Raw genomic sequence first — 55,611 nt, 5'->3', positions numbered from 1 at the left:
ACACCCAGCGGTCCCTGATCCTTGACCTTGCCCTGGCCCTGTCCGAAGACCGCCGCCGCGACATCGCCGCGAAAACCAGAAACGGGCTCGAAGCCGCACGCCGCGCCGGACGGGTCGGCGGGCGCCGACCCGTCGTCGACGACGACAAACGCGCCGTGATCCTCGCCCGGCGCGCCCGCGGCGAAACCATCCGCACCATCGCCACTGGCCTCGGCATCTCCATCGGCGTCGTACACAAAACCCTCACCCACGCCGCCACTGCCCCCGAGTGACGCCACCGGTCACCGACAGCTCAGCCGTCCGAGCACCTAAACGTGACTCACCGTTCCGATGCGGCTCAACCCCCGCGACTAACCAGAGGGAACGCTGCCGTCGCGGTCGAGACGCCGGCGCTGACCAGGCTGACCACGATTGCGCCGATCAGCTGTGTCCCCGTTGTGAGGCACATCCACCCGACGAACAGCACCACTGCTGTGGCTGCGAAGTAGACCGCGGCGATCATCCTGCGGTCAGGTCGACCGCGGACCGCTAGGCGCAAGAGTGTCGCGCCGCCCGCGACGACAATCCCGATCCCAGTGCCGATCATGATAGCGAATGGCCATAAGAACAGCAGCCACCCCAAATCGCCGCCGATCCAGAGCTCCCCGATAAAGACTGGTCCGATCGCGATCAGGGTGCCGCCGAACGCGACCACCGGGACGGCTGGGAATGGCACCAGGAAGCGCACGGTTGAGGGAGACATTCGCGGCTAGCTGGCTGCGGACAGCTTGTCTGCGAACTCGAGCCACTTCGTAAGCGCACCCACCCGGTAGGCGTCGTTGTTCACGAGATCGTTCATGACCCATGCGTCGACCCAGAGTGACCGCTGGGGGCCATTCACGTCGGGGATGATCTGGAACGCGATGGTCGATCCAACGCCGTCGATATGGCCCGGCGCAGCTCGGAAGTCAAAGCCCCAGTAGAACGATCCGCCGTACCACTCCGCGAACGACCCGTTGAATACGCAAGCGAAGTTCATCAGGGGAACCCCAACGTAGAGCGGCAGGTGCTGCTCCATCGCAGGCCATCTTGCCGGTGCACCCTGGACTGGGAAGACGCAGTTGAAGCAGTTGTTCCGCATGGAGTTGTGCACGGCTTCGGACTTCTGCGCGGTCGTCATCCGGTCGATCTTGATGAGGTATCCGTAGGTCCAGTACATCGGTGCGACGATCGGACCCGACGCCTTGCTCGCGTCCACTGTTTGCGTCAGGATGCCATCCGTCTCCCACTGATACGTCGTGGGCAACGCGTTCCCGTCGATGTCGAACGCGGCCGCCGCGCGAACTGAACCAACTCCGCTCTGGTCGGGTGCCCGGAGCACGTAGGTTCCGTCCGGCAGCGCCTGCAGCTGTGTCCCCTGCGGCACATCGAGGTCGACCGAAAACGACTCTGTGGCAGCCGGGTCCGAGATCGCGGTGATCAACCCGAGACCCGTGTTCAACGGCTGCACATACCTTGCTGTTCCCTCACCGCTGTCCAGGACCGATAGGCCGCCCGTTTCCGCCACCACCCGCGAGTCGGGGACAGTCACCGAGAACGATCCCGGCACGGTGACCGTTTCCTCGCCGGTATCGAACGCCGCCAAGTCCTTCGTCACGACGACATCGGCGCTACCGCTCCGCGTCGACGGCGATACCACCGTCACGTCCTCGACGCTCCCGGTCTTCTCCAGGACGTCGGGGGCCGCCATCGTCAACAGCTGGATCGGATCGAACACATCAACGTCGGCGCTCGACGCCTGAGCTGGCACGGCCACTCCCCCTACCAACGCCACCGCGGCCACAGCCGCCCCGCACATCATTCGTACTCGCATCCAGTTTCCCTTTCCGTTCCACGTCGAACGCGCCGCAAAGGAGCACGGCCCATCCGCAATCTAACGCACTGACATTTCAGACGCGCGTTCACATAATCGCGGTGGCCTCGGTCATTCGCCGTTGACATGACGAATAGATGGAATGGACACGACCAGCCCCCGAAATCGGAATAGCGACAACGGGACTCGGAACAGGAGCCGACCAGACGGGACTATTCGATTTCGGGCGGGGTCCCGCGCTACATCCTCCGGCGCGAGCTCGCTCCTAAAGCTGGGCCAAGCCCATGGAAGCAACCTCACATTCATGCAAGCAAGCTTGCAAGTCTGCATGCAGACACGCATACTTGCATGAAAGAAGTAATTGAGAACTCTCATGGGCTAGTTGAACCCGTCTCGCCAACGGATAAATGCATGCAGGCGTTAATGCATACATGCAATAATGAAGGAGTGTCGAAAATGAAAACGCTGATGGTCTACAGCGAAAGCGGCGGGGTCACAAAGACAACGGCGGCGGTATCGCTAGCCACCATCGCGGCACGTGAAGGAGTGCGAACCACACTGATAGACCTCGACCCGCGAGGCGCATCAACGAAGTGGCTAAACGTGGAGCCGAAGGACGAAGGGCTCCACGTCGGCGCAATCCTGGGGAATCCCGATCCGGAGGGGTGGGCGGAGGAGCTCGCTGTGCCTACCGAATTCTCGCCGAATCTTCGGATGATCCCGTCAGCCCGCAGCGTCTCGAACCGGGAGGCAGACCGAGCCGATCACGCCGAAGTACGTCTTAGGGCATCGCTCGAAGGACTCGAATCCGACCTCGTCGTAATTGATTGCCCGAACCGCCAAGGTGGGCCTCTCACGCTCTCAGCATTGAACGCATCCGACTCGGTTGTATACGCGGCAAAAGCCAGCGGGGACGGAGTTGATGGCGTCAAGGGAGCGCGTTTCACCGTCCAGCAGTTCATGCGCAACCGTGAGCGCATGGGATTCCCCGCGACGCTTACTGAAGCCGGAATCGTGGTGACGCGCGACCGAACAGGCTTCTTGAGCCTCCCGGAGATTGAAGCCATTGACCAGCTCCGAAGCGAAGGTCACGTGCATGAGCCGATCGTGCAGCAGCTGGCGATCGTCGCTGAGGTGCGTATGGCCGGCCTCTGGTACGGAGACTACCGCAAGGGAAAAGACATCCTCGACGCATACAAATCCATCGCGGGCTCCATCCTTGGGAGGGAAATCAAGTGAGCGACCTGCCAGAACGACCAGCATCACTGCGCCGGGCGCCGCGGCCGGCCGCAGACGAGGGCACCGACCCAATCGACTTCATACCACCATCCATAACCGCAGCTCGTGACCGGGTCGAGCGCTCCGATGGTGTTGACCTGGATGCGAAGGAGCCGACGACGATTGCCGCCGAGCGCGCCGCTCCTGGAGTGGAGACGCCACTTGCACCCACCGCCGAAGTCGCAAGGCCGGAGACCATTCGAACGGGTCGCGTCGGCAGGCCCAGGCAACGTGACGTTGCCGTGGCATTCTCGACGAGAGTGTCAATCGACGTACTCGACCTCATCGAGGACACGGTTGTCAGGACCGGGCTGACGCAACGTGCGATCGTCGAAGAAGCCATCCGCTCGAAGTGGGGCGCGCATCAGGCTTGAGGCCCGTCATTACCGCGTGCGCAGCCCCAGTCGACGAATGTCCACGGACATCGCGCGGTGCGCGAGCGCAACGGGCTACAGGATGGTGTGGATGAGATCAACCTCGAAATCTAAGTAGCCTGCGGGGCTGCCCTCGTTCGAGTCCTCACTGTAGGAGACACGGATCTTCACAGGACCGGTTGGCTCGACGATCACGGGAAGGAAGTGCTTCGACGAGACCACGGGCGCGAATTCGGGGAAGTAATCGACGTATTCGTCAGCGCCGTCGGTCGGGAACGCGATGGCCTGGTAGACCTCGCCTGGACGGTTGTAGCCGGCGATGATGCCGTAGACGGGCCCGTACTTCGCCAGCGCGACGACGGCGAAGGGCTTCCCGGTGCGGGCGGTCTGTTCGGCGAGGGCTCGCCGAACGACTTCGGCGTTCTGTGCGGCGTCGCTCATCACCTTTGAGAGCCGCGGTCGGAAGACTTCCCAGTCGGTCATGACGGCACTTTATCGAGGACCATGGCAGGCCGCGGGTGGGGGAGTCCTAGCGCCGTAGGACGAGGTGGCCCTCAATCAAGCCGTCGCAGTGGCCCCCAATCAAGCGTACTGCGTACTTCGTCTTATCCGGGTGGGTATACCTCGATGACGGCGCTTGTTGAAGGGGCGCTTGAACGTGAGGTTGCGCGTCTTGCCGCTGAATTCAACAACGGTGAGCCGTTCCCACCGAATCAGGGCGGCTTCCGCAAAGGTCGTCCGCTCGGCACTTGAGGGAGATTATTGGAACCACCTTTTCGTTAGACGGTGGGCCTGAGGCCGTCGCCGTGGCCGGCGTTTTGTTGTACGTTGACGGCGCCGCGTTCCGCGTGGGCTTCGCTGATGAAGCTCTCCCCGGATGCGGCGATTTTGTCGTTGGAGCGCGATGCCCGCCACCGCCACTGCTGCGCGGCGTCTTGGTATGTCTCGTACCGGGCGGTACCCGCGCCCGCTTTGAACGCGCCAGCGGCTCTGAGCGCGATCCATTCCGAGTCGAACGTCTCACCGGCCCACGCGACCAGGTCACTTCGTGAGTACAACCACCACGTGAACGCGCCTGCTGATTTCTGGCCAACGCTGTAACGCATCCGACCCCCCCGAGTTCGTCCCTGCCACCGTATTGGCTCGGGGTAGTCGCCGATGCCCCCCCCCGTTCGAGCCGCACCGAGTGGCTGCGTCCGCCAGACCGACCGCGAGCTCGCCTTCGCTCTTGATGTTCGGATTCACGGTACGGGGTCTTGTCGGGTAGTTGGGGCGGACGATATCTGATTGGTTCGGGTGGTTGTGCCCCCAGTTGTGGGTGGGTGTGGGTGGGTAGGTGGGGTGGGGTAGTGTCCGATCACGTTCCAATGGCGGGGCGGGGAGTGAGGCGGGCGTGTCTGGTACGGGGTTGGCGGGGAAGCGTTCGGGTCGGTGGTTGGGGACGTGGTTCGCGGTGGTTTTGGTATTAGGGGTGGTGGTGGCGCCGGTGGGGGCGGCGTTCGCGGTGGATCCTCAGGCATCGCCGACGCGGTCGCCGGCGGTGGGGTCGCATCTGGAGGTGCGGACCAGTGAGGCGGGGTCGCCGTTGGTGCCGGTGACGGTGGTCGCGCCGGGGGTGGCGGTGTATACGGGGGAGTTGGGGACGCGGGAGGTGAACGTGTTCCAGGCCGGTCAGGGGGCACCGTATCCGGCGCCGGCGGATGCGGCGTATCTGGCGATGATCCAGGAGTACATCCGGATCATGGGCACGAATGCGGAGGGGCAGTTGATTTTGCGGTTTCTGGGGGCGGCTGCGCCGTTGCCGACTCGGACGGGTGGGTGGAACTCGCCGGGGGTGATGACGTTCCTGCGGGGTGATGGGTTTGCGGCGGGGATCAATGTGGTGATCGGGATGCCGGCTAGTCAGGCCCGGTTCGCGACCAGTACGCCGCAGCCGGCGTCGACGAATGGGGAGGGGGCGTACGCGATTGTGTATTTCCCGCGGGTGACGACGGTGACGTATTCCTACCGGGGCGGCACGCTGGTGGTGCCGGCGGATCTGGCGTTGGCGCATGAGTTGGTGCATGCGGTGCATGCGGTGTCTGGTTCGATCTCCACGGGGATCACCCAGTATGTGGCGCAGAACATATCTACCCAACAGACCGAGGTGCTCCGTACGCCGACGGAGGAGGTGCGTACGTTGGGCACCCCGGAGGGGATGGCGGCGGCGGGATCGGTGCTGTTCGACTGGACGGGCCACGCTCGGGCGGCCCTGCAGGTCGGGCAGCCCACGATCGACGCGATTCGGCTTGCGCAGGCGCGGGCGGTGCAGCGCGGCGACGCCCGGGTGCCGCGGGACCCGCGGGTGGACGAGGTGGTCCGGTTGCGGGTGGATGCGGCGTTGGTGAGCGAGTACCGGTACGCGGTAGCGCGCGGTGTTCGCACCCGCGATCATTACTCCGCGTTCGCGGCGAATGCCACGACCGCGTTGCCGCGGTACTCGATGCGGTTGGATCAGGTCGCCGGCATCTACGAGGCCCAGCAGGTCAACCCGGAGGAGAACCTCACTCAGGATGGGACGCAACCGTTGCCGTTGGTGTGTCCGGCTGACGGTGGAAGCGCCGATATCGTCTGCACGATCGACGCGACCGGGGTGGTGGCGACCTCGGCGCAGCAGGCCCTCCACGCAGCACTGGCCAGCCGTACCACGATGTCCGGGCCGGCGGTGGTCGGGGACGGGGCAGAATTTGTGCCCGCGGAGGATGCCCGTTGCGATGGGGCCGGGAACGTGATCGATTACTCTGCGCTGGTCAGCTACCCGGCGACCGGTAACGAGAGCAGTCTCTGCTTCGAGTTGCCGCCGAAGCTGTACATGACGATCAAGGCGACCGGTGCGGGGTACGGCAACCGGGTCCTGGAGCCCCGTTTCTGGCGTTCTGGTTCCGATGTGCTGACCCGGAACGATGTCACTGCGACGAGTTGGCGGCCGACGCAGCTGTGGGAGATGGTCGCCGGCGAGCAGGATGGTACCTGGCATTTCAAGAACGTCGGTACCGGCTACTGCCTCACCGTGGTGTCATCGGGCGGCTACAACCTGCTCCAGACCAGGGAGTGCCCAGGCTCCGAGGACTGGGGTTTTGCCGTCACGGCCAGTGCCAAGCCGCACACTCTGATCACGGCGCAGAGCGCCGCGCACACCGGGAAGTGCATGGATGCGCTCAGTGAGAACACCAATGAATACGCCCAGATAGGTGTCCATGATTGTAAGTGGTCTGGCGGGGCCAACCAGGCCTTCGATGTGCGGGTTGTGACCCCGCCGCCGGCCACGAACGTGGCCCGGAAGTCCACTGCTAGCCAGTCCTCGAACTACCTTCCACTGGTGGCCGGTGCTTCTGTGGCGGTGGACGGGAATACCAACGGCAGCTACGACTCCGGATCGGTCACCCACACCGGCAACGACGCCAACGCCTGGTGGATGACCGACCTGGGCTCCCTGCAGGAGATCAGCTCGATCAAGATCTTCAACCGCACCGACTGCTGCACCGCTCGGCTGGGCAGCTACCGGGTGTACGCCACCGAAGACAAACCCGACCCGACCAAAACGCCCACCGCGCAGCTAGACCGAGCACATACCACGGTCGCCTACGGCCCGGCCGTGACCGGGGCCTCCGCCACCGTCTACCGCGACAGCGAAGTCAAGGCCCGCTACGTCATGGTCCAGTTCGTCGGCAAGACCGACTACCTCAGCCTCGCCGAGGTGCAGGTGTTCGCGGCGACCCCGTATTACACGATCCGGCCTACCGGGACGCTCACCACCGGCTACCTCGCCCCCACCAGTGCCGCCACCGCCGAACTGGAAATCGCCCCGGTCAACCTGACCGCCACGCCACCCATCCAGCAATGGGAGATCGTGCCCGCCGGTGACGGGTTGTTCCGGTTCATCAACCGCGACACCGGGAAGTGCTTGGACGCCGAGAACAATGCCGGCGTCGATAGCGGCGCCGGCGAGAGTAGCGACTTCACCCGGTGTGACCTAGACCACACTCTCTGGCGGATCAGCGGCAACCCAACCAGCGGAGGAAGCATCATCGAGAACTACACCCACGCCGGACAATGCCTCGACGTCAGCGGAGGAAACATCGTCCCCGGCGCCGCCGTCCGCGAATGGGACTGCAACAACCAAACCAACCAGTCCTGGGAACTCGAACCCATCCTCTAACCCGGTCACCGTCCTGCCGGGCCTGTCCGAACATTCGGACAGACCCGGCAGGAGCGAAGCAGCGGTCTATGTGACGTTGCCGAATACAAGTACCGGCCCGAAGTGAACCGCGCTGACTTTTCGTCCGCTCTGACGTGTCCGAAAAGTCAGCGCCGGGGACTGTCTGAATTTCGGACAGGCCCCAAGAAGCCGATCGAGCTCATCGGCGACCTACTGTTGCGATGACCGCCAGAATCCGCCGATCGTCATAAGAGACGTCGCGGCGGCCGGATGTACCTTGGGTCAGCGCTCGGGTACATTCGGGGGTTCGCCGGTGGGCGTGTCGGATGCCGTTGGGACGCCGCCGCGCTGGCGCAGGAAGCGTATGTTCTCGCGGCGCAACCTCTTTGCAAATGCAACACGGCGTCGCTGCCGCACTCGTCAGCCCCGGCCGGGTAGCGCGGAAATGGAACGGGACCTCGGCAGTCCCGCGGACTAGGGCGATCGGAACGGTTGTCTGACTCCTTCCTTGATGTCAGACTGGCATCGTCGGTGACCCGAACCGGAACCACATGATGCAACGCTGCACGGACTTCGGCGAGGATCGCCCCTGGTATGCCTGGGGCGCGCGTCGTGGTGCCGTGGCCCTCGTGGCAGCCTCCGTTGTCGTCATGTTCGGTGCGGCCCCCACGTTCGCGGAGGAGATCCCGCCGACCCCGACGTCCGATGCCACGTCGTGGGATTCCGCGCCGACGGAGATGCCCACGCCGACTCCCGATCCGACGCCCATTCCTGATCCCACGCGGACGCCGACGCCGACGCCCACTCCGGATCCGACGCCCACGCCCGACCCGACGCCGACCCCTGAGCCCACCGAGCCTCCGGCCACCACCGACCCGACGACGCCGCCCGAGACTTCGGCCCCCGGCACGCAGCCGCCCGCACCCTCGACCGGAACGCCGCGCACGAGCTCCTCGTACCGTCCGACCACGCGAACCGTCTCGGCAGCGGCCCAGGCCCAGAACGCCGCACTGGTCGCCGCCCGGTCGGCGATCACGCAAGCCACGACCGAGCTGCGCGAGGCCGAGGCCGCCCTCGCCGACGCACGTGCCACGCAAGAGGTGGCCCGCGCGGTCGCGCAGCGCCTGCAGGACGTCGCCGACGCCGCCCAGCAGGACGTCGATGCCGCGAAGCGCGTCTACGTCGCCGCGGCACGCGGTGGCGGCAGCGCCACGCTCTCCTCGATGCCCGCGGCGTTCGGCGCGGGCCATGACCTCCTCGCCGGACTCGGCGGGTTCGCCCGGGTCGAGCAGATCTCCGGCGACGCCGAGAAGCTGCTCGCCATCGTCGAGAAGCGCACGGCCGAGGCCGAGACCGCGCAGGAGCGTGCCGACGCCGCGTGGACGGCCGTCGACGAGGTGCCGGTCGAGGCGCTCGAAGACGACGTGGCGAACGCCGAGCAGGCCCTCGCCGATGCCCGGCAAGACCTCGAGGACGTGCAGGCCAGGGCCGCGGAGGACAGCCGGGTCGCCGCCAGCAGCATCTCGCTCATCCAGTCGCTGCCCGCCGACGCCGGCCAACTCAGCGACCAGGGCTGGGCGCTCCCCGTGGCGGGTCGCATCAGCGACGGCTTCGGCCCCCGTCCGGTCAAGCCGATCCCCGGCGTGAACGACTTCCACCGCGGCACCGACCTCGCGGCCGCCTGCCAGACCCCGGTGTACGCGGCGACCGACGGCGTCGTGGTCGACGCCGCGCCCAACGGCAGCCTCGGCAACTGGATCCTCATCGATCACGGCTCGGGCGTCGCCACGGGCTACGGCCACCTCGTCTCGGGCGGCACCTTCGTGGTGCCCGGCCAGACGGTGACCGCTGGCCAGCTGATCGGCGCGGTGGGCAGCACGGGCGCCTCCACGGGATGCCACCTCCACTTCGAGGTGCACCTCGACGGGGTCGCCGTCGACGCGGTGCCGTTCATGGCGGCCCGCGGCATCCCGCTCGGCTGACCCGGGCTCGCACCGTACGTCTGGGATCCCAGACGTACAGGACACTCAGGCCCGAGGACGCGCGCGGGGAGTCAACTGTCACGCTTGACGAGCTCGGTCCGATATGTCAGACGTCACCATGTAGTCGAAGATCAGTTGTGGGTTCAGGTCCAAATCGCGCGCCTTATGCTCGAGGGCTGACGCCGATGAGTCTGGCGACGAACGTCCGCACGGTCTGGAGGTCAGTGGCGGTGGCTGTTCCGAGTCTCCCGGTGATCCGTTCAACGTCGATCGCACGGACCTGCTCGCAGAGCGCGACGGACATCCGCTCGCCGGCCATCAGGTGGTGCGCCGGCATCCTCGGCGGCGTCGAGGTGAGGGGCACGACGATCGCGACGGTGCGCATTGGCTCGGAAATCACCAGGGCGGGGCGGTGCCCACGCTGTTCATGACCTCGGGTCGGGTCGAAGTCCACCCAGACGATCGCGCCGGGCTCGACCGTCACAGGGCGCTACCCGGGGCGATATCGGCCTGGTCCCACTCCCGCAGCTCCCGGAGGTAGCCTTCGTCGGGCTCGAATGCCGCTACCTGAGCGAGCCATTCCCGGGCCTCGAGCTCCTCAACTGCCAGATCGATCAACGCAGCCTGGGTCACCCCGTGGGCATCCGCCGATCGTCGAACGCGGTCGCGCGTGGCGGTCGGAACCTTGATGGTCGTCATTTCAGGCATACTAAAAGTATACCGGTTGTGCTGCATGCACCGGGTTCGCCCGCAGGCCCCGGCACGTGCGACACCCTTGATACGGGTATGAGCGGGATGCGGGTGGACCCCGCCGTAGGCGGATCTATTGTTCGGTCGGGCACCAGCCAAGTGTACGGACGCGCCGGATTCGCGCTCCTGCGCCACCGCATCCTCCTCGGCTGAGCATCACCGCCCGACCACCACCCAAAGTGCTCCAGAGCCGGAATTCCGGTCAGTCCTCACCGCCAAGCCGCCCCGGGCAAGTGCTTTGCAAGGGGTCCCGCGCGCCTTGACTATCTGCACTATCCCCACGATGCCCATGGTGACGAGGGTCGTGATTGCGCTGGTGACAACGGTTGGCACCAGGGCCGCCCACGGGCTGGGGTCTGACATGGCACCGATGCTATCGGCGCCGGACCCCACCACGTCGCGGCGAACCCACGATCAGTCGCTTCCCCGTCGTGACGGCGCAGCCGTCGGCGGCGCAGTCCTGACCGAAGCGGGGCCGGCTGTGCCGGCGCTGTGTTTTCTGGGTGTTTTCGTCCTGCCTGGCCGGTCATCGTAGTTCGCTCCGCCGGCTGCGTGCCTTCCGGTCGCTTCTTGCAGACTTCGCCCTCCGCTGCGCTCCGCGCTGCGCTTAGCAGCCGCTCTCTGCAGGCACTTCGCCGGCTCCCGCTCACTATCGATTTCTCTTGCCAGCCAGGCCAAAACAATGGTTGGCGGGAAGTGAGAGCACTGATGTTGACGATTACGCACAGCCACGAGGCGGGCACGCTGATCGGCGGGACGGCCCGGGGTGACGGCACCGCGGACGTGTTGAAGGGGTGCGGGTGGTTGTGGGGGCGGAGTATCGGTTGCTGGTTTGTGCCGCACAGCCGTGACCGGTTGGCTCAGGGGTGGAAGATCGACCGCACGGTGACCGCGCTGGAGGTGGCCGGGTTCACGGTCACCATCGTGATCGATACCGCGCACCGGCCGACGGTCGACGTTGAGGCGGGGAAGATCGGACGGCAGGCCGACCGAGTGGATGCGCTGGCGGCGAAGGCGAGCCGGACGGCGGCGGCGTCGGATGCGGCCTGGGTGAGCGTGCAGCGCCGGTTGGATGCGTTGCCGCCCGGGGGTGAGCCGATCAAGGTCGGCCACCATTCCGAGGGACGGCATCGCGCCGCGATCGCCCGCGCCGACACCGCGATGCGCCGTTCCGTTGACGCGGCCTACGCGGCCGACGCGGCGCAGGCCCGCGCGGACGCCGCGGCGCGTACCACGGACGGCCGGTATGCGCCGGTGACGGTCGCGAACCGGATTGAGAAGCTCGCCGCGGACCTCCGTCGCTTGGAGCGGCAGATCACCGCGGACCACTACGACCCCGAACGCGGGTACGTGCCGGTCACCGAGGCGATGCGGGAGGCGCGGGCGGCGCGTCTGGCGCCGCGGCTCGCGGAGCTTGGGGATCAGCTCGAGTATTGGCAGGGCGTCCGCGCCGGCCAGGTCGCCGCGGGCGTCGCGACCGGGTACAGCAGGGCGGATGTCGGCAAGGGCGACCGGGTGCGGGTCCGTGGGGTGTGGCGGGAGGTGGTCCGGGTGAACCAGAAGACCGTCAGCGTGCCCACCGGGTACTCCTGGACGGACACCGTCCCGTACGCGGAGATCCAAGCACACCAGTCCGGCGCGTAGGCGGTGTAGGTCGAGGGGTGTGGCGGGGTGGGCGGTGTATAGCGACACCGTCCGCCCCGACACGTTGACCGTTCACCTCACCCGCCCACCGTACCCACCAGCAGGCACAGGTCGGCGAGGCTGGCCGCGAGGGTATTGGGTGGTCCTGGTTCTAGCCGTCATCGCGCTTGCCGTCGCGGGGTGCACGACGAGCGGGATGTCTCTCCAATCCGGCCGCACCTGGTGGGTGCGGAGCCGCCGGCGGCGGCGCGGTGCTTGTCCTGTGTGGGGCCAGCCTTCGGCCGGCGCTGCCCTCAACACCCCGGCCCTGACGGGCCGGGTCGTGGTTCCCGTCGGTGTGTGGTTGTTGACCCGGCGATCGTAGCGGCGCTCGTCAGCTGCGCACCCTTCGGCGCTATTTGCAGACTCCGCCCCTTCCGCTTCGCTCCAGGGGCTGCGCTTAGCAACCGCGCCTGCGGGTGCTCCGCTTCCTTCCACCGCTCTCGATCTTGGTGTCAACAACCCCCCACCGAAGGGAAAAACATGATGAGGGCAATATGTGTGGACGCGGACGGGATGCTGTCGGCGTGCGAGGTCGACGGGGCAACCCTGACCACGGTGCTGGACGGGATCAACGACCTGTTGGGGTCGGAATGGTACGACGTGGTCGGGGACACGATCGCGGTGGGCGTGGACGTGTTCGTGGATGACGAGGGTGCGTGCTTGCGCCCGGACGGGTCGCCGCGGCAACCGTTGAACGCGACGGTCAGCGTCATGCTGCACCGGTCGGGCCGTCCGGGCCTGTTCCACGGCCCGGCCCTGTTCCTCGGCCACACCGTCGACGGCGACCCGGCAGGCCTCACCCGCGAACAGGTCGTCACGATCGTGACCGCGTGGTTCGCCGCGAACCGGCACACCACCGTGCCGAGCGTCGCGGCACTGCTCGCGCACTAACCCCCGGGACGAACAAAGACCGGGGATCCAAAGCAATTCAGATGCCTTGGCTCCCCGGTCGGTCCCTCCACCATACCGAACAACGAAGGAACGAAAGATGACGAGCAAGACCAAGACCAAGCCCGCCACCACGGCGGCCCCCACCACGGCCCCCTCGCCGGTGCCGGTGCCGGTGTCGGTCGATTGGATCGACGTCGCGGCGGCCCGGTTGGACGCGAACATCCGGACCACCCCGGACACGACCACCCCCGAGTGGGCGGACTGGGTGTCCCAGTTGCAGGGCGAGGGCGTGGAGACCCCGGTGCTCGCGCGGCGCGGGGACGACGGCACCGTGTACGTGTGGGACGGGCAGCGGCGTCTCCTCGGCGCGCGGGACGCGGGCATTGAGAAGGTGCTGGCGATCTTCGGGACCACCCCCGGACAGGACACGGATCGGATTCTGGGGCAGTTGAAGACGTTCAACCGTGCCGACCTGCCCGAACTGGACCGGGTCGTCGCGTACGAACAGTTGGCGTTCGCGGGCATCACCGTGGACACCATCGCCAAGCGCACCGGTGACACCCCGGAGCGAGTCACCGCGGCCATCGCCGTCGCGAAGTCCGACGCGGCCAAGCAGGCCGTCGCACAGCAGGTGTCCTTCGAGCGTGCGCTCCTCGTCGGAGAGTTCGACGGGGACAGCGACGCCCAGCAGCGCATCCTCGACTGTCGCGACGACAACGAACTCGGATGGGTGGTCGAGGAAATCCGAGCCGACCGTGCCCTGACCGCACACCGTGCGGAAGTGATCGCCGGATATGAGGCGGACGGGATCACCGTGTTTCAGTCCCGGTGGCCCGAGAACGGCGAGTTCGTGCGCGTCTACTCGCTGACCGACGCGGACGTGGACGCCACCGACCGGCCCCCGATCGACCCCGACCAGCACACCGCCTGTGCCGGGCGGGCGTTGACCGTGCGGGTCTGGGGCACCGGCGACGACGACGTGGAGGTCGAGGAGGTCTGTACCCGTCCGGACCTGCATCAGCCCCGGTGGCGCACCACCGCGACGTCCGCGACCCCGGTGCCCGCCGAGGAACAGTCGGCGGAGCAGGTCGAGGCCGAGCAGGAAGCGAAGCGGGACGCGCGTCGCCGCCTGATCGACAACAACAAGCAGTGGGACGCCAGTGTCGCGGCGCGGCGTACGTTTATCGGGACGATGTTGGGGCGGAAGGCGCTCCCGAAGGGTGCCGGGCCGTTCGTCGCGGTCACGTTAACCCGGTACCACGCCGAGGTCACCCGCGACTTCGGGAACCTCGCCGCCGAATGGCTCGGCGTCCACGGCCGCGACCGGCTCGCGACGCGCGCCGAGGACACCCCGACGAAGGCCGGACACGTCACCCTTGCGATGGTGCTCTCTGCGCGGGAAGCGGCCACCTCCCGGGAGTCGTGGCGGTACCCGAACGAACGCGACACCGCGTACCTGCTCCAGTTGGAGGCGTGGGGGCATCACCTGTCCCCGGCGGAACGGATCGCGGCCGGATACCCCGAACCCGACAACGCGGATGCCAACGCCGCCGAGGACGGCACGGCATAGGCTCGTGGGGGCGGCCCGTAAGAGCCGGGTCGCCTCCGCGCCCGCCTCCCTCGAGGAATCGAGCTCCAAAGGGCGGGCGCGGCCCCCAATCCGGGGCACAACGTCTACCGGGATTCCGGTTCCGGGAGTAGCGTCGGCGCCGAGCCGCCTGGGGGCACTCTCTCACTGCTATGCCAGCTGTCCCTGTGCTGTGTGCTCCACGCCCACCGGGGGCAAGGGGGTTTGCCAATCGGGGGCAACACCTTTGGGTAACAGGGTGCTGCCGGTGGGCGTGTCCCGTCCCCGAGGTGTGGGGGCGCACCGCCACCGCGGCGCGCCACGAGGGCGCTGCCCTCGTCCCTCCCGGCCCGCCGGCGGCACGCGACCCGCGCGGTCTCCCGCGGCTGGTGCGGTGCGGCGGTTGCGCACAGATGGGCACAGCCCAGCTACATCCTTCGGGCTGGCCTGCACCCAACTGTGCACAACCGTGACTGCCGCGGACGGTGCTGTCCGACCGTGACCCGTCCACACCGTGGACAGCCGCGCCAGGGCGCGCCTGACCACAGCGATGGACGGCCCACCGCACGGGCCCCGCTGATGGTCGGGGGCGTCGTGCGGGTCCGGTCGGGTAGGTGGGGTGGTGCCACCAACCGAGGGGGCTCGGTACCCGGAACGGCCGGCCACTGCAAGGGCGCTCCGCCATACACAAATGGTCGGGGACGGAACTCCGTTCCGGCGCGACCCCGGTCGTGGAGGCAGGCTTCGCGTCGCTGCGCGACGGCCGCGAGCGGCCGCCCTTTCCGTGCCCGCCCGTTTCGGGAGGACATTCCATTTATCGATTGATGGCACCACCCCACCCCAACACTTTCGGGGTCATCAACCTCGACGCGAATGGAGACCACGATGGCTGACACCGCCCGGACCGAACACCCCACCAGGATGGCGGCGGGGCCGGTGGTGACCGTGATCGGCGCACCCGGCTGTGGTGCGTGCACGTTCACCACCGCGGCGCTCACCAGCAAGGGGATCACGTTCACGTACGTCGACGTCACCACTGATGAGCATGCCGCGCAGACCGTCGCGAATCTGGGTTACGCGCAGGCGCCGGTCGTGATCGTGCAGGACCACCCCGACGATGACTGGTTCTTCACGCACTGGTCCGGCGCCCGCCCCGACCTCATCGAGCAGCTCGCCACCCGCGTCAACGGTGGTGGTGCGCGGTGAGCGGCATCGACCTGGCCGCGCTCACACCGGCCGAGCTGGCCGTGTACGCCGCCGCGTACCAGGACGCCATCGACGACACCGCCGACCGCCGTCGCCGCGACGCCGAAGCGATCACCGACCTGCAGGCGCAGCTCGCGTCCGCTCGCGCCGACGCGGAGTACTGGGCGCGGGTCGCGAACCCCCGCCGGGTCCCGACGGGACCGTCACACGCGGACCTCGCCGACCAGCGCCGGCAGCTGATGGCCGCGGCCGCGACCACCACGACCGTGCCGTGGTTGGACGTGCCCACCCGCGCCCCGGCCGACCTGACCGCCACCCGATAACCACACCACGAGAAGGAGCAGCATCCGTGTCCAGCCTGACCACCATCACCCTGACCGCGACCACCAATACCGGGACCACGTTCACCGCGACGATTACCGCGGACGACACCACTCTGGGTGCCGTGTTCGGGGCCAGGAGCAACGCGGCCGCCGCGGTCGAAGCGATCGCTGAAGCGCTCACCAACGACGGCCTGATCCACGTCCCTGGCGGCTGCGACTGCACCGACGAGGAATGCCCCACCGCGGGCCACGAAGACGACGACGAAGACGAAGACGGCGAGGAGGTGGAAGGCGGGGATGAGTGAACGGACGATGAGCCATGTGACGCATTTCGCGACGCTCGCTGATCCCGGGGCGCTGATCGACGAGTACGTGCCTCAGATGGTCGACCTGATGAACCGGCCACACCACGGGTATGACGAGCAGTGGTGGTCGCTCCGTGACCAGGTTGACGCGAGCTTCGCTGCGCACGGGTGGGTGACGAGAGCCGGGTGGTGTTCGATCTGCTCGTCGAGATCGCTGAGCGGCTCCGCCTGACCTTGAACCTGATGACACAGGGGGAGGTGATGTGATGGGCAAGTTCTGTGAGCGCTCGCTGGTGCAACGACCCGACGGACGAGACCGAGTTGGTATCGGACGACCTGATCGTGGAGTGACAGCTGCGCGGGTGGTGGTGCCTCTGCGTCGCCACCCAAGCAGACGATGACGAAGTTGAGGTAGGAATCACCTTCTGACTGCGCAAGCAAGGGCGGGCCGGCATGATGCCGGCCCGCCCTTGTGTGCGTGTGCGTGGTGTCAGCTTGGGGGGTGCTTCTCGGAGTCCTTTCCGGGGCGGAGCCACCGCCCGGAGGGTGGTTCGGCCGTCGTCCACATTGGGTGCAGGTCAGACCGGAGGAGATCTCTGAGCTGTGCCCATTGTGGGCGAGGCCGCAGACGCGAGTGCGTTTGGAAGCAGGTCGTCCCCATTGTGTGCAACCCGTCAGGGTTGTGCCCATTGGGGGCGAGCGTCACGCGTCCGGGGTGGTGGGGTTTGCCGGTTCGCTGGGATGGGTGGGCGGCGTGGTGCGGGTGCGTTGGCGGGGTGGGCGGCCGGGTTCGGTGAAGCCGAGCCGGGCGAGTTCCTTGCTGGTCCAGCCTTTGCTGAGCGCGGCTTGGTAGGCGGTGGTGCGTGCCCGTTCGGCGGCGGTGATCTGGTGGCTGAGTTCGGTGAGGTTCCCGAGCGCTGTGGCGAGTTCACGGATGACGTCGACGCGTTCGTCGAGGAGTGCTCTGGCTGCTGCTGCGGTGGTTTCGATGTCGTGCCTGGTGTGCATCCTGCCACCGTAGGAGCCACCACCCCGGGACTGGCCGACTGACATACCAGCCGTGTGGTTTGTGGGTGTTCTCCCAGCCTGGTCTGGTGCACGGCGGTGAGCCGCTCCGCGGGAGTCTCTGGCGGAGCAAGCTATAGGTTTGGTTGCACCAAACCCGCATGTCGTCCGCGCTGTTGCGTTTGGTCGAGGCACACTTGTGGTGTGGTCCCCGGTTTCCGGGGTCGCTGCGCTGGGCTTTTGTGTTGGGGGGTTTGGTTTGTCGGGTTCGGGTGCGGGTGGGTTGTTCGGGCGGCAGCGGCGCGCGAATTTGCCGGTCCCGGTGGCGGGTGGGGTGCGGGAGAAGCGGGCGAAGCGGTACACGGTGAAGGTGTCTGCTGAGGAGCAGGTGCAGTTGGAGGCTCGGGCGGTGTTGGCTGGGTCGACGGTGTCGCGGTTGTTGTTCGAGGCGGCGATGGATTCGCGTGTGGAGACGGTCACGGATCGGAAGGCGCTCGGTGCTGAGTTGTTGGCGGTGCAGCGGTTGTTGGCGAACATCGCGAACAACACGAATCAGTTGGCGCGGTTCGCGAATTCGGAGGGCCAGTTCCCGGCTGAGGCGGAGTTGGTGGTCGCGGAGTACCGGGCGTTGGTACCGCGGATTCGTGAGGCTGTTGAGCGGATCATCGCGTCGTGATTCCGAACGTGGTGCGTGGCGGGAACGCGGCTGGGTTGATGGTGTACCTGGCGGGGGAGGGCCGGGCGAATGAGCATCGTGGTCAGCGGGTGGTCAGCGGAGACCTGGCCACGATCATGTCGCATGGGGTGGGTCCGTTGGATCGTGCTGGTGCGGTGGCGATCGCGCGGGACCTGGACGCGCCGCGGCGGTTGTTCGGGACGGAGATCACCCGCATTGCGCGGAGCGTCGACCCGGTGAATGGGGAGGTTTCCGAGCGGCGGGTGGACGCGCACATGTGGCATGTGTCGTTGTCGCTCGCGGCGGAGGAAGGGCAGCTTCCGGATGAGCGGTGGAGCGAGATCGCGAACGAGTTCATTGACCGGATGGGCTTCAGTGAGACGGGCGGGAAGGCGCCGTGCCGGTGGGTTGCGGTGCACCATGGCGCGTCGAAGGCGGGCAACGACCACATTCATCTCGCGGTGCAGCTGGTCCGGGAGGATGGCACGAAAGCGTCGACGCATAACGACTTCCGGCGTGCACAGGCGGTGTGCCGGGAGCTTGAGGTGAAGTTCGGGCTGGCGCGGTTGGAGTCGAGCATCGGTGAGCGTTCCACGCGTGGGATCAAGCCGGGTGAGCGTGAGCTCGCGGCGCGTGCGGGGCGGGCGGAGCCGGGCCGGGTGGAGTTGGCGCGTGAGGTGCGGGCGTGCGCGGCCGCGTCTGTTGATGAGGCGGAGTTCGTGCGGCGGCTGCGGAAGGCGGGCGTGCTGGTGCGGCCACGGTTCGCGGCTGGGTCGACGCGGGAGGTGACCGGGTATTCGGTGGCGTTGCGACCGACCCGGAAGGGCGATGATCTGCGCCCGGGGTGGTTTGGTGGCGGGAAGCTCGGCAACGATCTGGGGTTGCCGGCGTTGCGGCTCGGGTGGGGTGCGAGCCCCGCTGAGGTGATGCCCGCCGCGGTGGCCGAGTGGACGGCGGCGAAGGAGCGAAAGCCGCCGGTTGTGCGGGGCCGGGAGACGCTCACGCCGGCGGCGGATGCGTGGCCGGCGTACACGGCGGACTTGGTGAAGTTGCGCCGGGCTTTGGATGGTGTGCCGGTGTCGGACCGGGCGACGTGGGCGCTGGTTGCGCGGGAGACGTCGGGGGCGCTGGCGGCGTGGTCGCGGCGTGCTGAGGAGGTGCCGGGGCCGTTGGCGGCGGCGTCGGATGTGCTGGCGGCGTCGGCGCAGGTGCGGCGCCAGGTGATCCGTCCCAGGCCGGATGGGTTGCCGTCGGCGGCGGGCATCACGATGCTCCTCGCGCAGGCCGGACAACCAGCCAATAGTCGGGTCGCGGTCGCGGCGTTCACCCGGCAGATGCTGATGCTCACGCAGGCGATCATCGACATGCACCGCGCCGCGGGTGAGGTGCGCCGGGCGGATGCGGTGACCGCCGGGGTGCACGCCCGTTTGGAGCAGGTCCGGGTGTCCGCTGGGGCGGGTGTGATGCCGGTTCCGTTCGCGGCGTACCAGGTCGGGCCGGGCGTCCCGGGGCGCACCCGTGACGGGCGGGTGCAGGTCCTCGGCGTGCCCGTCACCCGGAGGCGGGAGGACCGGTCCGGTGGCGTGAACATGCGGGGCGGGGACCGGCCAGCGACGCCTGGTGCCGGCCGCAGTGATGCGCAGGTGGCGGCGCCGATCGTGGACGAGTCTGACGTGAGAGCGGCGCAGGCGTGGATGCGGGTGCACGCGCCGTCCTACTATCAGCGGCACCACCCGGACAACCTGGTGTACTGGGTCGAGACCAGTCATGAGGCCTTCGATACCCACCCGGACACGGGAGCGCAGGCGAGACTTGTCGCGGACTGGAAGACGGCGCTCGCGGATGGGGGCCGGATCCCTGAGGCGAGTCTGGCCGCGGAATGGGTGCGGCGTGGGCAGGGCGGGCCGACGGAACTGAAGTCTCAGGTCGTGCGCGGGGTACCGGGTGCGGACGAGAGGGTTCGGGCGGCGTGGGCGGCCGCGCATCCCGAAGACGTCCACCCGGCCGCGTCCGGGGCGGCAGTCGAGGAGCTCAGCCCGGAGCTGCAAGAGGTGGTCCGGCTGACCCGGCTGGACGCCCCATCGGCGCCGCAGCCGAGGCCGCGGGCGACTCCCCCGAACGCTGCGCCGCGACGCCGGGACGTCCCGGAACGCGGTGGACGAGATCACGAACGATAGGAGCAACACGCATGGTGGATCGGGACGGCGATGGCATCGACGACGCACTCGAGGGTGCGGTACGGACCACGTTGATGGTCGCGGCGCGGATCGCGGAACGGTTGGTGCGGCTACGGCAGAATCAGCTGCAGGCCGCTGCCGCGGAGAGCGCGCAGCGGGCCCGTGAGGTGCAGGCCCGGTACGACGTGGAGCGGGCGCTGGCTCGCGCGGAGTTGGCGCCGGTCGGTGACCAGAAGTGGTTGGCCGCTGCCAGCCCGGCCGACTTGGGGCGCATGTACGAGACCGCCGCGAGCTGGGCACCGTTGGATGCGGATGCCGAGGCGGCCCGGACCAGGATCGCGGAGCACGCCAAGCAGGCGTACCGGGTGGATCTGGGTGCGTCCGGGGCGGCGCCGGTCGGGATCATGGCGCAGGTGGAGATCGCGGCGTCGCAGCGGGCTTTGGCCGCGGCGAACCGCGCGCAGGCCGAGCAGGACGCGGTGGCCGCACGGTTACTCCTCGCCGAGGCCGCGGAGATGGACCGGTTCGCGGCCGAGAGCCGGGATCGTGCGGTGGAGCTCGAGCGGGGGGTGGACTGGGAACGCGCCGACCCAGTCGACATGCAACGCTTTGAGGATGCCGAAGCAGCCCGCGCGGAAGCGGACGTGCAGGAGCGAACGGCCGCCGCGAACCTCCCGCAGGCGGCGCACCTGTACGAGACCGCCGCGAACCACCGTGAGCAGGCCACCGACCGTGACCGGTTCGTCGCGGCCGCGGAACAACAGATCACCGATGCCGGCGCGAGGTACGACTCCAACGAGCGGCGGGCGGAGTTCGCAAAGAGCATGGAAAGCACCGTCGATGCGGGGGTGATCCGGGGCCGGATGCTCGCCGACCTTGACCAGGGCCGGCACCCCTCAGAGGCGGTCCAGGCTGCGCCGGCGCGCGCACCGAAGGCACGCCGTACCCGTGGCAGCACCGGCAAGGGAGCCTCGCGCGGGGTCCGCTCACTTTGAGCGATCAGCGGTGGTGTTCGGCGTCGTCCCCGGCGATGAGCCGGGTGTCGTGCCAGGCAGTTGGTGGGGCCGTCAGCGCGACGACGGGTGGCTATTCCTCGACGTACTCCTGGCGAACCGTTCCACGGGTGGCGATTTCGATGTAGCTGAAGTCGTGGTCAGAGTTCAAGACCACGGCGTCGTTGGCCACGGCGTACGCGGCGATGAGGCAGTCGAAGGCTCCCGCAGCGCGCGGCATGCCGTCATCCCAGAGTGCCTGTTGGATGTCTAGAGCGTCCTTCTCTGTCGGATGTGCCCAGGCCGCGAGCAGCTCATCCATGTCCTCTCTTAGCTCTGCGTACTCTGCTTGAGATCGCGCGGAATGGCAGTACTCCAGAACTTGAGGCGGACACGTGATGATGAGGTGGTGGGGCGAGATTTCCCGAAGTCGTTGCGCGATGGCCGGGCTCCTGCCGGCCTTCTGCCAGATGCTGTTGTCGACCAGGTACGTCGTCACGACGCGTTAGGAACGAACACGGGAGTGATGGTTGGCGCGTCGATCTGGGTCGACTCGAAGTTGCGGCCGATGATTCTCTCAACGGCGAAGGGTTGACGGCGAACCGCGATCAGGGTCCGGAGGGCAAGATCGACAGCCTCACGGTTCGTCTTCGCCCCCGTCAGCTGCTTGGCCTGCTTGAGCTCGTCTTGGTCGATGTCGATTGAGGTGATAGCCATGACCACTCCTTCCCTTATATACGCCAGTGTATAAGATTCCGGTGGTGTGTGAAAGCCACCGCGAGGAACGGAACGAACCTCTCCGAAGCGCGTATATCGCTGGTGGCGGCAGCGCCGCGACTACCCTGAGCAGGCCACCGTGGCCTCACCCATTGCGAGGGCGGCCGCATTCTCCGCAGGCGCGCTGGGTGGCGCGGATGATGGAGCCGCAGTCTGTGCATGCGGTGACGTCGTCGAGGTCCTCGGCTGGGGCGGGGTGGGTCTTCGCCGGCGGGGTGCGCGGTTGCCGGCTGGGTCGGGTGTCGGGGAACATCGCGGCGGGTGGTGCCTCGTATGGGAGTGGCTCGCCGGGTCGGGTGGTGTTGGTGCCGCGGCTGTCGGCGAAGGGCCCGTCGGGGGCGAAGAGGATGTTCATGTGGTGGTCGGCGTGGTCGCGCCACCAGACGCTCATGCCGGTGGTGGCGTCGAGGCGGGAGTGTTCCCAGGCCCGCCAGAGCGCTTCGAGGCGGGATACGGCTTCGGGGTAGGTCCACCATCGGGCGGGCCAGATTCGTTCGGTGCTGCCGCCGACGGCGCGGCGGTACTGCTCGCAGATCTTCTCCCGCACGAACTCGTCGACCGAGCCGTAGATCGTCTCCGGCGGTTCAGGTTCGGCATCGTCCGCTGCGTGATCGTCGTCCGATTCGGGGTTCAGGGTTTTCTTGACGGCTTCGTCGGCTTGCTGGGCGAAGCTGTCGAGCATTTCCGGGGTGAGGGCGTTCTCGAACGCTTCCTCGGCGATGCCTTTCAGGGTCTTCCCCATGGCGGCGCCGATGAGTTTCTCGATGAGATCCTCGATCGAGATCCCGGCGAACACCTGCGAGGCCAGCTCGTCTGCGGCGGACTGGTACCGGTCCTTGACCCTGTCGTCGTCGGGGGTGTCGCCGCTGTCGGTGCTGCCGGTCATGCGGCCCCCCGGGTGGCGAGACGTTCGGTGGGGTCAGTAGTGGGCAGGTCGGGGAATGGGTCGTCGGCGGCCGCGATGAACTCCTCGGCGTCTTTGGCCAGCTGGGCGAGCCGGCTGGTGGCGCGGGGGTCGTGGGTGTTGATGGATGCGCGCACTTGTTCGGCGTGCGGGCCTGCCATCCATGGGAGTAGCCGGGCGATGGTGACCCGGTTCCCGGAGGAGAAGATCAGGCCGCGGCCTTTGGGCCAGGCGGCGAGGTCGGCGACCTCGAAGATGTCTTCCTTCTCGGTGTGGGTGGACACGGTGCGGCCTTGCCGGGACGCGGAGACGCTGCGTTTTTCGGTCCAGTGGGTGCCGACGAGTTTCACGAGGTCGCCGAGGAAGTCGGTCTCGTCGATGCCGCCGCCGTAGCTGACGATGTTCGCCGCGGATTTGAGGGCTTTCGCGCCGGCGTCGCCCCAGACGCCGACGGCTTGGGACCAGGACTGCAGGTAGGTGTCGAGGATGATGCCGCGGGAGCCGTAGTGGGAGTACAGCTTGGGCAGGTCCCGCCAGGCGCACACGTTCGCGGCTTCGTCGAGGACCGCCATGAACGGCACTGGGACGCGGCCGCCGCACCGGGTGGCGTATTCCTCAGCGGCGTCGCAGACGATCGCGGTCAGCGCGGTGGTGAGCGGTCCGGCTGAGCCGCCGCCTTCCCGGGACAGCGCGTAGAGGGTGCCGGTGCCGGTGACGAAGTCGGTGGGCACGAACTCGGGCCGGTCGGTGTCGCCGGGGGTGATCCACTCGGCGATCCGGTCGATGGCCAGGCATGCGGCCATTTCGATCGCGGTGGCGTACACGCTGCCACGGTATTTGCCGTCTTTGGCTTGCAGGCCTTCGACGGCGTTCGCGCGGAGCCTGAACCCGTGGTCGCGGAGCGCGTTCACCGGGGCGGGGTCGGTTTCGATGGACACCCACGCGTACACGGTAGTGATCGGCTTCCCGGCGAGTGCTGCGGCGAGGAGGAGGTTCGCGAGGAGTCGTTCGCCGGCGCCGTCGAAGTGCGCGTCGCCCTTGGCGCCCGGGTCGCGGGAGCCGGAGGCGAAGTGCGCGGCGAGTTTCGCTGCGCGTTCGTCCATGGTGCGGGTCTGGCGGCCGGCGAGGATGTAGGTCAGCGGGTTCCACCACCAGGTCGCGGGTTCGTTCGCGACGCCTTGCGGGTCGAACACCCATACCGGCCGGCCGCCGGCGGCGCGGACGTCGCGGGTCGCGTCGAGCAGGTCGCGTTTGTTCGAGGTGGTCACGCATGCGCCGGGCGCGTCGAGCACGGCGGGGATGGCCATGCAGGTGGTTTTCCCGGTGCGGGGTCCGGCGAACACGATCCGGGTGTCTTCCCAGGACCCGAGCAGGGGGATGCCGTAGATGCTGACGCCGATGGTGAATCCGGGGGGCAGTTCGGTGCTGATGCCGAGCTCGGCGGCTTTGGTTTGCACGGCGGGCAACGTGATCGAGGACACGTCGTCGCCTTTGCCGAGGTGTTTGCCGGCGGGGTCGATGCGGGTGCGTTTGCTGCCCGCGCGGGTCCACCACCGCCACCCGTTCCAGCCGGCGGTGCCGAGCCCGGCGAGGAGGAGCAGCAGGATGATCGTGGCGGTGAGTGGCCAGGCGGCGCGTCCGGTGCCGAGGAGTTTGATGGCGATGAGGAACTCGCCGGGGTCGCGGGACAGGTCGGGGTTGACCTGTTCGATGGTGGACCCGGCGATCAGGGCGATCCAGGTGATCGCGGCGAGGGTGAAGACGGCGGCGCCGGCCCAGATGGCGATGATGGTGGCGGGGGCGGTGGTGGAGACGACGCGTTTCTTGGTGCTCATGGGGCGACCTCCGGGTCGGGTGTCAACGGCCACGAGGGTTTGCCGTGCGCGAAGCGGGCGTTGGTGTCGGTGAGGGTGCGTTCGGTGGGGGTGAGCCGGAGCCGGAACGGGATGCCGGGTGCGGAGCCGGCTTTGAGGAGGAAGCAGCCCCGCCCGGGCGGGTCGCCGTAGTTGCCGGTGGCGGGGTCGTAGGGTCCGGGCTGGTTCCAGGACTTCAGCCGGGCGCGTTCCTGTTCGGACAGGTCGACGACTTGGGTCAGGCCGGGCAGTTCGGTGTCCGGGATTCCGCCGATGAACAGCAGCCCGGAGCGGTTGATGAACTCCTTGGCTTTCTGGATGTCGGCGGGGTTGTCGAGGGCGTAGAAGTCGGAGATGGAGTGGGTGATGAACAGTTGTGCGACGCCGAGGGCCCGGTTCAGGCGGGTCAGCGCGTCGAGCCGGTCGACGATTCCGGCGCCGGAGCGCAGCGCCTGCCACATCTCGTCGAGGACGATGAGGTAGTTGCGTTGCGGGGCGATGCCGGCGTCGGCGAGGGCGTTCGCCGCGTCGATCGCGCCGAACCCGTAGGACCAGATCGCGGTCATCACTGCGGCGCGGAGGGCGGGGTGGGAGTCGTCGATGCCGGAGATGTCGAAGCACACCGGCTTGTTCATCTCGAGGGTCAGGGTGGTGTGTCCGGCGAAGGTGTCACCGAACTGGCCGCCGGCGTCGAGGGCGACCAGCGCCTCCTCGAGATGCTCGGTCTTCTCCCGGTATCGGTCCATCGAGCCGCGGTCCACGGCGGCGGTACGGAGCCCGTCGGTGGGGTGGCGGACCAGGGCGAGCAGCTCGGCCATCACCGGGGCGCCGGGGTGGTGTGTGTCGAGGTGGCGGATCGCGGCGCCGAGGATGGTGGTCTCGTGCGGTTCCGGTGCGGCACCGTCACGGACCAGGCTGATCAGGGCGGCGAGGATGCTGACCCGGCGGGTGTGCGCGGATTCGCGGATCTCGCGGGCGAGCTGGTGGTGGCCGGCGGCTTCGAGCGCCGTGATCGCGGCGCGGGCGGCGCCGACGTCGAGGGGGTTGATGCCGCCTTGGCCTGGGCCCATCCGGAACACGATGCCCTCGAGACGGTTGGTGAGTTCGGCGTGTTCGCCTTTCACGTCGCCGAGGAACCAGGGCAGCATCCCGAACGCGGCCTGCCCGATGCAGAGCCGGTGGACCAGTTTCGATTTGCCGAGCCCGTTCAGGCCGAGGATCAGCGCCGCGGCGGCGCGGATCTTGCCGAGCTCGAACGCGGTCATCATGTCATCGGCCAGCGATGCGCCGGTGGTGAACGAGTCGCCGAGCGGGACCCCGTCCATGGGGGTGCCGTCGCCGATGGAGAACGGCCACAGCCCGCACACCTGCCGGGACGTGCCCCGCCATTCCCGCGGCGCGGGGAACGTCGTCATCGCCCCGCCACCCTCGCCTGCCCAGCCGCGCCGCCCCGGCTGTCGGGCCGGGGCTGCGGCTGGGACCTTCGGGTTGGGGTGTTTCGCGGGGTTGGAGTGGAACTTGCGGTGGTGTTTCTGGAACATGTCAGAGCTCCATTCGCACGGCGCTGGACAGGCGCACGTGCCGTCCCGGGACCAGCCCGAGCGGCAGGGTCAGCAGGAACGCGCCGTCCTGCATGCCGTACGCGGGGCGCAGCTTGACCCGGGTGCGGCTGGCGAGGTCGGCGAGCATGGTCCGCGCGGCGGGCACCCGGGCTTCGTCGGTGACGGTGACGGTGACGACGATGGCGAAGTTGACCAGCGCCGCGCCGGCGGCCTGGTCGGCGCTGGTCGCCCGGGCGGCTTGCAGGTCGCGGGTGGCGGCCGCGGATTTTGGGTTGGCCTTGGCGTGGTTCTCCTTGGCGTTCAGGTCGGTGTCCGCGATCGCTTCGGCGACGGCCAGGTCGATGGGCTGGTAGAGGAACGCGACGCGTTTCCGGGCCAGGTCGGGGCTGGGTGCCAGCAGCGGCTTGATCCGATTCGCGGTGATCCCGGTCCGCGGTGGGACGGTCTGTACCGCGGTCAGTGAGTATCCGCTGTCGTGACGCATCACGTCCCAGCCGAGCTCGTGTGCGGTGGGTCCGGCCTCGGCCCAGGCGATGTCGGGGGTGTCGCCGGCGGCTCGGGCGTCGTCGATGTACCCGGCGACGACGGGGTCGTACGCGACCCGCACCATCTCGGCCAGGTGCTGCCGGCTGAGGGCGCGGACCACGCCGAGCCCCGCGGTGGCCAGCTGGGCGGTCACCGCGGGCAGGCGCAGGTTGACCTCCTCGATCACCTCCCGGCGGGGCCGGAGCGCCCCGGACTTGCCGATGCTGGCGTTGAAGGTGAACGCGGCGAACATCCGGGCGTGCGGGGCGCCGTCGCCGGCCATGCCGAGGGCTTCGTCCATGACCTGCACCGCGAACGGGGGTGCGTCGCCGGGTCGGATCCGGCGGCGCACGTTTTTCTGCATCCTCCCTTCGGTGTCGGGGGCGGTCTCGATGACGATCTGCGCCTGGACCAGGTCGGGCAGGTCAGCCATCAGCTTCAACGATTCGCCGAAGTTCGCGACCCACTGGTTGATCTGCGCTTGGTCGACGTCGCCGCCACCGATCGGGGTGGCGGTGAACACGACCACGTAGTGGGCGCCGAGTTGGAGGACCACGAACGGGTTGCCGTGCCCGTCGTGTTCCTCGAACGCCTTCATCCGGGCGGCGACGCCGGGAAGCGTGTTGGTGCCCCAACTGCGGGGGTTGAAGATGCTTTGCCGCATCGTGGGTTCCTTTCGAAGAATCCGCACCCACCAGCCGTACCGTTCGATGAGTTTGGCGAGGGTGGTCATGTCGTGCTGGTCCCGGGACTTCACACCCCACAGCGCGAGCCCGGTGAGGACCACGACGACCCCGGCGGGCAACTGCCCGCCGAAGGTGTTCGCGGTGAGGGCGATGATCAGCCCGGCGAACAGCACCCTGGTGCCGATCGTGCCGAGCCGGAACATGCCCGGCGTGGACGGGCGGGTGAACCACCCGAACCGGTCAGGTTGCATGGTCGTCATCTCAGTTGCTCTGCTCGTCTGGGGCGGCGTCTTCGGCGATGCTCTGCGCACCGGTGATCATCGCCTGCCCGGCCTGTTTCGCGACTTCTGCGCCCGCGATCACGGCCCCGGCGGGTCCGGCCGCCGCAGCCGCACCACCCGCAGCTCCGCCAGCGGCGCCGCCGCCGCTACCGCCCGCCCCGGCTGCTGCATTGCCGGCTGGGGCTGCTTCGCCGCCGGTGTGCCCGGACGTGACGGCCGGGACGGTGGGGGTGGCGGCGGGTGCTGAGGGTGGCACGGTGGCGCCGGTGGGGGCGGCGTCGTCACCGCTTTTGCCCTGCTTGCCGGGGATCATCTCGGTAAGGGCGCCGGCGGCGCCGGCGAACGCGAGCATCATGCCGGCGTTGTTCCCGCCGCCGAGCGGGGCGAGGACGGTGGAGAACACCCGGAGCAGCGCGGGCAGGGCGAGGATCGCGAGGATCATCGCGGTCAGCCCGGAGAGGATCTTCAAGAACGCGTCCTCGTCGACCCAGTCGGTGGCGATGAGTTTGAACGCGGCCGCATAGATGATCGCGGCGGCGAATTTGTACACGCCGAACGCGGCGAGCCAGCCCACCGTCTTCTTGAACAACGCCATGCCCGCCTCGGTGATCGTGAACGAGGTGGCGAGGGGCAAGATCCCGGTGAGCAGGGTGAGGATGAAGTAGCGGGCGAGGAGGATGATCATCTGTCCCGCGGACGCGAAGATCGCGATCCCGGCGACGCAGAAGGACAGGATCAGCCCGATCGGGTTGGAGCCGACCACGGTGAACAGGCCCAGGACGCGGGTGCCGAAGTCCTCGTCGGTCGCGGCGCCGAGGATCGCGGCGGCTGCGGTGTCCAGCACGGACACGGTGATGTTCACGATGAACACGGCGCTGGTGGACACGACCAGCACCCGCAGGAGCGCGTTTAGGAGCTCTTTGCCGGATCTGGCCTCCGCGGTCCACATCATCCGCAGCGCACCGATCAGCACGGACAGGACGACCATGCCGCCGGTCAGCCACCAGAGTTCGGTTTGCAGGAACCCGACGGTGCCGCCCGCGGCGGCGGCGGGTGCGGCGGGGAGCGCGAATCCGGCGACGGAGGTGGCGGTGGCGACGAGGAACACGCCGAGCAGGATGTTCCCGAACCGGCCGGACAGTTCCGCCCCGTCGCCGCGCCGGCCGGCGGCCGCGGCGCGGATCGCGAACATCAGCAGCGCGGCGACGCCGATCGCGCCGCCGGCCCAGGCGAGGACCCCGAGGAGGTCGCTGAACTGGGTGACCGCGGTGGTCGGGGTGTTCGCGGCGGCGGGCGTCTCCCCGCCGGTGAGGGTGGGGGTGGGGATCAGGGTCCACGCCACCCCGAACGATGCGAGCGCTTTCCCGGCGCCCTTGTTCATTTCGTCGCTGAGCGCCTTCAACCCTTCCGCGCCGACCGCCGCGGCGCCCTCAGCGACCCAGCAGCCCACTTCCCACGGTGCGCACATCAGTGCGCCGCCCAGGGGATGTACCCGCCGAGCGTGGCGATCTGCCACGGGCTGATCGTCGCGTCCGGGGTGGCGGGGAAGCGCCAATCGCCGCGGGACCAGTGCACTTCGATGGGGATGCTGAACAGGCCCGCGGTGCCGATCTGGTACGCCAGCTCGAACTCGGCGGTGCTGCCGTCGTAGCGGAGCAGCCGGAACCCGGCCAGCTGCAACGACGCGGTCAGTGCGGTGTCCGCGGCGGCGGCGGCCGCAGCGACCGACTCGACGCGCCCGGGACCGTCGGCGAACATCGCGGCGGCGTGCGTGCGGGTCAGGTGCGGGTCCGCGCCGATCGCGAACAGGGTCACCGCCGCGAACAGCGCCCCGTCCGGGGTGCGGGCAAAGCAGCCGCGGTACCCGTCCGGGTCCACCCGTCCCGGGCCGGTCCCCTCAGCGACCGGGACCGGGACCCGGCCGAGGTAGTCCCACCCCGCCGCCGGTGCCGTGTCGAGGGTGCCGGCCAGGTCCACCCGGTCCGGCCCGCACCCAGCGGACTCCGCTGCCGCTTCCGGGGTTGGGGTTGCGGTCGGCGCGGTTGCGGGTGGGGTGGGGTTGGCGGGTGCGGGGCCGGTGACGTTCATGACGGCGAGGATCACCCCGGTCGCTGCGATCAGGCCGATGAAGCCGACCGAGACGATGAACCCGGGTTTGGTGAACGGGGACCCGGGGGTCTCTGACGAGACCCCCGGGCGGTTGCGGCGGCGGCTCACGTGAGGAAGAATCCGACGATGCCGACCGCGGTCGCGCCGATCACGAGGGCGAGCATGATCTTCCCGAACGAGCCGAGCTGCTGGTCGCCCTCACCACGGTTGTGGATCACGGCCATCCGGATCGCGAAGATCAGCAGCCCGATCACTCCGGCGGGCCCGAGGACCCATTTCGCGATGCCCAGCACATCACTGGTCTTCGTCTTCAGCTCCTCGGGGATGGGCGGGTTCGGGTTCGGTTGGGGGATGTCCGCGGCGACCGCGGCGACCGTGTCGGTGAGGGCGGTGAGCAGGATGCTCATTGGTGGGCTCCATTCGTGATGGTGGACAGTTCGATGCGGAGGCGGGACACCGCGGCGGGCATCCGGTCGGGGTCCGGTGGGCCGGCCCGCCACGCGGACACCCATGGCAGCCGCCAGGACCGCGGCAGCACGGATGCGGTGATCCGGATCTGCCGGGCCAGGGGCGGCGGGAGCCGGCCGGGCGCGTCGGCGACGAACACGACCCCGATGACGTCGACCGCGGCAATCCCGGACGCCCACTCCGATGCCGCAGTCCGGGTCGCGGCGATCCCGGCATGGTTGCTCCGGGCGACCAGCAGCACCTGTTCCCGGTCATCGGAGACCGGCCACGCCCGCGGGCATTCCGGCAAGCCGAGGAGCACGGCGAGAGTCGACGCGCCGGCACCCCCGGTCACCCCAACCAGCCACGGCCGGTCAACCGGTGCCACGTCCCGTGCCGGGAGCCGCACCGCCGGATCCGGGGGTGTCACCCCGGCATGCGGGGCAACCCCACGGACGGACTCCACCGCGGGCATGATGACCGGGACAGCAGGCGCGGCGTGTCCGGGGAGCGGGGTGCTGCCGGCGAGCCAGTCCTCGAGGGTGTGCCCGCTCATGCCTGCGCACGGCGACGCGCCACGGAAGCGGCGATCGCCGCCGCGCCGGTGAGGACCAGGACCCCGCCCGCCAACACCACCCCGCCGTCGAGGCCCGTCTCGGCCAGCTGTGCCGGGCCGCTCGTCCCGCTCCGGGACCCGGGCCCCTCGTCGGTGTCGCCGCCGGGCGGTGTGACACTGTCGTTGCGGGCCGGCGGGACCGGGTCGGTGGGCTGCTCCGGTAGGTCCGGGTCGACCGGCTCCTCCGGGTCGACCGGTTCTTCCGGGCCTTCCGGGTCCGGGAGGCCCTGGTCGGGCTGCGCTGGCTGGTCGGGGTCGGTCGGGTCACCGGCTGCCGGCGATTCCACGTTCGCAGCGTCTGGGGTGGTCGCGTCGGTGGTTGCCTGGGCGGGCGCGACCGGGCCGAGCAGCAGGAACGCGGCCGTGCCGAGGATCGCCGGTGCGGCCAGCGCGCGGGCGAGGATGGGTTTGGTCATTCGTGTTCTTCTTCCTTTCGTGTCCCGTCGGGTGACGGGGACGTCTTGACCGGCGCGAACCGGTACACGGTGGTGGCGTCCGAGGCGACCAGTGCCCCGTCCGCGGTCAGCCCATGCGGGGACACCGCTGGGATACCCGCCGCCCGAATCGTGCCGTCCGCGCCGAGCAGCACCGGCCCGGACGGGGTCGCCGCGTAGAACTCGGCCCCGACGCCCGCGAGCGGGCCGGTCACTGGCGCGGTGCCGGCGGTGCCGGTGCGGTGGTGCACGAGCAGCGGACCGGCGAGTGTCGCCGACCCGTCGGCCAGGGTGACCACGGTGAGGGTCTGCCCGGCCGGCCACGGTGCCGCCCCGATCACGGCGCCGTCGCCGCGATGCGCGGCCAGCAGCACGGATCCATCGGGGCTTGCCCAGGCGACCAGCAGCTCGGGCCCGGCGGTGCCCATCCACCGTTGCAGCATCGGGTGCCCGTCCGGGGCGGTCAGCGTGGCCGCGCCGATCTGGTCCCCCGCCGGCGTCGCGGTCAGCACACTGCCCCGTGCCGATGCCCACCGCAGCATCCCGTCCGCGGTGACGTCCTGCAGGGCGGCACCCGGAACCGGCGCGGACACGGCGCCCAGCCCGGCACCGGTGAGCAGGTGCACAGTGCTGTCGGTGGTGACCGTCACCGCGCCGCCCCGGATCCCGACCCGGCTCCCGGCCGGCACCGGGACCTCCCGGTGGGCGCGGGTGGTGGTGTCCCAGAGGTGGATCGTGTCGGCGGTGAACGTCATCACCGTTGCCGCCCCATCGACGGTGACGAGGTACATGCCCTCCCGTGTTGACGTTCCGAGCGGCACTTGGTCGACCCGCTCCCCGGTGCCGGTGTCCACGAGCAGCGCGGTGTCGTCTGCGACCAGGGCGAGCAGGTCGCCGCCCGGGAGCAGCACCGCGGGACGGTTCGCAGGACCGGGCAGCTCGAGCAGTGCGGCCGCGGTGTCGGTCCAGCCCGGCAGCGACGCCACCGCCACCGCCGGCGCCACGGTCGGTGTCGGTATCGGTGTCGGTGTCGTCGACGTCGTCGGTGCGGCCGGCGGTGCGGCGTCGGGCCCCCACCACAGCAGCCCCGCCACCGCGGCGGCGGCGCACGTCCCGAGCCCGATCAACGCCCGACGGCGCCACCGCGCCGGCCAGTCCCGACGCGCCAGGTGCGGCCCCCCAGCTGCCGGTGTCGCCGCCCCCGCTGGATCAGCGCGGCCGCTGCCGTCACGGTCGACGGTGGCGTCGTTGTCGTTGTCGTTGTTGTCTTGGTCAGCGGTGCCGGGCAGGTCGTCGCCGACGGTGTGGACGGCCAGGGGGTTTTCACCGTGGCAGTGGCGGCAGATCTCACCGGCGGCCCGGACGGGCAGCTCGGTGTCGCAGTGCCGGCAGTTGCTGGTCAGGGCGGAGGGGGTGCCGGCGGGGCGGGTGGCGGTCCCGTCCGGGCCCAGCGGGGCGACGATCGCGTCGGGCCACACCGCGAGCCGCACGGCCGGCCGGCCGTGGACGGTGAGCAGCACCGGCCGGTCCAGCCGCGCGGCGGTGGCGGCGCAGTGGGCGATCACCCCGGCGCGCAGCTGCGCTGGGGTGGCTGCCGCGACCGGCCGGGCGGTGCTGTTCGCGGTGAGACGGCCGGTGGCGCCGTCAGGGTCCGGGGTGAACGTGAATGCCGGGAACGCGGTGATCGTGACAGTGCTCATCGGGCGTCCCCCGGGGCGTAGAGGAACAGGTCCACATCGGTCGCGGCGACGGTGCGAGTGCCGTACCGGTGCTTCGGGGTGCCCCAGTTGTACTCCTCGAGCAGCACCGTCCCGTCGGGGTTGACCGCGTGCACGTAGGCGACGTGCCCGTACCGGCCGGTGCCCCACCAGGCGACCGCGCCCGCGGCAGGGGTGTGCCCGGTGGCCCAGCCGTGCGCGTCCCAGTTGCGTTTCCATGCGTTCGCGTCCCCGCCGAGCGGGGTCAGGTTCGCCCAGGTGTACGAGAACGGGTTCGGGGTGCCGGCGTCGCGGTTCAGCCGCCACGCGACGAAATCCACGCACTCCCGGTAGTAGTAGCCCAAAGGGGAGAGCCCGCCGCCGTCCGCCTCGACCGCGTTGCCCGGCCATGGGTAGTCATCCCCCGCGTCCCGGGCCGGGCAGCCGGGCCGGGTGCCGGTGAGCCCGGTGACGAGTTCCCGCGCGGCGGGCAGGAACGTCGTGTAGTGGTCCGGGTTGGCGTTGCGCTGGACCGCGTGCGCCGCATGCGAGGGCGGAAGGGCCTGCCAGCCGGGCACGGCGACGAGGACCCGGTAGAAGGATCCGGCGGCCGTGTACGGGTCCATCCGGTCCTCGTAGCTGCCCCAGGCGCCGTTGTCGCGTTGCTGGAAACAGCCCCGCGAGTCCGGGCCGGCGGTATCGCCGTGGTCCACGCACACCAGCGAGGACTCACCGATCGCGGTCATCACCCCGAGCAGCTGCGCATCCGACCCGAGCCCAGCATCGGCGGCGGCGTTCATGATCGCGGCCGCGTTGGTCAACTGCACCCCGGTGAACCCGGCCACCTCAGCGGGCAGCCCGCCCGGGTCCACCCGCCCGGCCGGTTCCCCGCAACTCGCGGTAGTGCCGGCAGCGCCCATCAGCAGCATCGCGGCGAACCCGGCGGCCAGGAGCCCGCCGAGTCCGGCCGCGCCTGCGCCGACGCTCACCGGGCACCCTCGGCCGGGGCGATTCGGTCGCAACGCCACCCGCCACCCCGCTCGTCCCAGAGCAGCAGCAGCGTGTAGAGGCCGGCATCGGTGGGCACCTGCAGCACCGCCCCGGCCCCGGTCGAGTCCACCCTGAGGAGCGGGACGCCGGTCACCGCAGTCGCGAGCACCAGGGCCGGGTCGGTGCGGGCGATCAGCGCACCCGCCGCCTCGGTCAGCAGCGGATACAACCCCGCCGCCCACTCGGCTGCAGGCAGCTCACCGCGCACGAACCGGGTCATCACCGCGTCCGCAGTCTCTAACGCCAGTGCCGCCCGCTCCGCGGACAACTCCGGCACCGGCGGTGCCTGCCGGGCCGGCTCCAGGGCCGGTGAGGCCGTTTGGGGTGCCGACGTGTCCGCGCCGGCCGCGGGACTCGCGCACCCGCCGAGCAACACCACTCCGGCCGCACCGAGGACGACCCGAACCCGCCGGGTACCCGTTCCACGCTTCAGCATGATCGTGACCTCCTTCGTCCTATAGATGCGGTGGGCTGCGCAGTAGGTGCTGCGCACGCGGGCGCATCTATGAGGTGGAAGCACCCCACCGTCTTGAAAGGGACCACTGATGACTTGTCGTGTACCGTTTGCCGGCCGATCCGGGCTGATCGCATGAACGCCGCCGCTCCGCGCCGGAAACGTGCCCTGCACCTGGTGCCTGCCCCGCCCGTAGGTCCGGCGGCGGAGATGACCCGCTGCACCGACCCGATCCCGTTACACCCGGCCACCCCGGAACTGGTCGCCAAGGAACGGCAGCTCCTCGCCGGGTGGGACGCGGAGATGACCGCGCTCGTCGGCGCGGGGTGGGTGATCGTCGCGGCGAACACGATGGAGAACCCGATCGAGGGCAGCTACCGGAAGTTCAACCTGCTCCGCCGCACCACCACGAACACCGCACCCCAGGGCGGGCAGCCATGACCCCGCCCACGACAACGACGATGCGTGCTCGGGCGGCGCGAGCCCAGCACGGCGACGTGCGGCTAGCACGGGCGATGGTGGCCCGGTACGAGACCGCGGTCGCCGAACATCCGCCGGCGGGGACCCCGCTGACGCTGCGGCAGGACACCCAGTCCCGGAACCTCGCACACTGGCGGCGCCGACTGGCGCAGCACTCATCGCAGACCGATCCCACCGAATAGGAGAGCAACACCATGACCGAACCCAAGCCCACCACCCACTCCCCAGGCAGTGCGCCTCGGAGCTGGTCGTCGCTGCGTCGCTCCGAACGCATCGTCGAACGGTCCGCGAACCGGGTCGCGATCCGATGCGCCGTCATCCTGGTGGTCTGCATCGGGGTGCTGTTCCTCGCACCGTCGATCAGTCACGACCTGGTGCTGATCATCCGGGCGTTCCAGACGGCATCGACGACGGACGCCGCCCTCACGGAACTACTCACGGCCCTCATCATGGGCATCGCCGGATGCGCGGCGATCGCACTCTGCATCATGACGGTGATCCGCGACTTCAGCCGGATCATCCGCGAAGAGCGCCACATACAGCGGGCGGACGCCATTCCCGCCCGCCTCGTCTCCGCTCCCCGGGACGGTGACCGCTGATGGCCGGCGAGACCATCATCACGATCGTCGGGAACCTGACCGCGGACCCGGAGTTGCGGTACACGCAGTCCGGGCTCGCGGTCGCGAACTTCACGATCGCGTCGACCCCGCGCAGCTTCGACCGTCAAGCCAACGGGTGGAAAGACGGCGAAGCGCTGTTCCTGCGCTGCAGCGTGTGGCGTGAGCACGCCGAGCACATCAACGCGTCCCTGTCGAAAGGATCCCGGGTGATCGCGACCGGGCGGCTCACGCAGCGGTCCTACGTCACGAAGGAAGGCGAGAAGCGCACCACCGTCGAGCTCGAGATCGACGAACTCGGTCCCAGCCTGCGGTACGCCACCGTCACCGTCACACGTGCCCAGTCGCACCGCGGCGGCCCCGGTGGTGCGGCTGGCACCGGCGCGCCGCCGGCGGACTGGCGGGCCGGCAGCACGCCGCCAGCACCAGCACCAGCCGACGTGACGAGCGAGTGGGAGACGGCCCTTCCCGGGCAACCCGGCACCGCGATCCCGCCGATCGACGACACCCCGTTCTAACGCTCCCCTGTGCCGGGAGATGCGCCCGTCTGTTACGGCTGCTGTCGGGTCAACCGGTACCGGCCGACGGCGAGCCGGAACCCTCGGATACTCAGCCCGGATACCGCCTGCACCTCGACCCAGGTGTGTCCGGCGTCGAGCGCCTCACCGATCCGCGCGTCGCGTACACCGAGTGCCGCGGCCCGCTCCGCATCGATGGTGTCGAGAACATGCTGCGCTTCTCGGACCCGGTCCAATTCGTTGTCACCCACCCCGCCACGGTACCCGGTATTGCAGGTCACTGAAACATCCGATACGGTCATCAAGCGCACGGTACCGAGTACTGTGCAAGGAAGGTTCCCAATGTCTCGCTATCCGCGCCGCCGCACGCGCCGTCTCATCCGTTCCGTGTCCCGGTTGCCGCGCCGTACGCTGCGGGTCGCCCAGGCGGCGGCCGCGGTGACGGCGCTCACGGGTCTCACCGGGGCGGCGGTGATGGCGTGGGCGACCGACGTGCTGCCCTCGATGCCGAGCATCGGCCAGTTCTTCGGCCCGGCGGACCCGGCACCCGCCCAGGCCACGTCGGCGACAGTCGTGCGGGTCGTCGACGGCGACACGATCGTCGTGGATGAGGCCGGGGCGGAGGTGACGGTGCGGATCCTTGGGGTGGATACCCCGGAGACCAAGCATCCGTTCCAGCCGGTCGGCTGCTACGGCCCGGAAGCCGCCGCGTACCTCACCGCCCTGCTCCCCGCCGGCACCACCGTGCAGCTCACCGTCGATTCGATCCAGCCCGGGAGGGACCGGTACGGTCGGGCCCTGCGGCACGTGCACCTCCCGAACGGCACCGCGACCCCGCTGCTCGTCTCGTCTGAGTTGATCCGCGGCGGCTACGGCACCCACTACACCGATGCCCCGACCGACGTCGACGAGTTCCTTCGCAGCACCCAGGGCATCGCCGCCGAGCACCGCACCGGCCTCTGGGGCGCCTGCCCACGCTGACCGGCGTCACCCGCCCGCTCCCCCGGACCCCATGTCGCACCCTGCTGACACACTGGTATTTCTGTTGAAAGAGGTTTGACCATGACTGACCAGACTCCCCCGCCCCAGACGCCCGCGGATGTGGTCCCGCCGGGCCGGCGGGTGAAGGGCGCGCTCGGGATGCCGGAGCGGCCCTGGTACCGGCACCGCGGCATGGTCCTGGCCACCGCGGCCGCCATGGCGGTGATCCTCGGCGGCGCCACGACCGGGGCGGTCCTGATCACCGACGCGACCCATCAGGCCGCACTCACCGACGCGCGGGACGGCGTGCACGAACTCGCCATGGCCGAGATCCGAAACCGGGCCGCGGTGCTCGGGCTGCTCGAGGACCTGGACGCGGCGTCCGCGTTGCACACGGCGGTGACCGTGTTGAGCGTGGACGCGGCCGGGTACGTCGACGGGGACGCGCTCACAGGGGTCGCGGTTCCGCTGGCTGGTGTGCTGGCCGTCCTCGAGGGGCATGGTGACGTGGACGCCGATGCCGGCTTCGTTCCCACCTTCGAGGTCGTACCGGCCACGGAGGTGTCCCGGGTGTTCACCGAGGACATGAGCGCCGCGCAGATCGAAGCGGACCGGAAGAAGGTGGGTGCGGCGGCGACCGGGTTGGACGAGGACACCGCGGTCATGCACGAGCGGACCGGCACCGTCGCAGCCCGGGTCGCGGACCTCGAGGCCGCGCTCGGGCAGGTCGCCGGCACCGTCCCCGCGGCCGCGGCCGCGATCGCAGCCGCGGCACCATCGGCGGGGCAGGCCGAGCAGGACGCCCTGACCGTCACCGTCGCCCAGATCGCCGAGACCCTGAACAGTCACCCGATCCACCGGCCCGTCCAGAAACCCCTGACCGGACCACTGACCGGGTACGTGACCGCCGCGAACGCCGTGCAGGCCTCGCACACCGCCGTCGAGGAGCAGCGTGCCGCGGAAGCCGCGGCCGCCGCCGAGCAAGCCGCCCTCGCCTCAGGCGCCACCACGTACACCGACCCCAAGACCGGCCAGACCCGACCCACCACCCCCAACGGCGGCAGCAACCCCGGTAGCGGTAGCAACCCCGGCGGTGGGGGCTCCAACCCCGGTGGTGGTGGGGGCGAAGAGGCGGCCCCGCGCCGTACACGTGGGCGGAAGCGAACGCGGCGATCGCCGCGAGGCACGGGACCAACCACCTCAACGGCAACTGTGGCATGACCAACTACGGGTCGTTCACCCGCGGGAGCATGATCGCGCCGGTGCGGATCCCTGGCACGACACTCGGATGGGAAGGGTACGTGCAAGGTAATACCGCCTATGTGACGTTCTACGCCTGCGAGTAGTACGGCAGCAACGAGTGCGGGCCCGGTCGAGCAGTTGCTCGACCGGGCCCGTTCCCTTGTGCCGGGACTGCTACGGGGCTTCGGTGGTCGCGGCCGCGTTCCTGGCGCGCTTGCGGCGCCAGCCGATGGTCGCGATCGCTCCGCCGAGGATGGCGATCACGGCGATGATGCCGGCGGGGGTGCCGTCGAACCCGGTGGCGGCGAGCTCGGCGGCGCTGGGCATCACGAGACGCCTGATGGTTTCGCTGCCGTCGCCACAGACTCCCTCGGAGAGCCTCTCGTCATAGTTGAGGGTGTCGTCCGGGTAGGTGACCTCCACGAAGTAGTACCCGTCGCCCATGGCCGGACTGGCGATGCGCTTCTCGGACTGGACCTCGGTGCGGCCGTCGATGAGGACGGGCGCGTACTCCTCGACGAGGGTGGTCGCGTCGCAGACGGGCTGCTCGCCGGGCTTGGCCATCCGGTACGTACTGAACACCTGCACAGCCGTGTCCGGGTACAGCTCGGCATGGGTGTGGATCGCGGTGTCGAAGTACTCCTCACCGTCGTAGACCGGCTCGGATGCCTTCGTACGCACGAGCGGGGCCGTCACTGTCTCCTCATCCAGCCCGAACGCATCCTGCCACGGACCCTGGATGAATCCACGCGTAAGGGCGCTCATCGCGTCCATGTCGATGCGCCACACCGCGGTGATGTCCCCGGTGATCCCGGCCGGCTGCTCCACCGTGGCCTCCATGACCTCCCCGACCCCGGAGCAGGAGTCCGTCGCCGTGGCCAGGACCGGGCGGCCCTCAGGCACCTCGGGCAGCCCGGTCTCACCATCGAACCGCTCGTAGAAGGCCACCTTCCACGGAACCACGTAGCCCGTGCCGTCAAGTTTGGTGCGCCAGTACGGGCTCTGGCTGTCCTCGGCGAGGTCGCAGGTGGCGTGATCGGTGATCGTGCCGCCGGGGCCGACGAGGCGTTGCTGCATCTGTGAGGTCACCACCGGCTGGAACACCGTCGACACTGGGTCGGTGATACGTGACGCGGAGTGGAAGGTATTGGTGCGGCGGGCACCGGTGGCGGCGACGAGACGCTGCTGGCCGGGGGTGTCGTACTGACGGACCTGGTCGGCGTAGCCGCCGGGCGCGGTCCACACCCCTGACTCGGCAACGTCGTACTTCACCTCGACGTCGCCGGGAGCGCCGCGGAGCGACACCGCGGCGTCGCTCGACACCGAGAACGTCGACGAACCGGTCGACGCTTCGACCGCGCCGGTCACGGTGATCGTGCCCACGGCGTTCCCGGGTGACGCGGTGGCGCGGAACAGGAAGTTCTGCGAGTCGATGACCTCGATGACGGTGTCGGCGGTGTTGTTGCCGGGTTGGCCGATGTTCCAGTTCGCTTCGACCCAGTTCCAGATCTCGTTGTACTGCACCGTCACCGCGGCAGCGTAGCTGCCGGCCTTGGTGTTGATGTAGTGGAGGCCGCCGCCGTGACCGTGGTTGTTCTGCGAGGTGTACGCGTACACGAACGCCGCCATGGCTGCGGCACGGTCGTGGTCGGTGGCCCAGCCGGCGTAGTCCAGCCCCGCGTGCAGCTTCATCAGCGCCTCACCGGACACGTCCCGGGTCCCGGCGACCGCGCCGATTGACGAGACCACATACCCGGCGCCGGTCTGCCCGGAGGGCCAGTCCGCCTGTACGTCCGCGCAGTACCCGAGGTCCCCGTCCGGGGTCCAGTAGTTCACCAGCGTGTTCCGCCCGTACGCCGTCAGCGCGGCGGCCGCGGGCTTGAAGATCCCATCGGACGGGAGCTGCAACGCTGCCGGCGGGGCAACCGGCGGGGCAGGCGCTGCCGGCGTGTCAGCGACGGTCGAGTCATCGGCGTACGCCGGCACCGCCGCGGCGCCGAGTGTCCCAGCCAGCAGCGCGGTGCCCAGTACGAGGGCGATCGCGTGCCGCAGTCGCCGCCTTACGGGCGGGTTGGGTGGTGGCGCGGCCGCGCCGCCGTGATGGTTGTCCATGTGGACCCTTCTGTTCGTGGGGTATCACGTCTGATGCCCTCACCACATAGATGGGGTCCGGTGCGCACCTGCATGTGCGCAGCGCGAGACGCGACCGGTCACGAGCGCGCGACCACGCGCCAGCACCCGATGGGGCGCGCTGTTCGGTGGTGGTTACGCGACGGTCCTGATGGGGGTGCTGATGCGTTGCTGGTAGGTGCAGAGTGCACGGCCAAGCGCGCTGGACGGGACGCTGGCCGCAACGGGTTCGCCGGGTTCGCCTGGTTCCTTGTCGGCCGTGCGGAAGGCGTGGAGGAGGGAGGTGCCGGTGGGGTCGTGGCGGCTGCCGAAGATGATGTTCACGAGCGCGTCGAAGTGCGCCCCGGTAAGCGGGGTGGGGAGGGTGCCGGGGTCGATGTAATCGAAGCGGCGGTGGCTGGCTCCGCCGCGCGGGGGGCAGTGCAGCAACCAGGTGATGGTGTCCGCGACCGCAGGCCTGAGCGCCGGCGGGGTGTAGTCAGCGAGGACCCGGGTGATGTGGGCCTCAGCGCGTTCGAAGAAGCCGTGCGGGTTCCCGTCCGGGTGGATGTGCTCGTCGTGGCCGTCGAGGCTGGTCAGGTACACCCTGACTGACTTCGTCGTCGACGCGTCACCGTCGATGGTAGTGCTGTCGTCGGTGACCGTTGTCCGGCCGGATTCCTTGGCGACGTGCTGGAAGCAGGACTGCCCGATGTACTTGTAGGGGTTGCCGGCCCGGTCGGCGGCAGCCACGGCGAGGGCGCAACCGTTGTCGAAGAGCCTGAACAGCACCACCTGAAACGCTTCGTCGGCGGTGTACGGGTAGTCCAGTCGCCAGGACTGGTCCTTCACGATCCGGGTGGGGGTGCCTTTCAGGCGGGTGTGGAACCACTTGTAGTCGGGGGTTCGTGTGAACCAGGTTGGGTTTTCCGCGAACTGGCGCAGCGCGGACCGGAATCGGGCTTGCTCGTCCACCGCGCTCATGCGCCGCCCAGCTCCGTGTTCACGGCGGACACGTGCGCGGCGAGGTTCCGCGCCGCGGCGACGACGACGGCCCAGCTCTGCGCGCCCGCGGGGTCGTTCCGGGCCGCGGCCGTCAATTCCTGCACGGTCAGCTTCGTGATCCGCTCTTCAGTGAGCGTCACCGCGGACACGACCGTGTGCACCGTGCGCTGAGCGCCGAGCTGGTCCGGGCTGAGCTCGAACAACGCGACCGTGTCGAAGTTCTCGACGAGCTGCTTGACCTGCTTGTAGAGTCCGTCGACCTTGCCGCCGGCGTCGATCTGCTCGAGCGCGTCCGCCGCTACCGTCCGGATCTGTTCGGGGAGGTCCGGACGTGCAGCCCAGTCGTCGAGCTGCAGGATCGAGGGCAGCACCGAGTAGTGGGGTCCGAAGATCGCCTTGATCACCGCACGCGCGTCGTCAGGGCCGGCGAGGAGTCCATGGACCGCCGGGGAGAATCGCGACCACTCGGCAGGTTCCGCAGAATCTGCAGAAGCTGAACCCCACAACGTAGCTTCCGCAGAATCTGCAGAACCTCCGCCACTCCCCCGCGCAGCCGCGCGACGCTTGCCACCCTGGGACTGCCGCGCGGCACGGCGTGCGTCCAGAACCGGCTGGAGCACATCCCGGCACCACCGCGCGCCCGCGACCGGCGACTTCACCTCGTCAACACGCACCCGCAGGGCCGGCAACACGCCACCATCCCCGGCGGCGGCGGCCGCCAACGACGACGCAATCCGCTCCGCCGCATCAAAGCCCCCCTCGCTGCGAACGGTGAGGTCGAGCTCAACGAACGGGACCGTCCCCAGATGTCTATTCATCGACACTCTCGTTCGAATCGTCTCGCACGAAGGCAAGCAGTAGCCAGTTCCATCTATCTCGCCTTTCGCCACTCGTGACCTGCTCCGCTTCCGGATGGAGCATGGGTGTGTATTTACGTAAGCAACTCAAATATGAGTCGCTAAATAGCATAGTCACTGATCCGTATTTGGCGAGACTTGCCATGAGTGCTTCTCAATTACGTACTGTCTGTGTTGTGGGCAGACGAGGCACCGGGCAAGCGGGCGACCTGTCGATGCGCCTCGCGTTGGCGGTGGAACGCAAACGCGAGGATCTCGGCATGTCCGTTCAGCGGCTCATCGCCGATGCCGGCTTCTCTGCCTCATACTTCTACTCGCGCATGAACGGGAGCGCGCCGTTCAATGCCAACGACATTGAACGACTGTCGGGTGCGCTCGAATGCGCACCCGAAGAGCTCGTTCAGATGGCATTCGATGACGGTCGTACTGGTGGTCAGATCCGCGTGGATGGGGGCGAGCTCAGTCGTAGGCTGGGCTTCCTGCAAGTCAATACGGCCGTCGCGGATGGGGGCTTTGATTTCGCGAGCTTGTTAGCCCACGCTGCTTCAGCTGACGTAGACCTGACTCCCGAACTGTGGGCAACTCTCAACGAGGAATCCGGTGCCCTGAAAATCGATGAGCTCGTTCTGGAGGCGGTCGCAGACTACTTCGATGTGCAGCCCGCGTACCTGATTCAGACAGGCTCCTCTGTCATCGCGGATCGGGTGGAAGCGGAGCTCGAGTTCGCGAAAGCTCTCCGCGACAAGGGTGTTAAGAAGATCTCGGCTCGCACTGTGGGCGAAGTCTCGCCTGCAGCCCTCCGTTCTATTGCGACTGCCATTCGCGCGATCAAGCCACGCGGGAGCCTGAGGAAGCCAGATTGAGCTCGCAGATCGGCGACGTTGAGGCGCGAGCTCGTGTCCTCCTCGGTTCCTTGCCGCTCGAGGTTCGGACTTCGCTCAGAGGCCTCATCGACCATGTCGGGCGCACCGTGGGCGCGCCAGTGCAGATCGATATGTTCGGCGACGAATCTTGGGAGAACGTTGCTGCGTTCTTTGTCCAGACTGACGACGCGGTGTCCATCATGTTGCGCTCCACGGATTCGGGCTTCCGGAAGGCGTTCGCAGTCGCCCATGAGTTGGCGCACCTCTTGCTTGAGCATCCGACGTGTTTGGCATTGAAGGAGCAGCTTCGGCCGCGGTACGGGGACGTGAAGTTGTGTCGATCGCGCCCGCTGTCGTTGGATGATCTCACGCCGGAGGAGCGCGTCTACGAAGAAGAGGCGGAGACGGTTGCTCGGTTGCTCGTAGCGGGGTGGAGGAGTCCGATTGACGACCACGCCGAGCGAGTTCTTCGATAGCCGAACATGTCACTGATTCACGCCGCCAGCTTTTGGGTGCTCGCTTTCGTCTCTCTCGTCCGTCTCCCGGTGGCCCTCGCGGATCCGAAATCGCAACTGTCATGGTGGGCGTCGTCGGCTGGTGCTCTCGCGATGTTCACGTTCGGAGCCGTCATTCCGCAGGAGGCCATGGACGCTCTAATGGGAGGGGGGCGCAACTACCTCAATCTTGCGCAGAATTTGCTCGCCACCATCGCATTCTGGTTCATGCTTCAGGCGGTCATCCAGTCTCAAGTCAACGACGGCGCTAGCTCTCTGCGAACGCAGCCCGAACGTGTTTTCATCCTCTCGTGGCGAGTTATCCGCTTCAGGCTGCGTCGGCTCCGCAGAGGGCTCGTCAGGCAGGTTCCCATCACGCGGTGGATTTGGTTGGGTGTCATCCTGGTGGCTTTCGCCGGGCCGTTCTTCTTGGTGCGCGACAAGGGGCCTACCTCGTTCCACGTCATCATCGAGCGGATCGATCAGCCGGCAATGTGGCTGTACGCGTCCGTCTACATGGCGGCGGTGGCGTATTTCGCGTCGATGATGCTCTGGCATCTCCATCCCCGCCACTCTGTGCCGCACTGGATTATGAAGCTTGGTGCCGGAGTTGTGCTGTTGGCGTGCGTCGACGAAGTCGCTTCCCTCACACTGGATCACCTCGACGCACCGTTGCCGGAACTGCGAGAGTTGCTGTACTCCGCGTTCAATGTGATTTTCTATCCGGGCGTTCTCATGATCGCAGCGGGAATGATCGCGTTCGGAATTACGCGAGGTGCCCGGTCCAAGTTGCACAATGCCGTGGCCCGCTATCTGGCCAAACGGTCGGTACCAGCCCAAGACGACGCAGCCGACCTGACGCAGGTGGTGATGTTCATCGGTGACCAGATCACGCGAGAGCCACGATCGGTTCGATTGCATCACCGTGCTGTCTACAAGTTCGGGTCTTGGCTTCTCGAGCGGCAGCTCCGGAAGGAAGCGATCCTGACCATAGAATCTGAGTACGCAACTGGAGCTGGCAATTGATTCCCCTGATAGTCCTCGTCGTTGCAGCCTCAGCTGGCCTAATCGCCGGCATCGTCTTTGCGGTCGCACGCAGGCTCATCGGGCCGGGGCGTCGCCGGCCCATCCAAGTCCATGAGATGGACCGTGAATCTGTGCTTCTCGACAGCTCAGCGGACACCCGCCATGACGGCGAGTTTGGTCTCTGGTTGAACGACGGGCGCGATCACGCCCTGATCGGTGAAGTCATCGCAGATCTCGGCGCCACCGTCCGTAGGCGAGTGATCGCCCTGCCGACGTCTCTCAGCTCTGTACCAATGCACGGCATCTGGACAGGCCACGTCTTCCCAAACCCAGCAGCGATATCTGAATCCGCAACTGAGATTCAGATCGCAACCGCCCTCGGGCCGGCACCCGCGTGGGAGATTCGGCGCGATTCAGATGTCTGGGTCATCCACATTCATGGGCTCCGCACTACCCGCATCACCGCACTTCGCTCGGTACCTGCCGCCGAAGCAATCGGCGCCAACTCGCTCGTGCCCTCCTTCCGCGGCGACGGGGAGGCGCCCGATGTCCCCAAGGGCCTGTCATCTCTCGGGCAGGAAGAGTGGCAGGACATCGACGCCGCGATTCAATACGCGGTCGCTGAGGGCGGACGGCGGATCATTCTCGTCGGATGGTCCATGGGGGCAGTCCCCGCACTTCTTGCCAACGAGCAGGCCGCGCAACGCAACAGGATCGACAGCCTGGTGCTCATCTCGCCCGTCACCAAGTGGCGGTCCGTCATCATGCACAACGTCAAAACGGCACACCTTCCCCGATGGATCGGCTCCGCGGTGATCTGGGCTCTCCAGAACCGAGTCATGAGCGGGCTGATCGGGCTACGTCAGCCGATCGGCGTGGACGGCTTGAACTGGATTGACGAACGACCACTCACCGTCCCCACGCTCGTGATCCATTCAGAAGGCGACGACGAAGTTCCGTTCCGCCTTTCGCAGCAGTTCGCGGCTGCACATGCAGGACTCGTCTACCTGGCCAAAACACCGCCAGCCGCACATGGATGGGGATACAACGTTGATGCTCAGGGCCAGACACGTCTAATCGCATCGTGGCTCACTCACCGGGGTTTGTCTAATTAGATTCCACTGTTAGCTATTATCTCAGTGTGCGGAATATCAGGCGGGACTCCTGGGGTGTTATGCCCACGGGTCTATTGGGCGTGTGCGGTGGTGTTACGTGCTTGTTCGAGGTCGTAGCGCATTTGCATGCGGAGCCAGAGTTCGGCGGTTCCGAGGGAGTTGGTTTCCAGGCGCAGGGCGAGTGCGGGGGTGATACTCGCGTGTCCGTTGAGGACTCGCGAGAGTTGGACCCTGGAGATCCCGAGCTTCAGTGCTGCCTCGGTGATCGTCAGTCCCAGTCCTTCGGGTCCGATGTTCTCGGCGAGTACTTCGCCGGGGTGTGGCCGGTTGTGCATGGTCCGCTCCTTCCCGGAAGGTCGTGTTCAGTTTGGTCAGTGGTAATCGAGGTAGTCCACGAGCACCACGTCTTCACGGTCGAAGGTGAATACGATGCGCCAGTTGCCGTTGACCTTGACGGCGTAGTGGCCGGCCAGGTCGCCCTTGAGTTGGTGAAGGGCGAACGCGGGCAGGTCGACGTCAGCCGGTACTGCCGCGTCCTCGAGGACAGTCAGGATGAGGCGGAGGCGTCGTGCATGTTGCGGCACGATCCCGCGCACCGAGCCGGAGCGGTAGAACTCTCCGAGCCCCTTGTGCACGAAGCTCTTGATCACACCCGAGTGTATCGCGTAACGCTACACGATACAACTGGGCCTGTCTCTGCGTGGCGCGCTAGACCGACGGCAGATACGGCCGATAACGCCACCCACTCCCCCGCCGGCCGCGACGTCGCGACACGCCGAGGGTTCGTGGTGCAGAACCCTGTGGCGAATCACGGTGGTGCGAAACGGGCTGTGGTGACGGGTTCTGCTACGTTCGGCGCGTGGGAGAGCTTCTCGGATATGCACGGGTCTCGACGGCCGAGCAGGACGTCGCCCTCCAGGTCGACGCGCTCACCGCGGCCGGCTGTGCGAAGGTGTTCGTCGACGTCGGGTCCGGTGCGATCGCGGAACGTCCCGATCTGGCACGCCTGCTCGAGTACGCCCGCCCCGGGGACACGCTCGTGGTGTGGCGGTTGGACCGGCTTGGCCGGTCCCTGCGCCACCTCGTCGACCAGCTGCATCACCTCGAGGGCCGCGGGATCGAGTTCCGCTCCCTCACCGAACAGATCGACACGTCCACGCCCGGTGGCCGGCTCATCTTCCACGTGTTCGCGTCCCTTGCGGAGTTCGAACGCGACCTCATCCGGGAACGCACCAACGCTGGCCTCGCATCAGCCCGCGCCCGCGGCCGCACCGGAGGCCGGCCCCGCAAGCTCACCCCACACCAGGTCGCAGCCGCCCAGCACATGCTGCAAACCAGCGGCCTCACCGCCGACACCGTCGCCGCGGCGTTCGGTATCAACCGGTCAACGCTCTACCGCGCCATCAGACGACACCTCAGCAACGCAAGCACCGTTCACGACTGACCCCTTCCCCCCGCGCCTCACGAGTCCTACGCTCAGCCCTGAGTGGTCTTCCGATCACCGCACCCGCCTTGGCCCTCCTCCCCCGGAGCAGTTCTCACCGAACACAAGGCGGGTGCGGCTCGGTAGGCGGCCTTGTAGCGAGGTTGCGGCGTGTCTCCGTGACTTAATGCTTGCGCAAGGGTTAAGTCGCGGTATGGCAGTCAGACGACGTCCTCGCGGGACTTTGCTCGACCCCGTGAACATGGGGTATCAGGTCGAGCGCGTATCGAAGGAACAGTTCGACGCGATCGCTGAACGGGCGGGCGTTTCGTCCGCCGTCCTTTTCGAAGCCGTCGTCGAGCATCTGGAGCTGACTGACCAGGGCATCCCAACCTGGTGGACGCCTCTGCCGCGTGATGGGGAGTTGCCTATCGACTCGCCTTAACGAGAGAGGCCCGCCGCTGATGCGACGGGCCTGAAGCTCTGGCTCGAACCTGCCCAAGTTTGGCGACTTACAGGTTCTGAGCTCTTTTCCAACAAGTGCACCGCTTACCAGGCGGGGCTTTGTCGTACCCACTCCCAAGGAAGTTGGTGCCCCCATAGTAACCCACCCTGTGCCAACTACGGCCAGTTCACGCTCGGGCGCGTCGCTCTCCGCCGTGCAGCGTGCGTGGCTGGTCTCGCCAGACGCTCCGAGCGCGGCCGAGCGGACCGCTTTCAGGCTGAAGCCCGCAGCTGAGCGGCCTGCGTGTATGGCTGTCGGTAAGGACGCTGTCACCGGCGGACGAGTGTGGTGCTCCTTGGCGTGGGATTTGTTCCGTTTCGTGAGCTGGATCTCGCGCGAACGGGCTGCCGGGCGGCGACACGGAACCGGCAACGATTCGTACGCTAAGGCGGCTCGTGTGGGCGGCTTAGCGTACTCTGGGCGCCCTTTTCCCTCGCGCCCTGGCGTACGGAGCGCGAATTGGGGTTGCGGCAGAAGTAGCGCGAAATCCTACGGTAGGCGTCGGCGTGGTGGATCTGTGGTGTTCGATCCTTTCCTCCTGATCCCGAGGTCCCCGCCCGCTGCTGGCTCCTTGTCACCTTGGGGCACGTTCAGGGGCACGGCGCCGTGGAGTGTCGGGCTGTGGTGAGTGTGGCGGCCGCGCGTACGGATGACTGGTTGGTCAGCCTGGATGAGGCGGCCGCGTGTGTCGTGGAGACCCGCCCCGCTCCCCCGCTCGTGGCCGCCCCGTCCCGGCCGGTGCTGCGTGCGGTCTTGGCCACGGCTCTGGTGTTGTCGCAGCCTGGCCCGGAGGCGCAGCCGAGGAGCTGGTCGCTGCCAGTCCCGGAGGACGCCTACGCGCAGATCCCGTGCTGGTGGGGGCGTGAGCACTGGTTCGACTCCCTGATGGACGCCCTGGCCACCGCGACCGGTGAAAACATCCGGACCAAGTGGAAGGTGAAGGCCGGCACCCTGTTGGCGATCGCGGCCGCGTACCGGCAGTATGCGAACCCGCACACCGGCCGCGGCGTCACCGTCGCCCACGACACCCTCGCCGCTCTCGTAGACCGGAGTGCGAAGACGGTGCAGCGCGCGACCAGAGCGCTCGAGGAACTCGGCTTCGCCGTCACCCTCGCGTACGGTCGGAACATCCTCTCCGCGGACGAGAAAGCCCAAGCCATGGCCACCCACGGCGGCAGGCAGACCGCGGCCGCGAACGTAGTGGCCCTCACTGTCCCCGCACCCAGCCACCCTGTGGACAACCCGGCGCCCGCGGGCGCCCCCGCTGAACAAAATGTCCACCTAATCACCCCGCCCCCCGTTCACAACCCTCCTTGCGATATTCCGAAACGGCAAACGCGCGCAAGCGCGCACTCGGAGGCCCCTCCGGGGCCCCAGCCTGATGCAACCAGAGTCGAAGTCGAGCGGGCAGGTGAGCGTTGTGAAGGTGGTCGCGAGTTTGGAGTGCACCGGTACTTGGCAGAACTGGACCGGTACTACGACAACACCCTCGGCGACGGACACCACATCGGCCAGTTGGACCGGTTGCTGCGTCGCGCGGGAGTCGACATCACACTCTGGTCGGTACGGGAGCTCACCAGCCGCATCGATACCGTGTACCCGGACAGTCACGACCGGCTGCTTGCCGCCGCAGACGCGCTGCGGTACTTCGGATGGATGATCCGCCACGCCATCACCCCCGGCGAAACCCCACCCACCACTCTCGGCCGCGAACAGCAGGAACGCGACACCGAACGGGCGCGGGACGCCGATGCCCGCCGTGTGGAGGCCGCGCGGATCGCCGCGATCAAACAGGACGAGGTCACCCAGATCAAAACCAACTCAGACACACAACTCCACGGCAGACGGCGCGACCACGACCTGGTCACCACGCACCTACTCGGCCCCGGACGAAGGCCAGAAGACTTCCCCGCGCACACCCAACAGCTCTACCAGCGGGTCATCGGGATGCACCACCAGCTCACCAGGCGCGGGTGGATCCTCAACTATGCTGAGCTCGACACCCGCCTCGAATGGGCTTGGCCCGCTTCTTACCTCGCCGACGTCGACGACGAGTGCTGGGACGCCACCACCATCAGCTTCACTCCCCCACAGCAACTCCCCGCCGACCACGTATTCACCATCGGGTACGCCGGCCAAGCGTGGGACACAGAGCGTCAGGTCACCGACATCGAGCTCGATGTGATCTCAATCGCCCCGTAACGAACGCATTCAGGCGGTCGTCACGTTGAACGCGGGCTGTGGCCCGAGTTCACCTTGGTGTCATGGGACTATGTACGGCGGCAGGACTTCACCGGTTTCGAAGTATTCGTCTACTTTGCGGGTGCAGTCGTTACAGGCGCGCCCACGGTTTTGGTCGAATGAGGTGGGGAGCAGGGCTTCGACGCGAACCCCGCATAGCGCCGTCCATCGGTTCAACTGGCCCTCGTGAAACCACGGCGATGCTGGGCCTGGCGCTCGGACTGCGGCGGCGTGTTCGACTTGGTCGTCGTAGACGGCCGGGCGACCGCGAGCGGCCGCGTAATGCGTGTGGGCGATGACAATTCGGGGTGCGCTGGTCACATATTTTAGTATGCCAGTGCAGGTTCTGGACGCTGGGCTCGCTACGGCCCCCGCCGTGCCCGCCGCGAGGGCGTATCGGTGCTGCCGCATGCTGATTACGCCCGGCCTCCTCGATGGCCATGAACGATTCAGCTGATCGGGGCGTTGTCAGGGTGTTGCTGAGTTCTCGGGGTGGGCGTACGCGGACAGTGCGCGGGTGATGAGTTCGCTCGGCGATCCGGCTGCCCCTTGTTCGAGGAGGGTGGCGATCAATGTGCGGGTGGGGACGGGCGCCGGGGGTGAGCCGCATCGGAACGGTCAGTCACGTTTAGACGGTGTGAGGGGCTGTGTTGGCGTGACTGACCGTTCTGATGCGGGTCGTTGCGCAGTTGTGGCGTAGGTTCGCCAGATGCCGGTGGAGTTCCTGACTGACGATGAGGTGTCCGTGTTCGGGAGGTTCACGGATACACCGTCGCGGGCGGATCTGGAGCGTGTGTTCTTCCTCGATGACGAGGACCTTGCGCTGGTCGCATCGCGGCGTGGGGACGCCTCGCGGCTTGGGTTCGCGTTGCAGCTGGTGACTGTGCGCTGGCTCGGGGCGTTTCTGGAGGATCCTCTGGATGTGCCGGCCGTGGTGCTGGATTTCGTGGCGGAGCAGTTGGGTGCCGATGACCCGTCCCGTGTGATCGGGTACGTTGAGCGGCGGACAACGCCGTTCGAGCATCAGCTGCTGATCCGGCAGGTGTACGGGTGGACGGAGTTCCCGGCGGCGGAGGCGGACTTCACCAGGTGGGTGTCCGCGCGGGCGTGGACGTCGGGCGATGGGCCGAAGGCGATTTTCGCTGACGGGGTGTCGTGGTTGCGGCAGCGGCAGGTGCTGCTCCCGGGTGTGACGACGCTAGTGCGCTTGGTTGCCAGGCTTCATCGGGAGACCGCGGAGCGGCTGTGGGGCGAGCTGGAGGTGCTGCTCGAGGTCGGCGAGCAGCATCTGTTGGACCGGTTGTTGGAGGTTCCGGCTGGGTCGCGGGTGTCGGTGTTGGAGCGGTGGCGCAAGGGCGTGACGCCCCGCGCGTCGGGACCGTCGATGATCAAGGCGTTGGACCAGGTCGCTGAGGTGACCGGGCTGGGGTTGGCACGGGTTGGTGTTGGGGGTGCTTGAGAATTCGGAGCTCAGAGTACGGCAGGTTCAACCGGTGGTCGCAACGGTTAGCTCTGCGAGTCTCTCATTCGGGGTGGCGTATCCGTAGCGCTTTCGGGGCCGGTTGTTGAGCTCGCGTGCGACGGCGTCGAGCTGGGCTTGGGTGAATGTGGCGAGGTTCGTGCCTCTGGGGAAGTACTGGCGGAGCAGCTTGTTTGCGTTCTCGTTCGAGCCGCGCTGCCACGGCGAACGCGCATCGCAGAAGTAGATCGGGACGCCGGTCAGAGTCGTGGTTTCGACGTGTCGGTGCATCTCGACGCCCTGGTCCCAGGTCAGTGAGCGGGTCAGGTGAGCGGGCATCGTGGTGAACAGGTCGACGAGCGCGTCGCTCATGACGTGAGCGCGGGGTTTGTGGTTGCCGATGCGGAGCAGGGTGATCACGCCGGTGGCCCGGTCGACGAGCGTTCCGATGGCGGACTTGTTGGCCTTGCCTGTGATGAGGTCGCCCTCGATGTGCCCCGGTATCTGGCGGCCGGTGGCGTCGGCCGACCTTTCGCGGAGCGGCACCATGTTCTGGATGTGACCGGTCCGAGAGTTCGGTGATCGACGCGGCCGTCGGCATCGTCGCCCGGTGCGAGTCAACGCAGCCTCCCGCCTAGTGAAGCGGCCTAGCCGGTCACGATAGATGGCCTGGTAGATGCTCTCGTGCGATATCCGCATGGTCGGGTCATCGGGGAACTGCCGGGCGAGCCGGCCGCTGATTTGGTCGGGCGAGAGCCGCTGTGCGAGGTCATGCAGGACGCGACGTCGAAGAGGTCCCGTCTGCAGCAACCGCGCCGGCTTCGGACGGCGGGCATTGTTGAACGCGATCCGGTGCGCGGTCGTCGCCCGATAGCTGTTGCGCCCGATAACACCACGCCGTAATTCCCGGCTGATGGTCGACGGGGACCGCCGCAGATGGGTTGCGATCTGGCGGACGCCGAGCTTCTGGGCGCGAAGAACCATGATCTCTTCACGCTCAGCGAACGAGAGCACTCGGGATCGGCCGGCGCGGGCGCTGGCCGGCCTGATGCCGCCGTGCTCGTCGAGGTGGTTGTAAACGGCAGTGTGCTTCCAGTCGAGCAGTTCCGCGATCTCATCGCCTGTCATTCCACGCGTGCGCAGATCCCAGAGCTTCGACGTGACTTCAGGAACCAAACGCTCCGAAAACCGACCCGCGTGAACCGACACCGACATCCTCCAACACTCTCAAGTGTTGCGACCACCGGTTGAACCTGCCTACGCTAAGCCGAATTCTCGGGCGGGGTTGGCGTACTCTGAGCTCCGAATTCTCAGAGCTTGGGTGTGGGGCGGAGGGTTCGGTAGCGGCCGGGTTTGATGGGGTTGCGCCAGGTGTAGTTGCCGGTGAGGTTGATGTGTTCCCAGCCGAGCGGTGAGAGGTGTCGGAGCAGCGCCGGCGCGGGCGCAGGGTCGTGGGTGGTGAGGGTTTGGATTGCGCGGTCGAGGTAGACGGTGTTCCAGAGGACGATCGCTGCGGTGAGCAGGTTGAGTCCGGAGGCGCGGTAGCGCTGTTGCTCGAATGAGCGGTCTCGGATCTCGCCGAGTCGGTTGAAGAATACGGCGCGGGCGAGGGCGTTTCTGGCTTCGCCTTTGTTCAGGCCGGCTGTGGTGCGACGGCGGAGGCCGGGGTTCTGGAGCCAGTCCAGGATGAAGCGGGTGCGTTGGAGGCGGCCGAGTTCGCGGAGCGCCCGGGCGAGGCCGTTTTGGCGGGGGTAGGCGCCGAGTTTGCGGAGCGGTTCACCGACCCCCAGCGCGGTTCGCGGTGTGGGGGTGTGCGTGTGCTGCCCTGGTTACCGGGTTTGGTTACCGCGTGTGGGGGCTGGTGCGGTGGCGGCGGCGAAGCAGGAGCCCGCCGAGGAGTGTGAGGAGCAGGCTGACAGCGATCGCGGGTGTCGGGTCGAACCCGGTTTGCGCCATCCCACCAGCCGGCGTCGACGGTGCCGCCGGGGCGACAGGCTCAGCCGTGACCTCAACAGTGGCCTGCCCGCTGACCGGGCCAGCGTCCGTCGGGTAGGTGCCCGTGATGGTGCGCGGTCCCGGGGTCGTGAACCGGATCGTGTTGCCCGTCACCACATCCGTGGACACATCACTGGTGAACACGGTCTCCGCAGTGACATCCCTGATCGGGACACCGTCCGCGTCGACCGCGGTCGCGGTGAACGTCGCCGTCCCGCCCTCATCTACGGCCGAGGTAGAGGCCGTCACCGTCACCGACCTGGTGGCCGCCGTGACCGTGAGTACCGTGACATCCGTGCTTCCCGCCGATGGCAGCCAGGTCCCAACGCCCGGGATGAACTCACCAGTCAGCGTGTGAGCGCCCGCGGTCGGGGCCTCCCACTCCAGATCCGCCTGGCCGGTGCCGTCCACCGCGACCGGGTCCCCGGACGGGGTCCCGTCCACGAGCAACTGCACCTGACCAGTCGGGGCCGGCCCAGCCGACGCACTCACCTGAACCGGAACCACGATCGTACGCCCCGCAACAAGAATCCCAACCGGACCACTCAACACCGTCGTCGTCGGCACCACCACGAACAACACCGTCGCGCTACTGCTGCCCGCGGTGCCGTTCAGCGTGAACCCGACCGTCGCAGTCCCGGGGGTCGTCCCCGACGTGAGCGTCGCCGTGTAGGTGCCGTCACCGTTGTCCGTGACCGCACCCAGCGCACCCAGGTCGGTGGACATCGTGACCGTGTCACCACCGACCCCGACCGGGTTCCCGTTCACATCAAGGGCCGTGACCGTCACCACTGAGGTGGAGGTCCCGTCCGCGGGAATACTGCCCGGCGCGACGGTGATCGTGGACGTGGTCACGTCCGGGACACCAGCGGTGAACACCACAGTCGTGGTATCGGTGCCGGGGACCGTGTTCAGCGTGAATCCGAGGGTCGCGGTGCCCGCCGCAGTACCCGACGTCAACGTCGCCGTGTACGTCCCATCACCGTTGTCGGTGACCGCACCCAGCGCACCCAGGTCGGTGGACATCGTGACCGTGTCACCACCCACCCCGACCGGGTTCCCGTTCACATCAAGGGCCGTGACCGTCACCACTGAGGTGGAGGTCCCGTCCGCGGGAATCGTGCTGGGCGCGGCGGTGATCGTGGACGTGGTCACGTCCGGGACACCAGCGGTGAACACCACAGACGTGGTATCCGTACCCGGGACCGTGTTCAGCGTGAATCCGAGGGTCGCGGTGCCCGCCGCAGTACCCGACGTCAACGTCGCCGTGTACGTCCCATCACCGTTGTCGGTGACCGCGCCCAGCGCGCCCAGGTCGGTGGTGATCGTGACGGTGTCACCACCGACCCCGACCGGGTTCCCGTTCACATCCAGGGCCGTGACCGTCACCAATGAGGTGGAGGTCCCGTCCGCGGGAATACTGCCCGGCGCGACGGTGATCGTGGACGTGGTCACGTCCGGGACACCAGCGGTGAACACCACAGACGCGGTATCGGTGCCGGGGACCGTGTTCAGTGTGAACCCGACCGTCGCGGTGCCCGCCGTGATACCTGACGTGAGGGTTGCGGTGTAGATGCCGTTGCCCACGTCCGTGACGGCACCGATCGTGCCGAGGGTGGTGGTGATCGTGACCGTGTCACCACCCACCCCGACCGGGTTGCCGTTACTGTCAAGCACGGTGACGGTGACCGTGGACGTGGATCCCCCGTCCGCGGGAATCGTGGTAGGTGCCGCGGTGATCGTCGATGTGACCGGGTCCGGAAACACCACGAGCACAACTTGGGTGGTATCCGTACCCCCGGTGCCATTCAGCGTGAACCCGACCGTCGCGGTGCCCGCCGTGATGCCCGACGTCAACGTGGCGGTGTATGTCCCGTTGCCCACATCCGTGACCGCGCCCAGGGTACCCAGCGTGGTCGACATCGTGACCGTGGCGCCCCCGGTCCCGACGGGGTTGCCGTTCACATCGAGCACGGTGACCGTGACCGTGGATGTGGATGTCCCGTTCGCGGGGATACTGCCCG

General features: G+C 68.1%; 56 protein-coding genes and 1 pseudogene (1 of these 57 only partly in view). 27 read left to right on the top strand and 30 right to left on the bottom strand.

Annotated features, from left to right (window positions below; all coding sequences use genetic code 11):
* Positions 1-272 carry the 3' portion of a recombinase family protein gene (locus tag AC1DZA_RS17335; protein WP_476773688.1) on the top strand. It extends 298 nt beyond the left edge of the window, so the window shows 272 of its 570 coding nt (coding positions 299-570); its start codon lies beyond the left edge, outside the window; the stop codon is at positions 270-272.
* Positions 273-337: 65 nt separating this feature from the next.
* Here AC1DZA_RS17335 and AC1DZA_RS17330 read toward each other — a convergent pair whose 3' ends face one another.
* Positions 338-727, bottom strand: a complete 390-nt coding sequence (locus AC1DZA_RS17330; RefSeq protein WP_476773687.1) for a hypothetical protein — start codon at positions 725-727, stop codon at positions 338-340.
* 21 nt (positions 728-748) lie between these two features.
* Positions 749-1,822, bottom strand: coding sequence for a hypothetical protein (locus tag AC1DZA_RS17325; protein WP_476773686.1), 1,074 nt, complete (start codon positions 1,820-1,822; stop codon positions 749-751).
* Positions 1,823-2,308: 486 nt separating this feature from the next.
* On the opposite strand from AC1DZA_RS17325, the gene AC1DZA_RS17320 reads away from it, so the two are divergent.
* The gene (locus AC1DZA_RS17320; RefSeq protein WP_476773685.1) at positions 2,309-3,091 is read left to right on the top strand and encodes a ParA family protein; all 783 of its coding nucleotides are present in this window, start codon (positions 2,309-2,311) and stop codon (positions 3,089-3,091) included.
* On the top strand, positions 3,088-3,504 hold the full coding sequence (locus AC1DZA_RS17315) for a hypothetical protein (protein WP_476773684.1): 417 nt from the start codon (positions 3,088-3,090) through the stop codon (positions 3,502-3,504). Before AC1DZA_RS17320 ends, AC1DZA_RS17315 begins: the two co-directional genes overlap by 4 nt.
* Before the next feature lie 75 nt (positions 3,505-3,579).
* Here AC1DZA_RS17315 and AC1DZA_RS17310 read toward each other — a convergent pair whose 3' ends face one another.
* Both AC1DZA_RS17310 and AC1DZA_RS17305 read right to left on the bottom strand, forming a co-directional pair.
* Positions 3,580-3,987 (bottom strand): hypothetical protein, encoded by a 408-nt coding sequence (locus AC1DZA_RS17310; protein ID WP_476773683.1) that lies wholly within the window; start codon positions 3,985-3,987, stop codon positions 3,580-3,582.
* Between the two features lie 296 nt (positions 3,988-4,283).
* Positions 4,284-4,610, bottom strand: a complete 327-nt coding sequence (locus AC1DZA_RS17305; protein ID WP_476773682.1) for a YegP family protein — start codon at positions 4,608-4,610, stop codon at positions 4,284-4,286.
* Between the two features lie 329 nt (positions 4,611-4,939).
* On the opposite strand from AC1DZA_RS17305, the gene AC1DZA_RS17300 reads away from it, so the two are divergent.
* Together AC1DZA_RS17300 and AC1DZA_RS17295 are read left to right on the top strand one after the other, a co-directional pair.
* Positions 4,940-7,702 (top strand): RICIN domain-containing protein, encoded by a 2,763-nt coding sequence (locus tag AC1DZA_RS17300; protein ID WP_476773681.1) that lies wholly within the window; start codon positions 4,940-4,942, stop codon positions 7,700-7,702.
* Positions 7,703-8,331: 629 nt separating this feature from the next.
* Entirely contained in the window at positions 8,332-9,684 is a 1,353-nt protein-coding gene (locus tag AC1DZA_RS17295; RefSeq protein ID WP_476773680.1) for a peptidoglycan DD-metalloendopeptidase family protein, read from the top strand.
* A 163-nt stretch (positions 9,685-9,847) separates the two neighbouring features.
* Here the strand turns inward: AC1DZA_RS17295 and AC1DZA_RS17290 are convergent, their stop codons facing one another.
* The gene (locus AC1DZA_RS17290; protein WP_476773679.1) at positions 9,848-10,168 is read right to left on the bottom strand and encodes a type II toxin-antitoxin system PemK/MazF family toxin; all 321 of its coding nucleotides are present in this window, start codon (positions 10,166-10,168) and stop codon (positions 9,848-9,850) included.
* The gene (locus tag AC1DZA_RS17285; protein ID WP_476773678.1) at positions 10,165-10,383 is read right to left on the bottom strand and encodes a hypothetical protein; all 219 of its coding nucleotides are present in this window, start codon (positions 10,381-10,383) and stop codon (positions 10,165-10,167) included. Before AC1DZA_RS17285 ends, AC1DZA_RS17290 begins: the two co-directional genes overlap by 4 nt.
* A 759-nt stretch (positions 10,384-11,142) precedes the next feature.
* Here AC1DZA_RS17285 and AC1DZA_RS17280 point away from each other — a divergent pair.
* From AC1DZA_RS17280 to AC1DZA_RS17255, 6 genes are all read left to right on the top strand, one after another.
* Positions 11,143-12,078 carry a DUF3560 domain-containing protein gene (locus AC1DZA_RS17280; RefSeq protein WP_476773677.1) on the top strand — a complete coding sequence of 312 codons (936 nt, stop codon included), beginning with the start codon at positions 11,143-11,145 and terminating at the stop codon, positions 12,076-12,078.
* Positions 12,079-12,618: 540 nt separating this feature from the next.
* Positions 12,619-13,011: a hypothetical protein gene (locus AC1DZA_RS17275; RefSeq protein WP_476773676.1), complete on the top strand. Its 393-nt coding sequence runs from the start codon at positions 12,619-12,621 to the stop codon at positions 13,009-13,011.
* 97 nt (positions 13,012-13,108) lie between these two features.
* Positions 13,109-14,581, top strand: coding sequence for a ParB/RepB/Spo0J family partition protein (locus AC1DZA_RS17270; protein WP_476773675.1), 1,473 nt, complete (start codon positions 13,109-13,111; stop codon positions 14,579-14,581).
* Positions 14,582-15,463: 882 nt separating this feature from the next.
* On the top strand, positions 15,464-15,784 hold the full coding sequence (locus AC1DZA_RS17265) for a glutaredoxin family protein (RefSeq protein WP_476773674.1): 321 nt from the start codon (positions 15,464-15,466) through the stop codon (positions 15,782-15,784).
* Complete coding sequence (locus AC1DZA_RS17260; protein WP_476773673.1) at positions 15,781-16,107, top strand: hypothetical protein; 327 nt, start codon at positions 15,781-15,783, stop codon at positions 16,105-16,107. Before AC1DZA_RS17265 ends, AC1DZA_RS17260 begins: the two co-directional genes overlap by 4 nt.
* A gap of 26 nt (positions 16,108-16,133) precedes the next feature.
* The gene (locus AC1DZA_RS17255; RefSeq protein WP_476773672.1) at positions 16,134-16,412 is read left to right on the top strand and encodes a hypothetical protein; all 279 of its coding nucleotides are present in this window, start codon (positions 16,134-16,136) and stop codon (positions 16,410-16,412) included.
* A 702-nt stretch (positions 16,413-17,114) separates the two neighbouring features.
* Here the strand turns inward: AC1DZA_RS17255 and AC1DZA_RS17250 are convergent.
* A complete protein-coding gene (locus AC1DZA_RS17250) occupies positions 17,115-17,420 on the bottom strand; it encodes a hypothetical protein (protein WP_476773671.1) in 306 nt (101 codons plus the stop codon).
* Positions 17,421-17,616: 196 nt separating this feature from the next.
* Here AC1DZA_RS17250 and AC1DZA_RS17245 point away from each other — a divergent pair, with 196 nt between their 5' ends.
* The 3 genes from AC1DZA_RS17245 to AC1DZA_RS17235 are packed head-to-tail and all read left to right on the top strand — an operon-like array spanning position 17,617 to position 21,265.
* Complete coding sequence (locus tag AC1DZA_RS17245) at positions 17,617-18,093, top strand: plasmid mobilization protein (protein ID WP_476773670.1); 477 nt, start codon at positions 17,617-17,619, stop codon at positions 18,091-18,093.
* Positions 18,090-20,270, top strand: coding sequence for a relaxase/mobilization nuclease domain-containing protein (locus AC1DZA_RS17240; protein WP_476773669.1), 2,181 nt, complete (start codon positions 18,090-18,092; stop codon positions 20,268-20,270). The genes AC1DZA_RS17245 and AC1DZA_RS17240 overlap by 4 nt, the downstream gene beginning before the upstream one ends.
* An 11-nt stretch (positions 20,271-20,281) precedes the next feature.
* On the top strand, positions 20,282-21,265 hold the full coding sequence (locus tag AC1DZA_RS17235; protein WP_476773668.1) for a hypothetical protein: 984 nt from the start codon (positions 20,282-20,284) through the stop codon (positions 21,263-21,265).
* Between the two features lie 91 nt (positions 21,266-21,356).
* Here the strand turns inward: AC1DZA_RS17235 and AC1DZA_RS17230 are convergent, their stop codons facing one another.
* The 14 genes from AC1DZA_RS17230 to AC1DZA_RS17165 form a co-directional block, all read right to left on the bottom strand.
* Positions 21,357-21,761 (bottom strand): PIN domain-containing protein, encoded by a 405-nt coding sequence (locus AC1DZA_RS17230; protein ID WP_476773667.1) that lies wholly within the window; start codon positions 21,759-21,761, stop codon positions 21,357-21,359.
* Positions 21,758-21,979, bottom strand: a complete 222-nt coding sequence (locus AC1DZA_RS17225; protein ID WP_476773666.1) for a type II toxin-antitoxin system VapB family antitoxin — start codon at positions 21,977-21,979, stop codon at positions 21,758-21,760. Before AC1DZA_RS17225 ends, AC1DZA_RS17230 begins: the two co-directional genes overlap by 4 nt.
* A gap of 145 nt (positions 21,980-22,124) precedes the next feature.
* The gene (locus tag AC1DZA_RS17220; protein WP_476773665.1) at positions 22,125-22,925 is read right to left on the bottom strand and encodes a DUF4913 domain-containing protein; all 801 of its coding nucleotides are present in this window, start codon (positions 22,923-22,925) and stop codon (positions 22,125-22,127) included.
* Positions 22,922-24,778: a type IV secretory system conjugative DNA transfer family protein gene (locus AC1DZA_RS17215; RefSeq protein ID WP_476773664.1), complete on the bottom strand. Its 1,857-nt coding sequence runs from the start codon at positions 24,776-24,778 to the stop codon at positions 22,922-22,924. The genes AC1DZA_RS17220 and AC1DZA_RS17215 overlap by 4 nt, the downstream gene beginning before the upstream one ends.
* Positions 24,775-26,337: an ATP/GTP-binding protein gene (locus AC1DZA_RS17210; RefSeq protein ID WP_476773663.1), complete on the bottom strand. Its 1,563-nt coding sequence runs from the start codon at positions 26,335-26,337 to the stop codon at positions 24,775-24,777. Before AC1DZA_RS17210 ends, AC1DZA_RS17215 begins: the two co-directional genes overlap by 4 nt.
* A gap of 1 nt (position 26,338) precedes the next feature.
* On the bottom strand, positions 26,339-27,820 hold the full coding sequence (locus tag AC1DZA_RS17205; protein WP_476773696.1) for an SCO6880 family protein: 1,482 nt from the start codon (positions 27,818-27,820) through the stop codon (positions 26,339-26,341).
* Positions 27,821-27,830: 10 nt separating this feature from the next.
* Positions 27,831-29,366 (bottom strand): hypothetical protein, encoded by a 1,536-nt coding sequence (locus tag AC1DZA_RS17200; protein WP_476773662.1) that lies wholly within the window; start codon positions 29,364-29,366, stop codon positions 27,831-27,833.
* Positions 29,318-29,938: a DUF8175 domain-containg protein gene (locus AC1DZA_RS17195; RefSeq protein WP_476773661.1), complete on the bottom strand. Its 621-nt coding sequence runs from the start codon at positions 29,936-29,938 to the stop codon at positions 29,318-29,320. Before AC1DZA_RS17195 ends, AC1DZA_RS17200 begins: the two co-directional genes overlap by 49 nt.
* Before the next feature lie 125 nt (positions 29,939-30,063).
* Positions 30,064-30,366, bottom strand: coding sequence for a hypothetical protein (locus AC1DZA_RS17190; RefSeq protein WP_476773660.1), 303 nt, complete (start codon positions 30,364-30,366; stop codon positions 30,064-30,066).
* Positions 30,363-30,881, bottom strand: a complete 519-nt coding sequence (locus AC1DZA_RS17185; RefSeq protein WP_476773695.1) for a DUF6668 family protein — start codon at positions 30,879-30,881, stop codon at positions 30,363-30,365. The genes AC1DZA_RS17190 and AC1DZA_RS17185 overlap by 4 nt, the downstream gene beginning before the upstream one ends.
* Before the next feature lie 77 nt (positions 30,882-30,958).
* Complete coding sequence (locus tag AC1DZA_RS17180) at positions 30,959-31,438, bottom strand: hypothetical protein (protein ID WP_476773659.1); 480 nt, start codon at positions 31,436-31,438, stop codon at positions 30,959-30,961.
* Positions 31,435-33,156 (bottom strand): hypothetical protein, encoded by a 1,722-nt coding sequence (locus tag AC1DZA_RS17175; RefSeq protein WP_476773658.1) that lies wholly within the window; start codon positions 33,154-33,156, stop codon positions 31,435-31,437. The genes AC1DZA_RS17180 and AC1DZA_RS17175 overlap by 4 nt, the downstream gene beginning before the upstream one ends.
* The gene (locus AC1DZA_RS17170; RefSeq protein ID WP_476773657.1) at positions 33,153-34,142 is read right to left on the bottom strand and encodes a CHAP domain-containing protein; all 990 of its coding nucleotides are present in this window, start codon (positions 34,140-34,142) and stop codon (positions 33,153-33,155) included. Before AC1DZA_RS17170 ends, AC1DZA_RS17175 begins: the two co-directional genes overlap by 4 nt.
* Positions 34,139-34,423 carry a hypothetical protein gene (locus AC1DZA_RS17165; protein WP_476773656.1) on the bottom strand — a complete coding sequence of 95 codons (285 nt, stop codon included), beginning with the start codon at positions 34,421-34,423 and terminating at the stop codon, positions 34,139-34,141. Before AC1DZA_RS17165 ends, AC1DZA_RS17170 begins: the two co-directional genes overlap by 4 nt.
* 444 nt (positions 34,424-34,867) lie before the next feature.
* Between AC1DZA_RS17165 and AC1DZA_RS17160 the strand changes: the two genes are divergently transcribed.
* The 3 genes from AC1DZA_RS17160 (at position 34,868) to AC1DZA_RS17150 (ending at position 36,272) form a co-directional block, all read left to right on the top strand.
* The gene (locus AC1DZA_RS17160; protein WP_476773655.1) at positions 34,868-35,098 is read left to right on the top strand and encodes a hypothetical protein; all 231 of its coding nucleotides are present in this window, start codon (positions 34,868-34,870) and stop codon (positions 35,096-35,098) included.
* 233 nt (positions 35,099-35,331) lie between these two features.
* Positions 35,332-35,736, top strand: coding sequence for a hypothetical protein (locus tag AC1DZA_RS17155; RefSeq protein ID WP_476773654.1), 405 nt, complete (start codon positions 35,332-35,334; stop codon positions 35,734-35,736).
* Complete coding sequence (locus AC1DZA_RS17150) at positions 35,736-36,272, top strand: single-stranded DNA-binding protein (protein WP_476773653.1); 537 nt, start codon at positions 35,736-35,738, stop codon at positions 36,270-36,272. The genes AC1DZA_RS17155 and AC1DZA_RS17150 overlap by 1 nt, the downstream gene beginning before the upstream one ends.
* A 32-nt stretch (positions 36,273-36,304) precedes the next feature.
* Here the strand turns inward: AC1DZA_RS17150 and AC1DZA_RS17145 are convergent, their stop codons facing one another.
* Positions 36,305-36,574: a hypothetical protein gene (locus AC1DZA_RS17145; protein ID WP_476773652.1), complete on the bottom strand. Its 270-nt coding sequence runs from the start codon at positions 36,572-36,574 to the stop codon at positions 36,305-36,307.
* A gap of 40 nt (positions 36,575-36,614) precedes the next feature.
* Here AC1DZA_RS17145 and AC1DZA_RS17140 point away from each other — a divergent pair, with 40 nt between their 5' ends.
* Both AC1DZA_RS17140 and AC1DZA_RS17135 read left to right on the top strand, forming a co-directional pair.
* The gene (locus AC1DZA_RS17140; RefSeq protein ID WP_476773651.1) at positions 36,615-37,253 is read left to right on the top strand and encodes a thermonuclease family protein; all 639 of its coding nucleotides are present in this window, start codon (positions 36,615-36,617) and stop codon (positions 37,251-37,253) included.
* 81 nt (positions 37,254-37,334) lie between these two features.
* On the top strand, positions 37,335-38,474 hold the full coding sequence (locus tag AC1DZA_RS17135) for a hypothetical protein (protein WP_476773650.1): 1,140 nt from the start codon (positions 37,335-37,337) through the stop codon (positions 38,472-38,474).
* 195 nt (positions 38,475-38,669) lie between these two features.
* Here the strand turns inward: AC1DZA_RS17135 and AC1DZA_RS17130 are convergent, their stop codons facing one another.
* The 3 genes from AC1DZA_RS17130 to AC1DZA_RS17120 form a co-directional block, all read right to left on the bottom strand.
* A complete protein-coding gene (locus AC1DZA_RS17130; protein ID WP_476773649.1) occupies positions 38,670-40,607 on the bottom strand; it encodes a hypothetical protein in 1,938 nt (645 codons plus the stop codon).
* A 153-nt stretch (positions 40,608-40,760) separates the two neighbouring features.
* Positions 40,761-41,588, bottom strand: a complete 828-nt coding sequence (locus AC1DZA_RS17125) for a hypothetical protein (protein ID WP_476773648.1) — start codon at positions 41,586-41,588, stop codon at positions 40,761-40,763.
* Positions 41,585-42,427 (bottom strand): hypothetical protein, encoded by an 843-nt coding sequence (locus tag AC1DZA_RS17120; protein WP_476773647.1) that lies wholly within the window; start codon positions 42,425-42,427, stop codon positions 41,585-41,587. Before AC1DZA_RS17120 ends, AC1DZA_RS17125 begins: the two co-directional genes overlap by 4 nt.
* Before the next feature lie 101 nt (positions 42,428-42,528).
* Between AC1DZA_RS17120 and AC1DZA_RS17115 the strand changes: the two genes are divergently transcribed.
* From AC1DZA_RS17115 to AC1DZA_RS17100, 4 genes are all read left to right on the top strand, one after another.
* Positions 42,529-43,329 (top strand): helix-turn-helix domain-containing protein, encoded by an 801-nt coding sequence (locus AC1DZA_RS17115; protein WP_476773646.1) that lies wholly within the window; start codon positions 42,529-42,531, stop codon positions 43,327-43,329.
* Positions 43,326-43,805 (top strand): ImmA/IrrE family metallo-endopeptidase, encoded by a 480-nt coding sequence (locus AC1DZA_RS17110; RefSeq protein ID WP_476773645.1) that lies wholly within the window; start codon positions 43,326-43,328, stop codon positions 43,803-43,805. Before AC1DZA_RS17115 ends, AC1DZA_RS17110 begins: the two co-directional genes overlap by 4 nt.
* A gap of 6 nt (positions 43,806-43,811) precedes the next feature.
* Positions 43,812-44,849: a hypothetical protein gene (locus AC1DZA_RS17105; protein WP_476773644.1), complete on the top strand. Its 1,038-nt coding sequence runs from the start codon at positions 43,812-43,814 to the stop codon at positions 44,847-44,849.
* Between the two features lie 131 nt (positions 44,850-44,980).
* The gene (locus tag AC1DZA_RS17100; RefSeq protein ID WP_476773643.1) at positions 44,981-45,964 is read left to right on the top strand and encodes an alpha/beta hydrolase family protein; all 984 of its coding nucleotides are present in this window, start codon (positions 44,981-44,983) and stop codon (positions 45,962-45,964) included.
* A 71-nt stretch (positions 45,965-46,035) separates the two neighbouring features.
* Here AC1DZA_RS17100 and AC1DZA_RS17095 read toward each other — a convergent pair whose 3' ends face one another.
* Together AC1DZA_RS17095 and AC1DZA_RS17090 are read right to left on the bottom strand one after the other, a co-directional pair.
* Positions 46,036-46,299 (bottom strand): HigA family addiction module antitoxin, encoded by a 264-nt coding sequence (locus AC1DZA_RS17095; protein WP_476773642.1) that lies wholly within the window; start codon positions 46,297-46,299, stop codon positions 46,036-46,038.
* A gap of 36 nt (positions 46,300-46,335) precedes the next feature.
* Positions 46,336-46,614: a type II toxin-antitoxin system RelE/ParE family toxin gene (locus tag AC1DZA_RS17090; RefSeq protein WP_476773641.1), complete on the bottom strand. Its 279-nt coding sequence runs from the start codon at positions 46,612-46,614 to the stop codon at positions 46,336-46,338.
* Positions 46,615-46,823: 209 nt separating this feature from the next.
* Here AC1DZA_RS17090 and AC1DZA_RS17085 point away from each other — a divergent pair, with 209 nt between their 5' ends.
* From AC1DZA_RS17085 to AC1DZA_RS17070, 4 genes are all read left to right on the top strand, one after another.
* Positions 46,824-47,408 (top strand): recombinase family protein, encoded by a 585-nt coding sequence (locus AC1DZA_RS17085; protein WP_476773640.1) that lies wholly within the window; start codon positions 46,824-46,826, stop codon positions 47,406-47,408.
* A gap of 241 nt (positions 47,409-47,649) precedes the next feature.
* Positions 47,650-47,832 carry a hypothetical protein gene (locus AC1DZA_RS17080; RefSeq protein WP_476773694.1) on the top strand — a complete coding sequence of 61 codons (183 nt, stop codon included), beginning with the start codon at positions 47,650-47,652 and terminating at the stop codon, positions 47,830-47,832.
* Positions 47,833-48,549: 717 nt separating this feature from the next.
* On the top strand, positions 48,550-50,094 hold the full coding sequence (locus AC1DZA_RS17075; protein WP_476773639.1) for a hypothetical protein: 1,545 nt from the start codon (positions 48,550-48,552) through the stop codon (positions 50,092-50,094).
* A gap of 748 nt (positions 50,095-50,842) precedes the next feature.
* The gene (locus AC1DZA_RS17070; RefSeq protein WP_476773638.1) at positions 50,843-51,592 is read left to right on the top strand and encodes a DUF4158 domain-containing protein; all 750 of its coding nucleotides are present in this window, start codon (positions 50,843-50,845) and stop codon (positions 51,590-51,592) included.
* A 27-nt stretch (positions 51,593-51,619) separates the two neighbouring features.
* Here AC1DZA_RS17070 and AC1DZA_RS17065 read toward each other — a convergent pair whose 3' ends face one another.
* The 3 genes and pseudogenes from AC1DZA_RS17065 to AC1DZA_RS17055 all read right to left on the bottom strand — a co-directional run bounded on the left by AC1DZA_RS17065 (position 51,620) and on the right by AC1DZA_RS17055 (position 55,552).
* Positions 51,620-52,807 (bottom strand): IS30 family transposase, encoded by a 1,188-nt coding sequence (locus AC1DZA_RS17065; protein ID WP_476773637.1) that lies wholly within the window; start codon positions 52,805-52,807, stop codon positions 51,620-51,622.
* 95 nt (positions 52,808-52,902) lie between these two features.
* A pseudogene (locus AC1DZA_RS17060) lies at positions 52,903-53,364 on the bottom strand (Tn3 family transposase); the annotation flags it as partial.
* 70 nt (positions 53,365-53,434) lie between these two features.
* Positions 53,435-55,552: an invasin domain 3-containing protein gene (locus AC1DZA_RS17055; protein WP_476773693.1), complete on the bottom strand. Its 2,118-nt coding sequence runs from the start codon at positions 55,550-55,552 to the stop codon at positions 53,435-53,437.
* Positions 55,553-55,611: the final 59 nt, after the last annotated feature.

The sequence above is a fragment of the Agromyces sp. P2_B3 genome (assembly GCF_056404815.1).
Note: the sequence above shows the minus strand (reverse complement) of the source record. Positions and strands in the feature narration are given on the sequence as shown.

Excerpts from the sequence above, each read along its gene's own strand:
- AC1DZA_RS17320 (WP_476773685.1), top strand. The coding sequence starts at position 2,309 with ATGAAAACGCTGATGGTCTACAGCGAAAGCGGCGGGGTCACAAAGACA.
- AC1DZA_RS17310 (WP_476773683.1), bottom strand. The coding sequence starts at position 3,987 with ATGACCGACTGGGAAGTCTTCCGACCGCGGCTCTCAAAGGTGATGAGC.
- AC1DZA_RS17305 (WP_476773682.1), bottom strand. The coding sequence starts at position 4,610 with ATGCGTTACAGCGTTGGCCAGAAATCAGCAGGCGCGTTCACGTGGTGG.
- AC1DZA_RS17285 (WP_476773678.1), bottom strand. The coding sequence starts at position 10,383 with ATGACGACCATCAAGGTTCCGACCGCCACGCGCGACCGCGTTCGACGA.
- AC1DZA_RS17280 (WP_476773677.1), top strand. The coding sequence starts at position 11,143 with ATGTTGACGATTACGCACAGCCACGAGGCGGGCACGCTGATCGGCGGG.
- AC1DZA_RS17270 (WP_476773675.1), top strand. The coding sequence starts at position 13,109 with ATGACGAGCAAGACCAAGACCAAGCCCGCCACCACGGCGGCCCCCACC.
- AC1DZA_RS17265 (WP_476773674.1), top strand. The coding sequence starts at position 15,464 with ATGGCTGACACCGCCCGGACCGAACACCCCACCAGGATGGCGGCGGGG.
- AC1DZA_RS17250 (WP_476773671.1), bottom strand. The coding sequence starts at position 17,420 with ATGCACACCAGGCACGACATCGAAACCACCGCAGCAGCAGCCAGAGCA.
- AC1DZA_RS17235 (WP_476773668.1), top strand. The coding sequence starts at position 20,282 with ATGGTGGATCGGGACGGCGATGGCATCGACGACGCACTCGAGGGTGCG.
- AC1DZA_RS17225 (WP_476773666.1), bottom strand. The coding sequence starts at position 21,979 with ATGGCTATCACCTCAATCGACATCGACCAAGACGAGCTCAAGCAGGCC.
- AC1DZA_RS17220 (WP_476773665.1), bottom strand. The coding sequence starts at position 22,925 with ATGACCGGCAGCACCGACAGCGGCGACACCCCCGACGACGACAGGGTC.
- AC1DZA_RS17215 (WP_476773664.1), bottom strand. The coding sequence starts at position 24,778 with ATGAGCACCAAGAAACGCGTCGTCTCCACCACCGCCCCCGCCACCATC.
- AC1DZA_RS17210 (WP_476773663.1), bottom strand. The coding sequence starts at position 26,337 with ATGTTCCAGAAACACCACCGCAAGTTCCACTCCAACCCCGCGAAACAC.
- AC1DZA_RS17205 (WP_476773696.1), bottom strand. The coding sequence starts at position 27,820 with ATGCAACCTGACCGGTTCGGGTGGTTCACCCGCCCGTCCACGCCGGGC.
- AC1DZA_RS17195 (WP_476773661.1), bottom strand. The coding sequence starts at position 29,938 with ATGAACGTCACCGGCCCCGCACCCGCCAACCCCACCCCACCCGCAACC.
- AC1DZA_RS17190 (WP_476773660.1), bottom strand. The coding sequence starts at position 30,366 with ATGAGCATCCTGCTCACCGCCCTCACCGACACGGTCGCCGCGGTCGCC.
- AC1DZA_RS17185 (WP_476773695.1), bottom strand. The coding sequence starts at position 30,881 with ATGCCCGCGGTGGAGTCCGTCCGTGGGGTTGCCCCGCATGCCGGGGTG.
- AC1DZA_RS17180 (WP_476773659.1), bottom strand. The coding sequence starts at position 31,438 with ATGACCAAACCCATCCTCGCCCGCGCGCTGGCCGCACCGGCGATCCTC.
- AC1DZA_RS17175 (WP_476773658.1), bottom strand. The coding sequence starts at position 33,156 with ATGAGCACTGTCACGATCACCGCGTTCCCGGCATTCACGTTCACCCCG.
- AC1DZA_RS17165 (WP_476773656.1), bottom strand. The coding sequence starts at position 34,423 with ATGACCCGGTTCGTGCGCGGTGAGCTGCCTGCAGCCGAGTGGGCGGCG.
- AC1DZA_RS17160 (WP_476773655.1), top strand. The coding sequence starts at position 34,868 with ATGACCCGCTGCACCGACCCGATCCCGTTACACCCGGCCACCCCGGAA.
- AC1DZA_RS17155 (WP_476773654.1), top strand. The coding sequence starts at position 35,332 with ATGACCGAACCCAAGCCCACCACCCACTCCCCAGGCAGTGCGCCTCGG.
- AC1DZA_RS17150 (WP_476773653.1), top strand. The coding sequence starts at position 35,736 with ATGGCCGGCGAGACCATCATCACGATCGTCGGGAACCTGACCGCGGAC.
- AC1DZA_RS17145 (WP_476773652.1), bottom strand. The coding sequence starts at position 36,574 with ATGACCGTATCGGATGTTTCAGTGACCTGCAATACCGGGTACCGTGGC.
- AC1DZA_RS17140 (WP_476773651.1), top strand. The coding sequence starts at position 36,615 with ATGTCTCGCTATCCGCGCCGCCGCACGCGCCGTCTCATCCGTTCCGTG.
- AC1DZA_RS17135 (WP_476773650.1), top strand. The coding sequence starts at position 37,335 with ATGACTGACCAGACTCCCCCGCCCCAGACGCCCGCGGATGTGGTCCCG.
- AC1DZA_RS17130 (WP_476773649.1), bottom strand. The coding sequence starts at position 40,607 with ATGGACAACCATCACGGCGGCGCGGCCGCGCCACCACCCAACCCGCCC.
- AC1DZA_RS17125 (WP_476773648.1), bottom strand. The coding sequence starts at position 41,588 with ATGAGCGCGGTGGACGAGCAAGCCCGATTCCGGTCCGCGCTGCGCCAG.
- AC1DZA_RS17120 (WP_476773647.1), bottom strand. The coding sequence starts at position 42,427 with ATGAATAGACATCTGGGGACGGTCCCGTTCGTTGAGCTCGACCTCACC.
- AC1DZA_RS17115 (WP_476773646.1), top strand. The coding sequence starts at position 42,529 with ATGGGTGTGTATTTACGTAAGCAACTCAAATATGAGTCGCTAAATAGC.
- AC1DZA_RS17105 (WP_476773644.1), top strand. The coding sequence starts at position 43,812 with ATGTCACTGATTCACGCCGCCAGCTTTTGGGTGCTCGCTTTCGTCTCT.
- AC1DZA_RS17095 (WP_476773642.1), bottom strand. The coding sequence starts at position 46,299 with ATGCACAACCGGCCACACCCCGGCGAAGTACTCGCCGAGAACATCGGA.
- AC1DZA_RS17080 (WP_476773694.1), top strand. The coding sequence starts at position 47,650 with ATGGGGTATCAGGTCGAGCGCGTATCGAAGGAACAGTTCGACGCGATC.
- AC1DZA_RS17070 (WP_476773638.1), top strand. The coding sequence starts at position 50,843 with ATGCCGGTGGAGTTCCTGACTGACGATGAGGTGTCCGTGTTCGGGAGG.
- AC1DZA_RS17065 (WP_476773637.1), bottom strand. The coding sequence starts at position 52,807 with ATGTCGGTGTCGGTTCACGCGGGTCGGTTTTCGGAGCGTTTGGTTCCT.